General features: G+C 51.4%; 47 protein-coding genes, 1 pseudogene and 1 riboswitch (1 of these 49 running past the window's edge). Of the genes and pseudogenes, 21 read left to right on the top strand and 27 right to left on the bottom strand.

Annotated features, from left to right (window positions below; translation table 11 throughout):
- Together CSR04_RS18395 and CSR04_RS18390 are read right to left on the bottom strand one after the other, a co-directional pair.
- Nucleotides 1-412: the beginning of a hypothetical protein gene (locus CSR04_RS18395; protein WP_102797792.1), read on the bottom strand. 3,662 nt of this gene lie to the left of the window's left edge; 412 of the gene's 4,074 nt are visible here — the first part of the coding sequence; the start codon lies at nt 410-412; its stop codon lies off the left edge, out of view.
- Between the two features lie 305 nt (nt 413-717).
- Nucleotides 718-1,326, bottom strand: coding sequence for an NADPH-dependent FMN reductase (locus CSR04_RS18390; RefSeq protein ID WP_102797791.1), 609 nt, complete (start codon nt 1,324-1,326; stop codon nt 718-720).
- Between the two features lie 92 nt (nt 1,327-1,418).
- On the opposite strand from CSR04_RS18390, the gene soxR reads away from it, so the two are divergent.
- From soxR to CSR04_RS18360, 6 genes are all read left to right on the top strand, one after another.
- A complete protein-coding gene (soxR, locus tag CSR04_RS18385) occupies nt 1,419-1,895 on the top strand; it encodes a redox-sensitive transcriptional activator SoxR (RefSeq protein ID WP_102797790.1) in 477 nt (158 codons plus the stop codon).
- A gap of 178 nt (nt 1,896-2,073) precedes the next feature.
- Nucleotides 2,074-2,250, top strand: a complete 177-nt coding sequence (locus tag CSR04_RS18380) for a DUF1328 domain-containing protein (RefSeq protein WP_102797789.1) — start codon at nt 2,074-2,076, stop codon at nt 2,248-2,250.
- Nucleotides 2,251-2,276: 26 nt separating this feature from the next.
- Nucleotides 2,277-2,588, top strand: a complete 312-nt coding sequence (locus CSR04_RS18375; protein ID WP_216362593.1) for a hypothetical protein — start codon at nt 2,277-2,279, stop codon at nt 2,586-2,588.
- Between the two features lie 405 nt (nt 2,589-2,993).
- A complete protein-coding gene (locus CSR04_RS18370; RefSeq protein ID WP_102797788.1) occupies nt 2,994-4,607 on the top strand; it encodes a diacylglycerol kinase family protein in 1,614 nt (537 codons plus the stop codon).
- 304 nt (nt 4,608-4,911) lie between these two features.
- Nucleotides 4,912-5,454, top strand: a complete 543-nt coding sequence (locus tag CSR04_RS18365; RefSeq protein WP_102797787.1) for a BON domain-containing protein — start codon at nt 4,912-4,914, stop codon at nt 5,452-5,454.
- A gap of 117 nt (nt 5,455-5,571) precedes the next feature.
- Nucleotides 5,572-6,258 (top strand): SDR family NAD(P)-dependent oxidoreductase, encoded by a 687-nt coding sequence (locus tag CSR04_RS18360; RefSeq protein ID WP_102797786.1) that lies wholly within the window; start codon nt 5,572-5,574, stop codon nt 6,256-6,258.
- A gap of 14 nt (nt 6,259-6,272) precedes the next feature.
- Here CSR04_RS18360 and CSR04_RS18355 read toward each other — a convergent pair whose 3' ends face one another.
- Nucleotides 6,273-7,115, bottom strand: coding sequence for a lysophospholipid acyltransferase family protein (locus CSR04_RS18355; RefSeq protein ID WP_102797785.1), 843 nt, complete (start codon nt 7,113-7,115; stop codon nt 6,273-6,275).
- Nucleotides 7,108-7,356 carry an acyl carrier protein gene (locus tag CSR04_RS18350; protein ID WP_102797784.1) on the bottom strand — a complete coding sequence of 83 codons (249 nt, stop codon included), beginning with the start codon at nt 7,354-7,356 and terminating at the stop codon, nt 7,108-7,110. Before CSR04_RS18350 ends, CSR04_RS18355 begins: the two co-directional genes overlap by 8 nt.
- A gap of 292 nt (nt 7,357-7,648) precedes the next feature.
- On the opposite strand from CSR04_RS18350, the gene CSR04_RS18345 reads away from it, so the two are divergent.
- Nucleotides 7,649-9,817, top strand: a complete 2,169-nt coding sequence (locus tag CSR04_RS18345) for a tetratricopeptide repeat-containing diguanylate cyclase (protein WP_172449415.1) — start codon at nt 7,649-7,651, stop codon at nt 9,815-9,817.
- On the opposite strand, the gene CSR04_RS18340 is transcribed toward CSR04_RS18345, so the two are convergent.
- From CSR04_RS18340 to CSR04_RS18330, 3 genes are all read right to left on the bottom strand, one after another.
- Nucleotides 9,806-10,156: an OmpA family protein gene (locus CSR04_RS18340; protein WP_102797782.1), complete on the bottom strand. Its 351-nt coding sequence runs from the start codon at nt 10,154-10,156 to the stop codon at nt 9,806-9,808. The two genes, CSR04_RS18345 and CSR04_RS18340, sit on opposite strands and share 12 nt — an antisense overlap.
- 91 nt (nt 10,157-10,247) lie before the next feature.
- Entirely contained in the window at nt 10,248-10,463 is a 216-nt protein-coding gene (locus CSR04_RS18335) for an EF-hand domain-containing protein (protein ID WP_102797781.1), read from the bottom strand.
- A gap of 343 nt (nt 10,464-10,806) precedes the next feature.
- Entirely contained in the window at nt 10,807-12,432 is a 1,626-nt protein-coding gene (locus tag CSR04_RS18330; protein ID WP_102797780.1) for a methyl-accepting chemotaxis protein, read from the bottom strand.
- A gap of 404 nt (nt 12,433-12,836) precedes the next feature.
- Here CSR04_RS18330 and CSR04_RS18325 point away from each other — a divergent pair, with 404 nt between their 5' ends.
- Nucleotides 12,837-13,652, top strand: a complete 816-nt coding sequence (locus CSR04_RS18325) for a putative porin (protein ID WP_102797779.1) — start codon at nt 12,837-12,839, stop codon at nt 13,650-13,652.
- Nucleotides 13,653-13,964: 312 nt separating this feature from the next.
- On the opposite strand, the gene CSR04_RS18320 is transcribed toward CSR04_RS18325, so the two are convergent.
- The 3 genes from CSR04_RS18320 to CSR04_RS18310 form a co-directional block, all read right to left on the bottom strand.
- Nucleotides 13,965-15,848, bottom strand: coding sequence for a PhoX family protein (locus CSR04_RS18320; protein WP_102797778.1), 1,884 nt, complete (start codon nt 15,846-15,848; stop codon nt 13,965-13,967).
- 139 nt (nt 15,849-15,987) lie between these two features.
- A complete protein-coding gene (locus CSR04_RS18315; protein WP_102797777.1) occupies nt 15,988-16,851 on the bottom strand; it encodes a universal stress protein in 864 nt (287 codons plus the stop codon).
- Nucleotides 16,851-18,338 (bottom strand): SulP family inorganic anion transporter, encoded by a 1,488-nt coding sequence (locus CSR04_RS18310; RefSeq protein ID WP_102797776.1) that lies wholly within the window; start codon nt 18,336-18,338, stop codon nt 16,851-16,853. Before CSR04_RS18310 ends, CSR04_RS18315 begins: the two co-directional genes overlap by 1 nt.
- 264 nt (nt 18,339-18,602) lie before the next feature.
- Here CSR04_RS18310 and CSR04_RS18305 point away from each other — a divergent pair, with 264 nt between their 5' ends.
- A complete protein-coding gene (locus tag CSR04_RS18305) occupies nt 18,603-19,721 on the top strand; it encodes an S-(hydroxymethyl)glutathione dehydrogenase/class III alcohol dehydrogenase (protein ID WP_102797775.1) in 1,119 nt (372 codons plus the stop codon).
- Between the two features lie 266 nt (nt 19,722-19,987).
- Nucleotides 19,988-20,842, top strand: a complete 855-nt coding sequence (gene fghA, locus CSR04_RS18300; RefSeq protein WP_102797774.1) for an S-formylglutathione hydrolase — start codon at nt 19,988-19,990, stop codon at nt 20,840-20,842.
- Nucleotides 20,843-20,894: 52 nt separating this feature from the next.
- On the opposite strand, the gene CSR04_RS18295 is transcribed toward fghA, so the two are convergent.
- From CSR04_RS18295 to CSR04_RS18270, 6 genes are all read right to left on the bottom strand, one after another.
- On the bottom strand, nt 20,895-21,551 hold the full coding sequence (locus tag CSR04_RS18295) for a tetratricopeptide repeat protein (protein WP_102797773.1): 657 nt from the start codon (nt 21,549-21,551) through the stop codon (nt 20,895-20,897).
- Nucleotides 21,548-22,354: an SDR family oxidoreductase gene (locus CSR04_RS18290; protein WP_102797772.1), complete on the bottom strand. Its 807-nt coding sequence runs from the start codon at nt 22,352-22,354 to the stop codon at nt 21,548-21,550. Before CSR04_RS18290 ends, CSR04_RS18295 begins: the two co-directional genes overlap by 4 nt.
- 8 nt (nt 22,355-22,362) lie before the next feature.
- The gene (locus CSR04_RS18285) at nt 22,363-23,034 is read right to left on the bottom strand and encodes an iron-containing redox enzyme family protein (RefSeq protein WP_102797771.1); all 672 of its coding nucleotides are present in this window, start codon (nt 23,032-23,034) and stop codon (nt 22,363-22,365) included.
- Nucleotides 23,021-24,478: an AMP-binding protein gene (locus CSR04_RS18280; protein ID WP_102797770.1), complete on the bottom strand. Its 1,458-nt coding sequence runs from the start codon at nt 24,476-24,478 to the stop codon at nt 23,021-23,023. The genes CSR04_RS18285 and CSR04_RS18280 overlap by 14 nt, the downstream gene beginning before the upstream one ends.
- On the bottom strand, nt 24,478-25,164 hold the full coding sequence (locus CSR04_RS18275; protein WP_102797769.1) for a thermostable hemolysin: 687 nt from the start codon (nt 25,162-25,164) through the stop codon (nt 24,478-24,480). Before CSR04_RS18275 ends, CSR04_RS18280 begins: the two co-directional genes overlap by 1 nt.
- Before the next feature lie 110 nt (nt 25,165-25,274).
- On the bottom strand, nt 25,275-26,477 hold the full coding sequence (locus tag CSR04_RS18270) for a XylR family transcriptional regulator (protein WP_102797768.1): 1,203 nt from the start codon (nt 26,475-26,477) through the stop codon (nt 25,275-25,277).
- Nucleotides 26,478-26,661: 184 nt separating this feature from the next.
- Here CSR04_RS18270 and xylB point away from each other — a divergent pair, with 184 nt between their 5' ends.
- The 3 genes from xylB to CSR04_RS18255 all read left to right on the top strand — a co-directional run bounded on the left by xylB (nt 26,662) and on the right by CSR04_RS18255 (nt 30,282).
- Nucleotides 26,662-28,113 (top strand): xylulokinase, encoded by a 1,452-nt coding sequence (gene xylB / locus CSR04_RS18265; protein ID WP_102797767.1) that lies wholly within the window; start codon nt 26,662-26,664, stop codon nt 28,111-28,113.
- A gap of 98 nt (nt 28,114-28,211) precedes the next feature.
- On the top strand, nt 28,212-29,531 hold the full coding sequence (gene xylA, locus CSR04_RS18260) for a xylose isomerase (protein WP_102797766.1): 1,320 nt from the start codon (nt 28,212-28,214) through the stop codon (nt 29,529-29,531).
- Between the two features lie 349 nt (nt 29,532-29,880).
- Nucleotides 29,881-30,282, top strand: coding sequence for a hypothetical protein (locus CSR04_RS18255; RefSeq protein ID WP_102797765.1), 402 nt, complete (start codon nt 29,881-29,883; stop codon nt 30,280-30,282).
- 92 nt (nt 30,283-30,374) lie between these two features.
- On the opposite strand, the gene CSR04_RS18250 is transcribed toward CSR04_RS18255, so the two are convergent.
- Together CSR04_RS18250 and CSR04_RS18245 are read right to left on the bottom strand one after the other, a co-directional pair.
- The gene (locus tag CSR04_RS18250) at nt 30,375-31,307 is read right to left on the bottom strand and encodes an aldose epimerase family protein (protein WP_102797764.1); all 933 of its coding nucleotides are present in this window, start codon (nt 31,305-31,307) and stop codon (nt 30,375-30,377) included.
- Nucleotides 31,308-31,848: 541 nt separating this feature from the next.
- On the bottom strand, nt 31,849-33,264 hold the full coding sequence (locus CSR04_RS18245; RefSeq protein ID WP_102797911.1) for a sugar porter family MFS transporter: 1,416 nt from the start codon (nt 33,262-33,264) through the stop codon (nt 31,849-31,851).
- Between the two features lie 217 nt (nt 33,265-33,481).
- Between CSR04_RS18245 and CSR04_RS18240 the strand changes: the two genes are divergently transcribed.
- The 3 genes from CSR04_RS18240 to CSR04_RS18230 are packed head-to-tail and all read left to right on the top strand — an operon-like array spanning nt 33,482 to nt 38,401.
- Entirely contained in the window at nt 33,482-34,951 is a 1,470-nt protein-coding gene (locus tag CSR04_RS18240) for an MFS transporter (protein WP_102797763.1), read from the top strand.
- A 16-nt stretch (nt 34,952-34,967) separates the two neighbouring features.
- Nucleotides 34,968-35,978, top strand: coding sequence for a glycoside hydrolase family 43 protein (locus tag CSR04_RS18235; protein WP_102797762.1), 1,011 nt, complete (start codon nt 34,968-34,970; stop codon nt 35,976-35,978).
- A gap of 2 nt (nt 35,979-35,980) precedes the next feature.
- On the top strand, nt 35,981-38,401 hold the full coding sequence (locus tag CSR04_RS18230) for a glycoside hydrolase family 3 N-terminal domain-containing protein (protein ID WP_102797761.1): 2,421 nt from the start codon (nt 35,981-35,983) through the stop codon (nt 38,399-38,401).
- A gap of 36 nt (nt 38,402-38,437) precedes the next feature.
- Here the strand turns inward: CSR04_RS18230 and CSR04_RS18225 are convergent, their stop codons facing one another.
- A complete protein-coding gene (locus CSR04_RS18225) occupies nt 38,438-38,989 on the bottom strand; it encodes a TMEM165/GDT1 family protein (RefSeq protein WP_102797910.1) in 552 nt (183 codons plus the stop codon).
- A gap of 84 nt (nt 38,990-39,073) precedes the next feature.
- Nucleotides 39,074-39,182: riboswitch (yybP-ykoY riboswitch) on the bottom strand.
- A 127-nt stretch (nt 39,183-39,309) separates the two neighbouring features.
- On the opposite strand from CSR04_RS18225, the gene CSR04_RS18220 reads away from it, so the two are divergent.
- The 5 genes from CSR04_RS18220 to CSR04_RS18200 all read left to right on the top strand — a co-directional run bounded on the left by CSR04_RS18220 (nt 39,310) and on the right by CSR04_RS18200 (nt 47,420).
- Entirely contained in the window at nt 39,310-39,552 is a 243-nt protein-coding gene (locus tag CSR04_RS18220; RefSeq protein ID WP_102797760.1) for a hypothetical protein, read from the top strand.
- 439 nt (nt 39,553-39,991) lie between these two features.
- Nucleotides 39,992-43,246: a TonB-dependent receptor gene (locus tag CSR04_RS18215; protein WP_102797759.1), complete on the top strand. Its 3,255-nt coding sequence runs from the start codon at nt 39,992-39,994 to the stop codon at nt 43,244-43,246.
- 102 nt (nt 43,247-43,348) lie between these two features.
- Nucleotides 43,349-44,851 (top strand): tryptophan halogenase family protein, encoded by a 1,503-nt coding sequence (locus tag CSR04_RS18210; RefSeq protein ID WP_102797758.1) that lies wholly within the window; start codon nt 43,349-43,351, stop codon nt 44,849-44,851.
- A gap of 41 nt (nt 44,852-44,892) precedes the next feature.
- Nucleotides 44,893-45,909, top strand: coding sequence for a cupin-like domain-containing protein (locus CSR04_RS18205; protein WP_102797757.1), 1,017 nt, complete (start codon nt 44,893-44,895; stop codon nt 45,907-45,909).
- Between the two features lie 17 nt (nt 45,910-45,926).
- Nucleotides 45,927-47,420, top strand: a complete 1,494-nt coding sequence (locus tag CSR04_RS18200; protein ID WP_102797756.1) for a tryptophan halogenase family protein — start codon at nt 45,927-45,929, stop codon at nt 47,418-47,420.
- Nucleotides 47,421-47,597: 177 nt separating this feature from the next.
- On the opposite strand, the gene CSR04_RS18195 is transcribed toward CSR04_RS18200, so the two are convergent.
- From CSR04_RS18195 to CSR04_RS25000, 8 genes and pseudogenes are all read right to left on the bottom strand, one after another.
- Nucleotides 47,598-47,996: a hypothetical protein gene (locus CSR04_RS18195; RefSeq protein WP_102797755.1), complete on the bottom strand. Its 399-nt coding sequence runs from the start codon at nt 47,994-47,996 to the stop codon at nt 47,598-47,600.
- A 443-nt stretch (nt 47,997-48,439) separates the two neighbouring features.
- Nucleotides 48,440-48,718, bottom strand: coding sequence for a hypothetical protein (locus CSR04_RS18190; protein WP_102797754.1), 279 nt, complete (start codon nt 48,716-48,718; stop codon nt 48,440-48,442).
- Between the two features lie 22 nt (nt 48,719-48,740).
- Nucleotides 48,741-49,268 carry a TerB family tellurite resistance protein gene (locus CSR04_RS18185; protein ID WP_102797753.1) on the bottom strand — a complete coding sequence of 176 codons (528 nt, stop codon included), beginning with the start codon at nt 49,266-49,268 and terminating at the stop codon, nt 48,741-48,743.
- Nucleotides 49,269-49,373: 105 nt separating this feature from the next.
- Nucleotides 49,374-50,858: a tryptophan halogenase family protein gene (locus tag CSR04_RS18180; protein ID WP_102797752.1), complete on the bottom strand. Its 1,485-nt coding sequence runs from the start codon at nt 50,856-50,858 to the stop codon at nt 49,374-49,376.
- 8 nt (nt 50,859-50,866) lie between these two features.
- Nucleotides 50,867-51,901 carry a cupin-like domain-containing protein gene (locus CSR04_RS18175; RefSeq protein WP_102797751.1) on the bottom strand — a complete coding sequence of 345 codons (1,035 nt, stop codon included), beginning with the start codon at nt 51,899-51,901 and terminating at the stop codon, nt 50,867-50,869.
- Nucleotides 51,901-52,653 carry a SapC family protein gene (locus tag CSR04_RS18170; RefSeq protein WP_102797750.1) on the bottom strand — a complete coding sequence of 251 codons (753 nt, stop codon included), beginning with the start codon at nt 52,651-52,653 and terminating at the stop codon, nt 51,901-51,903. Before CSR04_RS18170 ends, CSR04_RS18175 begins: the two co-directional genes overlap by 1 nt.
- 142 nt (nt 52,654-52,795) lie before the next feature.
- Nucleotides 52,796-55,858: a TonB-dependent receptor gene (locus CSR04_RS18165; protein ID WP_102797749.1), complete on the bottom strand. Its 3,063-nt coding sequence runs from the start codon at nt 55,856-55,858 to the stop codon at nt 52,796-52,798.
- A gap of 491 nt (nt 55,859-56,349) precedes the next feature.
- Nucleotides 56,350-57,671: pseudogene (locus tag CSR04_RS25000) on the bottom strand (glycosyl hydrolase 115 family protein); the annotation flags it as partial.

The following is a 57,671-nucleotide window of genomic DNA, read 5'->3' as shown; positions in this document are numbered from 1 at the left end:
CTAGGAAATCATCACCGACTTCACCAAATACAGTGGTACCTGCCTCAATATGCAGCGTCGTGCTGTCGGCATTGTCGTTACCAACCGCCACACGCCCGTCAAGCACCCAGTAAGCATCGCTGGTCAGTGATACGTCTGCAGTGAAGGTGGTGTTTTCTGCCAGTCGATACACCGGCTTACCAGAAAGTTGAGGAAACTCAGAAGACACGTCAGTTGCCAGGCCCTGCGCGAAAGCGTTAGCTGGAATACCCGGTGTAGGAGTTGGGGTAGGGGTAGGTGTTGGCGTAGGAGTTGGTGTGGGAGTGGGTGTGGGTGCAACATCACCTTCATTAATTACGATATCACCACCACATCCGGCCAACGCTAACGCTGCAGCTATTGCGGACGCTTTAAAAAGTGTCTTGAGTTCCATTGAGCTCTCCAATTATAGGAATAGGAAATGTAGGTTCATAAAAACGCAAGCAAGGGTATCGAAGCTGGGTGACACTTTTGTTACAGCCAATGGCTGTAACAAAAGTTTCATGGAAATTTTGAATTTTATGGCTAGAGAACTTTATTTTTGTTTTTCAAATAGATAGACCAACCAGCCAAGCACAGCGAGAGCCGATAATGGCAATACAATGTGGCTTGCTGCCCTTGTCAGGCGGGCCTGAAGGATAAAATATCCCTTTCCACTACAACAAGTGGGGAGCCACAATAGCCAGCGATGCCTTCAGACTAGCCAGTCTGACAAGCCAGCCGCAGCGCAGCCCCTCTGTGCGATAACTGGCGTTTCCGCACATCTTCCAGCCTGGCCTGTTTAAGTGCCCTGCCCCACCAATTAAGTTGTTCCAGCATACGCATTAAGGTGCGTCTGGGTCTGTCCTGATCTTTTAAGCTGCCGTTGTCATCAAACTGTTCCCAGGCATTAATAAAGCTGACCGAGTCACGTACGCTGGCGCTTTGCAGTTCAACAAACACCTGGCGTAACTGCTCTACTGCCCTGAGTCCTCCCGAGACCCCGCCATAACTGACAAAGCCCACCGGTTTGGTGTGCCATTCGTTATTCACCGCATCGATTAACGCCTTTAAGGGGGCAGGAAAACTATGGTTGTACTCCGGCGTCACAACAATAAAGGCATCCGCCGCACCCAGCTCAGCGCGAATGCCATCCAGCACCAGATTATCCAGAGGTGCCGTACTAGTTAGGTCCAATGGGTCGATTACAGTCAGATTCAACTCATCCAGCTTGGCCAGTTCAGTGGTCACCCAATTGGTAACCGCTTCACACAAACGTCCCTCACGGGTACTCCCCATAATTACCGCAATACTCAATTTTTCCGCCATGGTGCTCTCCATTAATCAAAAGTGGGTTGTTTACTTATCAGTGCTTGTGGCATAGGCTAAAACCTCAAGTAAAGTTAAGGTCAATAGCCAAAATGAAAAAAAATCGGCAAGGTGGCAAAGGCTGTAAGGATGTGACGCAGCCTCTGACAGTCGGCCAGGTGGCCAAACGCAGTGGGGTGGCGGTGTCGGCGCTGCACTTTTACGAACAAAAAGGGTTGATTAAAAGCTGGCGCAATCAGGGTAATCAGCGCCGATACCACAGGGATGTGCTGCGTCGTATCGCAGTGATCAAATCCGCCCAACAGGTCGGGGTGCCGTTGTCTGAAATAGCCGATGCCCTGTCGTCTTTACCCGACAGTCGAGCACCCAATTCAGGAGACTGGGCCAAAATGTCTCAGGCCTGGCTACAGGATCTGAATCACCGAATTGAGACACTGACCAAGTTACGCGACAACCTCAGTAGTTGCATTGGTTGCGGTTGCTTATCGCTGCAGAACTGTCGCCTCAGAAATCCAGGTGACAGCCTGTCAGAACAAGGCTCCGGGGCAAGGTTGATCGATCCTGACTGAGTCTCAGACCGGGTTTTCCCAGCCAAGGTCTGCGCCACTTCATTGCTATATTTCCTGGCTGTTGAGTCAGGCTAAATGGACTAAATAAATCAGCTTGGCATGCTTTTGGCTTAGTTGAGTTTGCGATTCATTGGCTGGTATGCACAAAGCAACGCCAGCCGTCACAACAGGAGGACCAATGTTAGGCTGGGCACTGACTTTTTTTATTATCGCCATTGTTGCTGCATTACTTGGCTTCGGTGGTATAGCCGGCGCAGCCGCCGGGATCGCGAAGGTTATCTTTTTTATCTTTGTGGTGCTGCTGCTGATTTCCCTGGTGGCAGGTGCACTAAGAGGCAAACGCCCTAAACTTTAATTTCGGTTTCACAAAAGGAGTAGATTATGACAAACAACAAAACCCTGGCCATTGCTTTATTCGTGGCGACCTTGGGTCTGACCGCCTGCGACAACGGTGGCAAAGCAGAACAAGCTGGTGAAAAAGTGGACGAAACCATGGAGCAGGCTGGCGACAAGTTAGAAGATGCCATGGACAAAACCAAGGGTGCGATGCGTGACGCAGGCGACAAACTGGAGGATGCCGCGGAAAAAACCGGCGATAAACTTGAAGATGCGGCGGATACCGCCAGCGATAAAATGAAAGAGCTCTGTGAAAAAGCCAAGGAAAAAGCAGAGTTTAAAGACAAGGACTGCTAATTCCTATCCGGGGGCCTAGGGGCTGTTTATCTTTCGAGTATGATTTTGCAGCAGTTTGTGGGCCCTTTATACAAGGCAGAGTGAACGTGGTGTAGTTATTCTACATGAGTGAAGGATAACGCCGTAGAAAGGGCCCACAAGCGCTGCCCGAAGGGTTCAACCCAGCCCCTCCTGCTCTGTGTTGCCGGGCTTTGACTTAGGCCCGCTAGGCCTGCAGACCGGCGTCGTGACCAGAAGGGGCTGGATTTGAACAAAATCCATACTTGAAAGATAAACAGCCCCTAACGCCCCTTTTTTTGTGCTGGGCAATCCTTGCGTAGCAGAGACTGGATCGGCATAGAATCTATTCTTTTAAGTGATAAACTGGACTAGCAAAAACCATTGGTGAACGTTCAGGGAGAACCTATGCCTGTTGCCTTTTATTATCTGGCTGGTGGTTTAGCCAGTTTTATTGCCCTGCTGTTTAGCCCGCATCTCGTAGTTACCTTGCTGCTTGCATGGCTGTGCCTGTCTCTGCTGGCAGTCAGTCTGGCCTACTTATTTAATTTCGCCGAGCTGTTCCGAAAACGCGAAGATGGCCGCATCCCCCTCGTGATCCGTTGGCTGTTTATTCCCTTTCTGGTAGGCGTCACCCTGTATAACAGTTGGGCGAGAAAGCACGACAAAGTCCCGGCCATTCAAAAAATTACAGACAATCTTTATCTGGGCTGTCGCTTATTTACTGCGGATGTTGAAACCATTAAGAACGAAAACATTGCCGCAGTGCTGGACGTGACGGCGGAGTTCGATGCGCTTGATTGGTCGCTGCAAGGAGAGAATATCGCCTATCTGAATATTCCGGTGCTGGATCACAGTTCACCTAATGTGGCGCAGTTAAATCACGCATTACACTGGCTGCAACATCAGCATAAACAAGGCCGTAAAGTATTAGTACATTGCGCCCTGGGTCGGGGCAGGTCGGTGCTGGTTGTAGCAGCTTATTTGCTAGCCCAAAAACCTCACAGCAGTGCACAAGACGTACTTGAAAATATTCGCGCCATACGCCAGACCGCCCGTTTAAACCGATGGCAGTTTAAACAGCTTGAGTTCCTGCATCGTGAAGGCAAGCTGAGACTCAACATGCAAACCTGGATTATCGCCAATCCGGTAGCTGGAGGGGGAAAATGGCAGGAGTGCCAGGAACAAATAAAACACATTCTGGGCCAGCGACTGGACATAAAAATTGCCCTTACCAGTTTGGATGAAGATGGACAACAACTGGCAGGACAGGCCATTGAGCAAGGCGCAGACATCATTATCGCCTGCGGCGGCGATGGCACCATCACCGAAGTGGCCTCAGCCTTGCTCAATAAACCTGTGCAGTTGGGCATTATTCCCCTTGGTACCGCCAATGCACTGGCGCAAGCCTTATGCGGTATGCGCAGTAAATTACTTCCCATCGACACAGCCTGTGAGGTGATATTAGCCGGGGAAACCAGGCAAATTGACACGGCCTGGTGTAATAACAAGTTGATGCTGCTACTCAGCGCGGTAGGTTTTGAGCAACAAATGATTGAAGCGGCCAGTCGTGAAGAAAAAAACCAGCTTGGACAGATGGCCTACCTGCTTGGCTTGTGGCGTGCGATAGAGAATAACCAACAACTGGAATTAGAGGTGCAATTCGACGAAGACCCCCCTTGTATTATCCACACCCACAGCATGGTAGTGGCTAACGCGGCGCCTTTGACAACCCTATTGGCACAAGGTAATGGTGAGCCGGATTTGGCTGATGGCATGTTGGATGTTACCTGGCTAACACCGAGTGATACCTCGTCGCGCCATTTATTAAGTCTGACTGAACTGGCCGTGGCCGGATTAGCGCCCCCAAGTGAGAACATCCGCCACCAGCAGGCCACCAGGGTGCGCATCAACTCGCCTCAGTTAGACAGCTACGTCATAGATGGTGAAGTGTTTGACGATCTGCCGCTGGATATTCGCATTCAACCTGGCTCGCTACGAGTGTTAGCCCCGCAAAACTAACCCCCAAAGAAAAACTGTCGGGATATGGGGACAGAACAAACATCCCTTGCTATCCCTCAACCAGGCTATATGCGTCACAGGCCTATAGCCCCGCACGCAAAGTCCCCGAAAGGAAGCGCTTTTACTCGGTATACCTGTCAGTGATTCCACAGCCAAACCTCATACTGCTACAAAAACTGTCACCTTATGACAACAGCTCACATTAGAGCAAACAAAATAACCATTAAATATCAACAAGTTAGAAGTTGGCATCATTCTAGCTACAGTCATTATGAGTTCAATGACCAAGTCAAAGGAGACGATGATGAAACTCACAACAACCCTGATGACCCTGACAATGCTTGCAGCCCCTGTAGCCATAGCGGGCGAAAATACCTGGGAAGAAGGTGCCAAGGATGCCTGGATTGACGGTAAGGCTGAAACCACTTTACTGCTCAACACCAACCTGAATTCCTTCGACATCAATACGGATGTGAAAGATGGTGTGGTTGTCCTGACAGGTAAAGTGGACAGCGAGGTAGATAAATCCCTGGCCAGTGAGCTGATTGAAAGTCTGGACGGCGTGAACAAAGTCGATAACAGACTGGAAGTGATGTCCAAAGACAAGCCCAGCGAAATGGCGCAAACCCTGACGGATTCCAAAGTAGTAGCAGTGGTGAAGACCAGGCTACTGATTGAATCCGAGGTAACAGGTACAGATATTAATGTGGATGCCAAGCAAGGCGTAGTGACGCTAGAAGGCACAGTGGCCAGCGATGCCGAACGCGACCTGGCCGTCGCCATTGCCAAGAACACCTCCGATGTCACAAAGGTGGTGGATAAACTGGAAGTGGTTGAAAAATCATAACATCACCACGCTTAAAGGCCCATTCGTCCGGATGGGCCTTTTATATTACTGAGCCTCACTGCCTTCTAGCAGCTAAACTAGAACGAACTGATCTAGACCGCACTATCTCTGCAAATTATGACTCAGCCAACCAGAACCGCACTTGTGACCGGTGCCAATCGGGGCATAGGTTTTGAAATAGCTAAAGCATTAGCAAATGCCGGCAATATCAAAGTCTTGATTGCTGCAAGAACAGAAGACACGGCAGAAAAAGCCGCGCGCACCATTGGTCAGGGGACTGTTGGCGTAGAGCTGGACCTGCTGAACAAACCGGAGCAGCGTGTCCAGGCCATTTCCCAGGTATTAGGCCCCATAGATATATTGGTTAATAACGCTGGCATTTTATTTAATCAGGATGCCTTGAATACCGAGCGGCACGAATTGGAAATGTCACTGCAGGTGAACACTATTGGACCCTTCCTGCTAGCCCGGATACTGGGTAAGAGTATGCAGCAAAGAGGCTGGGGGCGGATCGTTAATCTGACCTCAGGCTGGGGCACCTTCTATGAAGGTCTCAATGGTCCTGCAGCTTATTCCATCAGCAAGGCCGCCCTGAATGCCATGACAGTGTGCATGGCCAGAGCCTTGGGCGACAAAGTTAAAGTCAATGCCGCTTGTCCGGGCTGGGTACGCACCGATATGGGCGGTGACAATGCCCCGCTGTCCGCCCAACAAGGTGCAGATACCCCGGTATGGCTGGCTCAGTTACCGGATGATGGCCCCACAGGTGGTTTGTTTCGTCGCCGCCAACAGTTGCAGTGGTGACCTGCAGAGCTGGACTAGGTGCGCCAGCGATTAAACGACCAGTACCACTGTTCAGGGTAGCTGAGAATAATTTGTTCAAAGCGTTCATACAGTTTACGGGTGACCAACTCAAAAGCCGTTTTATTGCGCTCAACGGGCTGATGCATAAAAGGTTCAATAAACACCTGATAGCGGCCCTCTTTTGTTTTCACTCCCCAGGCCAGCAGTAATGGCGTGCCAGCAAAAGCACTTAGCATGGCCGCACCAGCTGGCGCTCTGGTTTCCCGGCCAAAAAAATGTACATTGATATCTTCCGCATACAGGTCGGCATGTAAGGTCACGACCGCGCCTTGTTTAACCTGATTTAACAGCTTAACAAAAGCCCCGGGCTGCTTTTTTTCCACATAGCCAATCCCGGCTTTTTGATAGGGATTGTGCTTTGGGTCGATAAACTTGGGCAGATGCGACAATGTGGTTGAACGACCAGTGAGTCGCTGCAATGCCAGCGGAACCAACTCGTAACAGCAGGTATGCAGCGTTACTACGCAAAGCCCCTTGCCTGAAGCAAGATACTGGGCAGCCTGCTCGTCACAATGTATATCCATCTCCAGTTCTGCCAGGTTTAAACAATCCAGCAAGCCCTGAATAATGCCAGTGTAAGATTGCCGGACCATAGTCCGCCGCTGCTGATCAGACAATAAAGGCAAAGCCAGAGCGAGATTATTTATCGCGCGTTTGCGTGTGCGGCTGGACAGCCGCAGAATGATTCTGGCCAGCATGCCAGCCAGCAAAGGCCGGCGCGCAGCCGGAATACGCGCCAGATACTTCATCAAGCAAAGCGCCAGGCGATGTCGAAGCTTATGTCTCGGCCTAGACATACTCAATACTCTTTTGGATAAATTCGCTCAGATTTGCCATGTCACTGAAGGTCTCAGCATCAAAATCTGCATCTTGCAAATCCACATCAAATCGCAGCTCTAACTCAGTGATAAGCATCATCAAGGCCATCGAATCAAATTCTGCTATAGCCCCCAGCAACAGGGTGTCGGCCTGAAAATCTTGTGCGGGTCTGGCCAATATTTCACCTAGTATCTCTGCCAACCTTTGTTGAACTTCCATTGTCTGATTCCTGAATTGAAACTAGTGGCATGATAGAGCCGGGACCGATATAGATCCGTAGTAAAACTGTCAGGTTGTGTAGCCAAGTGTTGGAAATTGTACTGTTGATGATAGGGCCAAAATGGCGGGCACTGACGGCTTAACAGATAAAGCGGGGGGCTTTACTGATATACTTATGCTCAGATCTTGGCTCATGGTTTTGGATGTTACGCCGTTGTCCCAGCAAATTAACTTCCCCCGGGTTTTAAAGCCGTTCATTTTGGTATGTTATATAACACTAGCATGCCATGTCATGGCATTGTCCGAACATCCAGCAGCCAGCAACAGCAACAGCAACAGCAATGACGACTCTATGGTGCGTGATTTGGCGTCTTTGGAACGCATCAAACATTCCCAACCATCTGAGGCTCTGTTGCAAACACAACAATGGCTTGAACAACTCACCAATGATGACCCGCTGCAATTGCCCCTGACCCTCCAGTTGGCTGAAATTCACTACCTGCTGGACAACCTGGACCAGGCCAATGTTATGGTTCAGCATCTGTGGGAGATGGCCCAGCGTGCGCATTCGATTACTTATCAGGCAAGCGCCCTGAAATTAAAATCTATGTTAGCCCGAAGCCGGGCAGAATATGCAAGCGCACGCCAATATTTGCTGGAAGCCAAACAGCTGTTAGCAGCGCAACCTGACACTGGCCTGCAAGCAGAACTCTTATATGAGAATGCCATTCTGGATTTCTTTGAGGGGCATATAGAACGCGCTTTGCAACATGTTCAACAAGCCGGACAGGCATTCACGCAAGCTGAAAACTTACGAATGCAGGGTAAAGCCGAAAATATTGTCGGCATTCTTTTGGGTACCCAGGGGCGTTATGAAGAATCACTGCAGGCCATGCTTAGCGCACTGGACATTGCACAAAAGCTCAGCGACGGCAATACGCAAACGGCGTTACTGAACAATATCGCAGTCACTTTGCAAAAGCTTGATGACAGCCAGGGTGCCATCCGTACCTATCAGCAGGCACTGGCACTAGCCCAAAAAATGGGTGACAAACAAAGCGAAGCCCTGGCTCTGGTCAACCTTGGTAGCAGCCATCTGAGCCTAGAACAATGGCAAATCGCCCAGGACTACTCAACACAAGGATTGAGATTGGCCAGAGAATTAAATGCCCGGGTGACTATTGCCAGGGCACTCAATAATCTGGCGCAGGTGGCCAGGCAACAAAACCAGCCCAGACAAGTTTCTGCACTTGCCGAAGAGGCGTTGGAAATCGCCGAACAAACCGGTGATACCAGCGCTTTAGCGGGTCCGTTAAATCAGCTGTTTTGGGTACATATGCAAACCCGCTCATATCAGGCAGCACTGGCCATGGCGGATCGCCTCTACCATCTGGCCATACAACACAGCGATGAAGAAAATCAGGCCGATGCGCTGGCCATGCGCACCCAGGCTTATACTGCGATGCAGCAACCTCAATTGGCCCTGACTGCGCTACAGGAACAAATGAGCATACAACAAAGGTTGTCAGAGCAGCAGAACAATCGGCAATTAGCCGCGATGCGAAGTCGCTTTGAAGCCGCACAAAAGGACCTTGAAATTACTAAGCTTACCCAGCAGCAAAAGCTGCAAGCCGTTGAACTGGAAAAAGCCAAGCTTGAATTACAAAGTCGCCAGGCTCAGCGCAATGTCATGATGCTTGCTATGCTGGCTGCTTTTTTGTTGTTCTTTATGCTTTACCGACGTTGGAACCAAACGCGCCTGACCCGTCATCTGGTAGCTGAAGTGGCAAAGCGTACAGAGGATTTAAAACGTAAAAACCTGGAATTGAAAAGTGCCTATGAGATTGTTGAGCAGAGAAGCCTGACCGATGAGTTAACCGGCCTGCGTAACCGGCGTTATCTGCTCAAACATTTGCCGCAAAATAGTTCGGCCGCTTCAGGTCATTGGCTGTTCTTCCTGATGGACATTGATCATTTTAAACAAATTAATGACACATTCGGCCATGCAGCAGGTGATTTAGTCTTAGTGCAAATGGCGGAACTTCTGGGCACGGTGTTCAGGAAAACGGACTACCTGATTCGCTGGGGTGGCGAAGAATTTCTTATCATGGTGCAGAGTCAATCACTTAGCAGTGCAGCAGACTATGCCCAGCGTCTGCGCAATTTGGTGGCAAGCTTCAATTTCAATATTGGTCAGGCTGAACCACTAAAGGTCACATGTTCCATTGGCTTTACCAATTTGCTAACACAGAATGTACAACTCTGGAGTCAGGCCATCGAGCTGGCAGACAAGTGTTTATATAGTGCCAAACACAGCAGCAGAAATGCCTGGGTAGGACTGCTGATGCATTCCCCATGTGCTGCCACGCTGACCAAGCTGCTAAGTAATCCAGAGCTGTCAAACGAACAACAGGGCGTCATGCTGGCGTCTTCTGTCTCAAACAAACTCTTATGGCATTGATTTGATCAATACCGTCATGGCAGATCCACAGAGTGATGGGTGTGGTGCCGAGACATGAGGCTCCTCGACTATATGCAGCAATCCAGGCCGAATCCCCAGAGCAATCAGCTCCCTTTTTACCGCTTCGGCTCTGGCTAAGGCCAGACTGGCAGGTAAACATTTTCCGGTACCATCATCACAGTAACCGTAGATAAGGGCCAGAGACTGCGGATTCTGCTTAATCAGTTCCGCTTGCTGGAATAGCTTGCCTACCTCTGTGGTGGCTATTCTGGCGCCGCCACTGGGGAAACTGACCAGAAGCTCTTTCAGGGCTCGTCTTTGCATGTGGAGAGGGGACATACAACGGTCTCCGATATTGTATTTTTCTGAATCCTTGGAGAAATGAACGTGCGCCCGTCCTCAGGCGCACGTTGGTTGGGAAGGGTACAACTTAGTTGCTTTGATATTTGTCAAACTCAGCGCGTGAGATCTGGCCGTCACCGTCTGTGTCGTACTCGTCAAATACTGCAGCCAGACGACTTTCAGCCGCTGCCTCTGCCTTACTAATTGCACCGTTACCGTCCTTGTCCAGGGCAGCAAAAAGGTCGCTAGTGGCAAATGCGCCCATGGCAGGCAGGAAGAACAAAATAAATGCGAACTTTTTCATAACTTTCTCCTTTGACTTTGTAGTCCCGGCCAGCAGATTGGTTGAGGGTCAGCCGGGCAGGCAATATTGCCTGGTTCACGATAACGGTTTGTTTTGTTACCGCTTGCAAAGGACATTACAACTTCGATGCCAACTTTTATTTTTCCTTTAAAATCATACAGATAGGCATTCCATCTACTACCAGACCGGTGATATCTGTCGCCTGATTACAACATCAATTACCAGAATTCTATTTTTACCTTTTAAATCAAAAAGATAGTCTGTCATCTATCCGAAACACAAGGCATTCAGGCCTGTCATTGTGGCGTTCTGGAAGGTTGAGGGCGGTCAATGCCGCCCGCAACTAAATTCGAAACACAGATACCTGGCCCTGCAACGTCACGGCCAGGCGAGACAGATCGTCACTGGCCTGGGCATTCTGGTTGGAGCTATCGGTGACAAGGGCAATACTGGAGCTAAATTCATTGACATTGGCACTAATTTCATTCGCCACGGTAGTTTGCTCTTCCGTGGCGGTGGAGACTTGTATATTCATATCCGCAATAGTGGTTAGCGAAGTAATAATTTCTTTTAACACCAGTGAGGACTCTTCTGCATGGCTGACACTGTCTGATGCCATTTGCTGAGCCTGGCTCATACTGTCTACTGCCTCCCCGGCTGCCACCTGCAGTTTGCCAATCATTTCACTTATGGACTCGGTGGCCTTTTGGGTATTATGCGCCAACTGCCGAACTTCGTCGGCCACGACGGCAAATCCTCGCCCGGAATCCCCGGCTCTGGCCGCTTCAATGGCGGCATTTAGCGCCAGCAAATTAGTCTGTTCAGCCACATTCTGAATCAATTGCACTACCTGATTGATGTCATTGGCCTGACTATGCAACTGCTGAATCACTTCGGTACTGCGGTTCACCACCGCAGACAGTTGATTAATCGACTGGATATTCTGCTGTACTTTGCCCTGCCCTAGCTGCGCCTGTTCATCGGCGTCATTGGCTTTTTGTGATGTCAGCAGGGCATTTTGCGCCACTTCCTGAATCGCCGCAGTCATTTCTGTCACAGCCGTGGCAATCTGGGTACTTTGATGCTCTTGCTCGGTGGCAGTACTGGCCACCTGGGTACTGATGGCATGCATTTCTTCAGCGGATGCTGCTAAGGTGCTGGAAGCCTGAATTACTTCTTTTACTAAGCTATGCAGACGCTCCAACATTTGGTTAAAGCCTTCGGCTGTTTGAGCAATCTCATCTTTACCTATCACCTTGGCCCGCAGGGACAGGTTAGCTGACTGGGCAATATCAGTGATGGTGTTTTTCAAACCAACAAGCGGGTTATTAACAGAGCGGTAAATGACCCAGGCCACAACCAGCATCAGGATAAAAAGCACCACAATTTTGATGATAAACATGGTGACAGTGCTTTCATAATCACGGGCAACCTGTTGACGAAACGCATTGGCTTCATCCAATTGCAGTTGGATAAGCTCTGCATAACCAGCACTTAGCGGGTCGAAAGCCTGATACAGTTCTCTGACAAACTGATTAGGATCCACACCGGCCAGAACGCCTTGCTCAAGCATACGCCTGTAATCGCCAATCTTACTCAACACACCAGTTAGACTGGCTTCAACCTGACGCACAAGATCAGCTTCGCGCTGTGTCAGCTTAGTGGATTTGTAAGCCTGCCACTCTTTATCCGCCAGCTCTTGCGCGGCTTGCAAACGTCGGCGCAATTCATCCTTACTGATCACTCCAGCCCGGTATTTGTGCAGGATATCAACGATCTCTACCGCATAATTGTCTGACACCACTTTAATCTGTTGCAGTGGCACTACTCTGTCATTGTACAAACTGTCAATTTGATGATTCAGCTGCCGCAGGTCCTGTAAGGAATTAACGGCGGATAAGGCGAAGAAAAACAGCGGCAGTGCGACTAGTATGACTAACCGCACTTTAACCGAAAGTTGATTGAGCATGATGTGTTCTCTTGTCACAGGGGCAAACTACATCCTTAGCTTATGTCCTCCCGGCAAATATTTTTTTGTCCGAGATCAGTCCTTTAGCACTTGGGACTAGTTCAGTGTATGCCACAGTCTGATAGTTCTCCAATCGAATTCCGGATTTCGTCATTCATATAAACAGCAGGCGTAGTGGCGAATCCCATCACAGATATTCAGGGCCCAGATTGAATTAAGAAAAAGTAATTTAAAAACACAAGCAATATACAAATATGACAAAATTATTACAGCCAAGATGAAAAAGAAATCAGTTGATACAATTCCCCCTTAGCTCACGCCATTTATCACTTTAAATCTCAAACATGACTGGGTAGGATGCGCCCCGCAAACTTGTTTGCAATAAAAAATGACTAAGGAACATCATGAAAAAAATTAATGTAGTGCTTACTTCTCTTCTACTTGCTTCTTCCACAGTAATGGCACAAGAATATCAACTGTTCAGCGAACTGAACTATAACCGCACCGAAGTGGGTAAGCTGGATAACGATATCCTGGGTATCGGCGCCACTTACTACTTCGATAAGCGTGCGGTGTTAGGCCCATTGGCTGAACTGTCCTACATCAACGATAAAAGCAACGTTTACGGTGCTTACCTTGACGCAGAAGGCGATGTAAACGCGCTGAATGTAGGCGGCGAACTGTTTTACAACAATTTCCTGATTGGTGCCGAGTACACTCGTTCCGAAGTAGGCAGTGAAGATTATGACAGCTCCACTGTGACGTTGGGTTACCTGATCAACCCCAATTTCCTGATTAAAGCCGACTACACCGACCAGGAGCACGGCGGTTATGCCACTTTTGGCGCACAGTACACCCATCAACTGGGTGGTGTTGACTATGTTGGTTTTAGCGTGAGCACCGATGATGAATTCGATGTTTGGGGAGCTTCTACCAAATACTTCGCTGGGCTGGGTCAGGACCGCTTTATTGCTGCCGAATTGTCAGTAACAGACAACGATGAAGATACTGACTGGGGTATCAGTGGTGATTACTACTTCACTACTATGACATCTGTAGGCCTGAGCTATGATGACCTGAATGACAATAATGTCTGGGGTATCAATGCCAAGCATTACTTCACTAACAACTGGGCAGTATCTGCGGAATACAAAAACACCGACATCACCAAAGACCATGATGCAGATTTTTACAGCATCAGCTTGATCGGCCAGTTCTGATAAGTCAGTAGTCTGAAGGTTAACAAGCGGAGCAACAGCTCCGCTTTTTTATGTCCAGGGATGGACGGTATGACGATGTTGCAGGGAACACTCATCGGCGATGTCCAGGGATGGACGGGCAGAAAAGCCGCTCCTGCGTTTTCTGCACTTCCACCGTCCGTGGCGGGCGTATGCCGATGTTGCAAGGAGCACTCATCGGCGATGTCCAGGGATGGAAGTGCAGAAAAACCGCTCCTGCGTTTTCTGCACTTCCACCGTCCATGGTGGTCGTATTCTGATGTGGCAGGGAGCAATCGTCGGCGATGTCAGCCCTCAACTGCCGATTCGTCCACCACCTTGTTTGGTAATTACCATCACAGACGGCCGTGGTGGCATATCATCCCTGAAATCCGGCCAACGTGTTTTGGGATTATCATAGCTGCTGCCGTCGCCCGGGTGCTGTACCGAACAGAAAAAATTCTGCGCATCGGGGGTAAAAAACGGGCCGCACAATTCTGCCCCCATTGGTGTACGTAAAAAGCGTTTGGTCAGGGCACGGTTATCACCTGTGACTTCGGTCGCCCAAACGCCATCAGCCACCCCAAAGGCTTCCGCACCGTCGGTGGCAATCCATAAATTACCCAGGTTATCAAAGGCACAGTTATCCGGGCAGGCCAGCCACCCATTATCACTGATGTTGGCATGGTAATGAGTCCCGGCGTCTCCCTTGCGCCCCGCAACCAGAAGCAGATCCCAACTAAAGCTATCGGCACTATGATCGCCCTGTGGCGGAGTCAGTTCCAGCACCTGCCCGGCCAGATTTTTGGCTCTGGGATTGGGCCCATCGATTTGCGCTTCGGTACGTCTGCTATTGTTGGTCAGCATCACATACACCTGGCCGGTCACCGGATTCACTTCCACGTCCTCGGGCCTGTCCATTGGCGTCGCACCCAGCAGGTCGGCGGCCTTGCGGCAATCGAGCAGGACATCGGCCTGGCTTTGGAAGCCGTTTTCTGCGTTCAATGGTCCCTGACCAAATACCAGTGGCAACCACTGCATGCTGCCATTGTCTGCGAAGCGGGCACAATAAAGCGTACCTTCATCCAGCAGGCTTAGATTGGCTTTGCGGTTATCCGGCTGGTAACGCCCTTTACTAATAAAACGGTACAGATATTCAAATTGCTGGTCATCGCCGCTGTAAGCCACCACCCGGCCGTCGCGATTAATAAATACATTTGCGCCTTCGTGCTTATATCGGCCCAGGGTGGTGCGCTTTTTCGGCACGGAGTGAGGATCATAAGGATCAATCTCCACCACCCAGCCTACATGCAGTGGTTCGCTGGGGTTTTCACGCATATCCCAGCGTTTGTCCAGCAAACCCCAGCTACTGTGAAACACTTCCTGCATACCAAAGCGCTGGTAGTTTTCCACTTCGCCGCTTTGGCTAAAGTCACCGCCAAAGAAGTTGTCCACATTCTCTTCACCGGTGAGTATGGTGCCCCAGGGGGTAACGCCGCCAGCGCAATTGCCATAGGTGCCGCGGGTTTTAACGCCATCGGTACTATATTGACTGTGAAGTCGCTGACTGCCTGCCGCGGGGCCGGTCATTTGCATCGGTGTATTGGGGGTAATACGCCGGTTGTAGGCAGAGTCCAGCACCAGGCGCCACTGGCCATTATCCTGCTTCTTAATCTCCACCACGCTCAGACCATGGGCGGCAATATTCACCTTTATTTGCTCTTCGCTGAGCTGCAACTCATCTGGTGAACCAGGAAACATCATGCCCGAGCGGCAGTATTCGTGATTCACCACCAGCAGCCCATGTTCAGAGCTGTCTGACCCCATGGGCAAAGGGACAAAACCGATAAAGTCGTTGTTGTAGCCAAATTGCCTGAGCTGATGCTGTTCAGTCTGATTGGCCGGATCAAAACGCGGCGCATCAGCAAAAAGCGGGTCACCCCAACTCACCAGCACCTGGGCATTGTAACCTTCTGCGACGGTAAAGTGGGCATCCAGGGCATGGGGCAGCTCTTTAAACGTTAGTGTGCTGCTGGCACTCATGCCTTGGCCTCTGCCACTTGCCGCTATAGTGCCTGCACAACCTGACAGCACGGCAGCCGCGCCACTCAAGCCTAAGCCTTTAAGGGTGCTTCGGCGTGACAAACGTACGGCAAGGATAGATTGAAAATCGGGGGAAGTTAGGGGCTTTTGCGACATTGATGTCTCTGCTACTTGTCCATGCTGCACAGCCTCGTTTATGCAACGGGCCAGTGCAGGATTAAAAGCGCATAACACTATAACGACAAGATGACAGCGGCGTGACATCTAAATGACAAACCGCTGATCTTTTTGGAGATTATCTTAACAGTAACAGTGGGACCCTGGCTTGCCCCAGCATTTTCAGGGTAAAGCTGCCCAGTAACATTTCCCGCAAACGGCTATGCCCAAACGACCCCATCACCTGCAACTGAATGCCGTGCTGCTGCTGGTAGGCCAGCAGTTCCTGGTCAGGAATACCATGCAGATTAGCCTGGATAACCTGCAACTCTGATACTTCCAGACTTTGCGCCCCGCGCTGAAGTATCTCTTTGCTTTTATCCGCGTCATCCCCCACATACACCAGATGGCAAGTCATGCCCTTAAACAAAGGACTGCTGGTTAACAACTCCAATGCGCGGCAGGCCGCTTTACTGCCGTCATAGGCGAGCATAATACGTTGTGGCTGTTCAAAATCGCGGTTTACCACCAGAATAGGGCGATGCAGTGAGCGCAATACCGTTTCCAGTTGATTGCCTAAACGTCCGGGCTGATTGGCATGATCCTCGCCACGAATGCCCAGCGCCAATACGCGGATCTCATCTTCCAGTTCGACCAGGGTCTCGGTCAGGCTGCCATGGCGCTGGCACAAAAGCGGCTCTTCGATACCCATAGATTGGGCCCTGCTCCTGGCATTCTCCAACAGCAGTTTGCCCTGTTCGAGCAAAATCTTACTGCGCTTGGCTTCCATTTCTGACAATTCCACCAACAAGTGCTCACGACTGCCCAGCCCGATATTGCCGGATAAATCCGACACCATGACCGGCTCACGGTGCTCCAGATTGTGTAGCAACTTTAGCGGTGCGCCTACCCGACCGGCCATCCAGGCCGCATAATCGGTCACCGCGGCGCTGATAGCAGAGCCGTCAATCCCTGCCAGCACTTTCCTGTTGTCATTTGCCATTAATGTAAAACCTTTTCAATATCTTCTGGCTTATCATGCTGACCAAAACGATCCACGATAGTTTCACTGGCCTTATTCAGACCAATCAGCTCCACTTCGGCCCCTTCACGGCGAAACTTGAGCACGACTTTATCCAGGGCGTCCACCGCAGAAATGTCCCAAAAATGGGCACGGCTTAAGTCAATCACTACTTTATCAATGACTTCCTTGAAGTCAAAACCGGCGGCGAATTTGTCTGCGGAGTTAAAAAATACCTGCCCCACCACTTTATAGGTGCGAGTGCTGTTATTGCTGTCCAGACTGGCATCCAGGTACAGAATGTGACTGACCTTGTTGGCAAAAAACAAGGACGCCAGCAACACCCCGACAAACACACCATAGGCCAGGTTATGGGTGAATACCGTAACCAATACGGTAGCCAGCATCACAATGTTGTACGACAGAGGATAGGTTTTCAGTTTGACCACGGAGTCCCAGCTAAAAGTACCAATAGACACCATGATCATCACCGCGACCAATGCTGCCATCGGGATCTGTCGGATCCAGTCACTCAGGAACACCACCATAATCAGCAGAAACACCCCGGCCACCAGTGTAGACAGACGTCCACGTCCACCGGATTTGACATTAATAACCGACTGACCAATCATCGCGCAACCGGCCATTCCGCCCAGCAAGCCGGCACCAATATTGGCAAAGCCCTGGCCTTTACATTCACGATTTTTGTCGCTCTGCGTATCGGTCAAGTCATCCACTATGGTTGCCGTCATCAGGGATTCCAGCAGTCCCACCACTGCCAGCGCGGCAGAATAAGGAAAGATAATTGCCAAGGTATCAAAATTCAGCGGCACCTCTGGCCACAGAAAAACCGGCAGGGTATCCGGCAGCTCGCCCATATCCCCGACGGTGCGAATATCCAGCCCCAGCAGCAGATATACCGCCGTCATGGACAAAATACACACTAAGGGTGACGGGATAACTTTGCCAATTCTCGGCACATGGGGAAACAGGTAGATAATCCCCAGCCCGGCCGCCGTCATGGCGTACACATGCCAGGTGACATTGGTCAGTTCGGGTAACTGCGCCATAAAAATCAGGATAGCCAGTGCATTGACAAAGCCCGTGACCACAGAGCGGGACACAAAAGACATCAGGCTGCCCAGCTTCAGATAGCCGGCCAGAATCTGCAATACCCCGGTCAGCAACGTCGCGGCCAGCAGATACTGCAAACCATGCTCTTTGACCAGTGTCACCATGACCAAGGCCATCGCCCCGGTTGCAGCGGAAATCATGCCGGGCCGGCCGCCAATAAAGGCAATAATGGTGGCGATACAAAAAGACGCGTACAACCCCACTTTGGGGTCAACACCTGCAATAATGGAAAAAGCAATGGCTTCAGGGATTAAGGCCAGCGCCACCACCAGACCTGCAAGCAGATCGGCGCGCACATTACCAAGCCAATCCTGTCGGGTTGAGTGTAAAAGCATAATATTCCTGCGGAGTTTAATGTCGGCCTAAGGGTCTGTCCCCAAGCATAGGCCAAAGGTACAACTTGTCAGCCAATTCACCTTTTCAGGTTAGACTGGCGTCGGTCGAAGGGCGCGATCATACGGATTGACCGCTTTTACCGCAACTGCCCGCCGAATGTCATTGAACAGCGTAAAAACTGCGACAACTGAGGTTATATCCTGGCGAATGCTTGTTAGACTTAAGCTTTTGAATCTGGCCAACAACCTATAGGGAACCCAGTTATGCAAACCATCAAAACCCGAGCCGCTGTCGCCTGGGAAGCAGGCAAGCCCTTATCCATTGAAGAAGTGGATTTAATGCCGCCACAAAAAGGCGAAGTACTGGTACGTGTAGTGGCCACTGGTGTTTGCCACACCGATGCCTTTACCCTGTCAGGTGAAGATCCTGAAGGTATTTTCCCGGCTATTTTGGGTCATGAAGGAGCCGGTATTGTGGAAGCCGTGGGCGAAGGTGTCACCACCTTGGCGGTAGGCGACCACGTTATCCCCCTATACACCCCGGAATGTGGCGAGTGTAAATTCTGCAAGTCAGGTAAAACCAACCTCTGTCAGGCCATCCGCTCTACTCAGGGTAAAGGGCTGATGCCCGATGGAACCACCAGATTCAGTAAGAATGGCCAGCCTATCTATCATTATATGGGCACCTCAACCTTTGCCGAGCATACCGTGGTACCGGAAATCGCCCTGGCCAAAATCCCCAAAGATGCACCGCTGGAAAAAGTCTGCCTGCTGGGCTGCGGCGTTACAACCGGCATGGGTGCGGTAACCAATGCCGCTAAAGTACAAAAAGGCGATACCGTTGCGGTATTTGGCCTGGGTGGCATCGGCTTATCGGTGCTGATTGGGGCCCGCATGGCCGGAGCCGGGCGTATCATTGCCATCGATATCAACGAAGACAAATTTGACATTGCCAGACAACTTGGCGCTACCGACACGGTCAATCCAAAGCACTATGACAAGCCGATTCAGGAAGTGATAGTGGAAATGACCGACGGCGGCGTGGATTACTCCTTTGAATGTATCGGCAATGTCCATGTAATGCGTTCAGCCCTGGAATGCTGCCATAAAGGCTGGGGGGAGTCGGTGATTATCGGTGTGGCCGGGGCCGGCCAGGAAATCTCGACCCGTCCCTTCCAACTGGTTACCGGCCGGGTATGGCGCGGCACTGCCTTTGGTGGCGTTAAAGGCCGCAGTCAGTTGCCTGAGTACGTACAGCGCTATATGAATGGCGAATTTGAGCTGGATACCTTTATCACTCACACCATGGGCCTGGAAGACATTAATAAAGCCTTTGAATTAATGCACGAGGGAAAGTCCATTCGTAGTGTTATCCACTACTAAATTTACTCTGCGTTTTTTAATACTTTTGAGCAGAACTATTGTCACCACAAAGGCACGAAGAGCACGGAGATTACACAGAGTTTCGGGGGGCTCTGAGCGACCTCAGCAGCTCTGTGAGATATATTTTCATGTTTGAAGCCTTCGGCTGATATGGAATGTATCTCGCTAGAACGTAGACTGCGCGAAGAGATGCTCGCAGAAAGGTTATTCCCTTAAACAACTCCGTGTGCTCTGTGCCTCTGTGGTTAAAGTAATGAAGGTGATATATGGGTAATTTAAAGGAATTAAGCAGTGTAAAGACATTTGGCGGCTGGCAGAAACGTTTCAGCCACCGTTCTGCCGTGCTTGATTGCGAAATGCAGTTTTCGGTCTTTGTGCCGCCACAAGCCGAGCTGGGGCATCCCCTGCCGGTGCTTTACTGGCTATCGGGTCTGACCTGCACAGATGAAAACTTTTCCACTAAGGCCGGTGCGCAGCGTCTGGCTGCCGAGCTTGGTATCATGTTGGTGATGCCAGACACCAGTCCTCGTGGCGAAGGCGTAGCGGACGCGCCTGACGGAGCTTACGATCTGGGTCTGGGAGCAGGATTTTATGTGAATGCCACCCAAGCGCCCTGGCAGCGCCACTACCAGATGTACGACTATGTCAGCGCTGAGCTGCCGGCATTGCTGAATACCAACTTTAATCTGGGCAAGGCGGCTATTGCCGGGCACTCCATGGGCGGACACGGTGCGCTGATTCTGGCGCTACGCCATCCACAGCGCTACACCTCGGTGTCGGCCTTTGCCCCCATAGTAAACCCGATGGATTGCCCATGGGGGCAAAAAGCCCTGAGCGCCTATCTGGGAGAGGATCGCAGCCAATGGCAGCAATACGATGCCTGTCATTTGCTGGCCAGCCAAAGCCACTTTTCATTACCCATGTTAGTGGATCAGGGCCTGGCCGATAACTTTCTCGATACGCAAAAGCTCAGCCGCCCCTTACAGCTGGTTTGCCAGCAACAGGGGATCGAGGCGCAATTCCGTTATCATCAGGGCTATGATCACAGCTACTACTTTATTGCCAGCCTGATTGACGACCACCTGCGTTTTCATGCACAGCATCTGGGCCTGACAGAATGAAAAAAGCCGGTGTCTGTACACCGGCCTTTGTTAGCCATTTGCAAGCATAACCTTAACGGGTCAGTTTCTTTTCGACCTTGGCCAGAAGCAGATCAATTTCCTTCTGCCTGGAGCTGTCGGCAAACTCGCGATTCGGGCGAGGCTGCGCTTGTTTAGCCAGCAGCAGGTATTCCCTGGCCTTGGCGTATTTGCCATCGTCAAATAAAAATTCTGCATAAAAATAGTTTGGATCAATGCCTTCAGGATTGAGCGTCAAGGCCTGTTTCAGCAGCTTTTCCGCTTTTTTATCACTGCCAAAACTGATGGGCCAGCCAGGTAATTTGTGGTAAAGCACACCGAGGCTGGTCATTGCTGAGCCACTCAACGCCGTTTCATCCAGACTCATGGCTTTTTCAAAAGACTCCCGGGCCTGCTTGGCCAACCCCAGTGCATCCAATCCACCTTGCGCACCTGCTGCACTGGATTGACTGATGCCCAACCATATCCAGGCTTCAGCACGGTCCGGCCAGGTTTGAGTCAGCCCCTGCGCCTGGGCAATCAGTGCGTCGAAGCCTTTAAGCTTTTCTTTATCCTGTAAACTGTAGTTCACCACCGCCCATTGCTGCTGGACACCAAGCAACTCCGGCCATTCGTCGGCTTGTGCATATAGGCTCAGCGACAGTGAGACACCAGCCAAAAACATGGCAACCGTTCTTTTCAACATTTTCATACCAGGATCTCCTTAGCATGCTGTGCAGCAAATTTTTTGATAATGGGTAGTTTCTTGATCAGGGCATTGTCCACCAAAGAGGGAAATGCGCCGTTCAGACGAACAAAGAGTTTCTCCGGAAAACCAATAAAGGCCCGGGGTTGCGAGGCAAGTAACTGAGCCTTGAGCGCCTGGGCAACCTTTTGTGGGCTGTCCACCTGGTTGCCAAGGGCCTGATTCATGGCCACCACCTCATCGCTGTTGATAGCGGTCTGTGTTGCCCGCGGGGCCAGATAAAACACCTTCACGGCACTACCGGCCAGTTCGCGATACAGTGCTTCACTAAAGCCACGCAGACCAAACTTGCTGGCACAATAAGCGCTCTGACAGGCAAAACCAATACTGCCAAAGGCCGAACCGACGTTGACAATATAGGCTTCGCTGCGCTTTTGCAGCTGTGGCAGCAATGCTCGGGTTAGCAGCATGGGAGCCAGCAGGTTGGTTTGAATTGTTTGTTCCAGTTCCTCCGCAGAAACATGTTGCAACTCACCAAAGGGTGAGATACCCGCGTTGTTGATCAGCATACTGATGGCAGGAAAGCGCTTCAGTTCGCTAATTAGCGCTGCACGCCCCGCCGAGCTGCCGATATCGCCTACCAGCACATGATGTATACCGGGCAAACTGTCGGCCAGGCGCTGTAAACTCTGCTCGTCACGCCCTTGCAGGATCATTCGCACCCCAGATTCCGCCAATACCTTGGCAATAGCCTGCCCAATACCGCCGCTGGCGCCGGTGAGCAGACAAAGTTGATTAGACCAGTTCATAACCCCTCCTAAGCCGCGGCCGCCAAACCGTGACTAGCATCCAATTCGTGGAAGATATTGCCGTACAGGCGGAAGAACATACGGGCCGCATGCAATATCACCTCTTGCTCACCGGCATCGTCGATTTGGTTCATCAGATTTTCAAAGAACACAATGTGTTCCTGGTCTAACGCACCATGGGAGCGCAAATAGCTAAACGCCTTTGCTGGTAAGTTCAACTTGCCCTGAATCTGACTGGCGGCATTATCTGCCAGGGCGATACTGGTCCCCTCCAGCACAAACACCATGCCAAAGAATGCCAGTGGATTAACCCGTTGCACCGAATCATAGGCATAGGCCACCATTAACTCAGTGGCAGCCGATGGCTTGCCCTGTCTGGCCTGCTGCTTATCAAATCCACAGGCAGCGATATCGTTGAGGATCCATTCCTGATGACCCATTTCCTCTTCGATATATTCGCCGATGGCCTCACGCAGCCACTCCTTCGTTTCAGGCAAGCGGCTGCCCACCGCCATCAGCAACGGCACAGTGTGTTTTACATGGTGATAAGCCTGTTGCAGGAACGCCACATAGTCGTTCAGGTCAAACTCAGCGCGGAAACAGCGTTGGATAATCGGAGCAGAAAGCAGATATTCACGTTCTACCCGGGTTTCAGTTTGCAATCTTTCATACAGCTGCATGGCAAGCTCCTGTTGAGGTTTCCATCTTAAAAAGGGCATCGATGTGCGCCTGAAAATGTGTGCTTATAGCACTGCGCTTCAGCTTACCGTTGGCAGTGAAGACGCCCTTTCCAGCGACATCTGAGGCGTTGAGTCGTTGCCAGGTACGTACCTTGGCATAGTCAGGTAAGCGTGCGTTCACTTGTTCAATCGCGCTATTGACCAAGGCGTCGGGCAGATCCTGACGAACCGGGATCAGCAAAGCCGCGCAAAAGGGTTGATTGTCACCAAACAACATCACGTGTCGGAATAAACCGCTGGCCAGCAATTCGGCTTCCACCCATTCGGGCGAGATATTTCGACCAAAAGAGTTAATCAGCAAATTCTTCATGCGCCCGTCAATACAGACAAAGCCATCTTCAATCTTGCCTTTGTCGCCGGTATGGACCTGGGTGGGGTACCAACTGTCTGGTTCATTCAGATAGCCAAGAAACAAGTTACCCCGTACCACGATTTCGTCATTCTCAATGCTCAGGCGATTGTGTGGTAAAGGCTTACCAACGCTGTCTATGCGATGGCAGTCAGGGGTATTCAGCGCTACCACCGACACACATTCACTCAACCCGTAGCCCTGATAGACCGGCAATCCTAAAGCACTGGCCTGCGCCAGCAGCGCCGGAGCGACTTTGGCGCCGCCGACTGCAATAAACTGTAATGACGACGGTGGCTGCCAGCCCTGAGCACAGGCTTGTACCAACACATTCAGTAATTCAGGGACCAGAATGACACTGGTCGGTTGCCACTGGCTGATTAACGCCAGCATGGCCTGAATGTTCTGCAGTTGACTGCCAGAGAACCCTCTTTGCCCGTCGTTTGGCACAATCACCTTGCCACCTGCCAGTAACGGCGCATAAACACCGGCGATGTTTTCCAGCAAAGTCGCCAGTGGCAGTAAACATAAGTGCACAACATTCTGCATGGCCAGGCTGTCTACTATTGATTGGGCTGTCTTTTGCTGCGCAGCATGGCTCAGACACACGCCTTTAGGCGTGCCGGTTGAGCCAGAGGTAAAGGTAATCTTGCCGGTCTCCTTTGGCATGTTTGCCACCAGCTCCGGCATCAGACGCTGCCAACAGAAAGTACCAAAGGGAAGATTCTCACTTTGTGGCTGGGCCGGCGTGATAAGCAGATCAATGGCAGCACTGTTAAGTAAATGCGAGAGTTGCGATTGACTGAAAAACACCGGTACCGGTACACAGCAAATACCGGCTTGCTGACAAGCCAGGTCCATCAGCACCCACTCAATCCCATTGTCCAGCGCCAACGCAACATGACGCGCGTCCTGCGCCTTTAGCCAGGCGCTGCGAAGAGCCACCTGCTCGGCAAGCTGGCCATAGGTCAGGCTGGTGGTGCCGTCACACAATGCCTGAGCCTCAAGTCTGGTGTTGTCTGTGAAAAACCACATCACAGCGCCCTCAGCTCGTTACTCAGAAGTTGAATGTCCGCGCAAAAAGACGCAAACAGCCCCGGCAACAGATCACGTTCCAGCATGGGTAACATGGCATCATTTAAATCCAGCGCCATGACCTGTGGCTGCGTTTGATAGTAGCTGCCCCAATCGTCATTAGACGGGGCCAGGCGGGCGGGATCGGCGTCGGTCAGATAAGTGAGCTTAACGCCTTCTTTGGCCAGTAAAGCAATCAGGTGATGAGTGCCACAAAACAGCAAATGGGTATAGTGATTCAGATATAACCCCACCGCCATGGCCATAAACAGCGGCAGCGTATAACGACGTGACAGGCCATACAGGTTGCCCACCTCAGCGACCCGCTCTGGTTGGGTATAAATACCTTTTTGGGCCAGGCAGTCGAGCAAATCCGAAGATAAGTACTGTTGAATAAACAATGGGCTGCGGCCACTTCTCAGACCAAGCGCCGCCTGGTATTGCTGCCCCTTAATCGCCAGCAACATCGGCATAAAGTGATGAATATCTGCACCATAGGCTTTAGCAAACCCCTGATGAATAAAAGCTTCCAACTGACCGCGGGATGGGCTGGATGGACGGGCACAACTCAGGCTCAATCCCTGGCCGGGGTTCACATTGGCATGACGTGTTATATCGCCGCAATATTGTAAAACTTGCTGGTACATGGACAACTCCTATCACCGACTTCTGATAGGAAGTTATGCCGTCAAGCTTAACGAAAACTTAAGGCAGCAAAATAATCGAAAACTTTTCGCTCCTCCGGCTTGCCATCACCTCAGAAGTTCACCACTTGTGCGCTGGGTTTTATACCTTCGCTATGACTGCTGCGATATTCTGTGGGAGTCTGGTCGAAGTGGCGTTTAAATACCGCATACATGTATTGCAGTGAAGGGTAGCCACAAATATTGGCGATTTCGGTTGGGCTCACCTGCGTATCACTCAACATCTTGCATGCCCGCCCCAGTTTCTGGTTATGTAACTCGGTATGAATAGAATGCCCCCGCTCGCTGCGAAAACGTTGCTCCAGATTGGAACGGGAAATACCCACAAAGTCGGTGACCTGCTCAACTTTGATGCCACGGGTAGCATGCTGGCGAATGTAATGCATGGCCTGAATCACATAGGGATCTTTCAGGGCTTTAAAGTCGGTTGACTGTCTGGACGCAACGCCGGCCGGAGGCACCAGAATCTGTTTACGCCCAACCTGAATATTGCTGAGCTGCTTATGCAGCAACTTGGCCGCCTGATAGCCCATTTCAAAGCAGCCCTGAGTCACAGAGCTTAAGCTGATACGACTGAGAAAGCGGGCAATATCATCATCGTCTATACCAATTATGGCAACATTATCCGGTACGATAAGACCTATATGGTCACAGGCCTGCAACAAGTGCCTGGCCCTGGAGTCGGTGACGGCCAGAATACCTATGGGTTTGGGCAGGCTCTGGATCCAGTCGGTCAAACGGTTCATGGCATATTGCCAGGTTTCGGGGCGGGTACAATGGCCCTGATAGATCTGGCATTCGTAGCCGTCTTTGGCAGTTAATTCACTGATGGCCGCTTCCCGCTCTCTGGCCCAGCGGTGATTCTCATCAATGGGCACACTGTAAAAAGCGAAACGCTCCAGGCCCTTTTGCTTCAGGTGTTCATATGCCAGTTTTACTAACGCATAGTTGTCAGTCGCCACATAAGGCACCGCAGGATAGTGGTTGGGGTTGCTGTAAGAGCCGCCAACGCCGACCACAGGTTTGTCGCTGCCTTTCAGGGCAAGCTGAATGTTCATATCATCAAAGTCGGCAATAATGCCATCGCCACTCCACTCATGAATATGTTCCAGGCGACACAAAAAGTCTTCTTCAAGGTAGACATCCCAGTCGGCTTTGGACGATTGCAGGTAATGGCCAATGCCTTCGATCACTTGACGATCGTAGACTTTGTTGGCATTAAACAGCAGGGTAATACTGTGTCTGGCTTTGAACATATTCCACCCAATTACCTTTTTTATTTTTTAACCATACATTAACAACCCTGTAGAATCATAGACTTTAGAGCGATTTTGCAAAGACGCAAAGCATAATTAACCATCCGTTTACGAAATTTCGTAATTGCTGTAGCGACCTGACTGACCAAGGATCTAAGCACTTTCATCGTTATTGGACGTGTACATGTACCTAGGCATCGACCTTGGCACTTCGGGTATCAAGGTAATAGTGCTGGCCGAAGACGGCCATATCGCCGACAGCGAGAGCCATCCCCTGTCGGTAACAAGACCCAGGGCACTGTGGTCAGAACAGGATCCCGAACACTGGTGGCAGGCGCTGGACCAGTGCATGACACAACTGGCAGCCCGCCAGGCTTTATCCGGGGTCAAGGCCATCGGCCTGTCGGGGCAAATGCACGGGGCCACCCTGCTGGACGCAGACCATCAGGTTATCCGCCCGGCTATTTTATGGAATGATGGCCGCGCCCATGTCCAATGCCAACAACTTGAAGCCGAGGTACCCGACTCAAGGCAGATCACCGGTAACCTGGCCATGCCCGGATTTACCGCGCCTAAGCTACTCTGGCTGCACCAGCATGAGCCAGAGCAATTCAGTAGAATCGCCAAGGTATTGTTACCTAAAGACTACTTGCAATTCCGCCTGACCGGTCAGTTTGTGTCAGACATGTCAGATGCGGCAGGCACGCTGTGGCTGGATGTCGCCAAGCGCTGCTGGAGTGAAAAAATGCTGACAGCCTGTGGTTTGCAGCCAGCGCAAATGCCCAGGTTGCTGGAAGGTAACCAGATTGCCGGTTATCTGCATCAGTCGCTGGCCACACGCTGGCATATGCCTGCCGTGCCAGTGGTGGCCGGAGCCGGCGACAATGCCGCAGGTGCGATTGGGGTCGGACTGGTACGCCCCGGTCAGGCCATGCTGTCACTGGGCACCTCAGGCGTATATTTTGCTGTCAGCGATGGCTTCTTGCAAAACCCGCAATCGGCTGTACACAGCTTCTGCCACGCCCTGCCCGGCACCTGGCATCTGATGTCGGTGATTCTAAGTGCGGCCAGTTGCCTGAGCTGGTATGCCGATAATATTGCCAAAACGGCAGTACAAGCGCTGCTGGACGAACTGCATGGTTATCAGGCCGATGAAAAGGCGCCGCTGTTTTTACCCTATCTGAGCGGTGAGCGCACGCCGCACAATCAACCTCAGGCTCAGGGGGTATTTTTCGGTCTGACCCACCAAACCGAGCGGGTAGATCTGACCTATGCCGTACTCGAAGGTGTGGCCTTAGCCCTGGCTGAAGGGGCTGAGGTGTTACATGCCACAGGTTTGCTACCGGATGAGATCAGTTTGATTGGCGGTGGTGCGCGCAGCCCCTATTGGCGGCAATTGCTGGCGGACACTTTGAACCGGCCACTGACCTTTCGCGAAGGCGGCGATGTCGGACCGGCACTGGGCGCAGCCAGACTGGCCCAACTGGCCATGCATCCGGAGCAGGCTGTCACAGACCTCTGTCCACCACCGCCAGTCGTCACCGTGCATCAACCCAACCCAGTTGAACACAGCAGGCTGGCTAAGCGTTTAACCAGGTTTAAAGCCTTATATCAGGCTCTGAACAAACATTTCTGAGCAATGCGCAAAAGCACAAGAAAACTCTGAAAAAACATAATTGTTGGATAGCGGCTGATTGGCCACTATGCCCATATCAAAATTGACGGGAGAGCAGCATGGCTCAATATTTCGAGCAAATTAAACAGATCGCCTACGAAGGGCCAGACAGTACTAATCCGCTGGCGTTTAAACACTACAACGCCAATCAAATGGTGCTGGGTAAAAGCATGGCCCAGCATCTGCGTCTGGCGGCCTGCTACTGGCATAACTTCTGCTGGAACGGACAGGACGTGTTCGGCGCCGGTACTTTTAACCGTCCCTGGCTGGAAGCAGGCGATCCTATGGCCAGAGCGAAACAAAAGGCCGATATCGCTTTCGAATTTTTTAGCAAGCTGACCATCCCTTACTACTGCTTTCATGATGTCGATGTCGCACCAGAAGGCAGCAACATCAAAGAGTATGTGAATAACTTCGCACAAATGGTCGATGTACTGGAACAAAAACAGGCTGAGACCGGCACTAAACTGCTGTGGGGCACCGCCAACCTGTTCAGTAATCCGCGCTATGCGGCAGGCGGTGCGTCAAATCCCAATCCTGAGGTGTTCAGCTATGGTGCCACGCAGGTATTTCATGCCATGAACGCCACCCATCGCCTGGGCGGTGAAAACTACGTGCTATGGGGAGGCCGCGAAGGGTACGAAACCTTACTGAATACTGATTTACGCCAGGAGCGTGAACAGCTCGGCCGCTTTATGCAAATGGTGGTAGAGCATAAACATAAAATAGGCTTTAAAGGCACCTTGCTGATTGAACCCAAACCGCAAGAGCCCACCAAACATCAGTATGACTATGACAGTGCCACTGTGTATGGCTTTTTAAAGCAATATGGCATTGAAAACGAATTTCGCGTCAATATCGAAGCTAATCATGCCACCCTGGCCGGCCATTCGTTCCATCATGAAGTGGCCACGGCTATCTCGCTGGGTATTTTCGGCAGTATTGATGCCAACCGCGGTGATGCACAAAATGGCTGGGATACCGATCAGTTTCCCAACAGTGTGGAAGAGCTGACCCTGGTGATGTACGAAATCCTCAAATCCGGCGGATTCACCACAGGTGGCTTTAACTTTGATGCCAAACTACGCCGCCAGAGTATGGACAGATATGACCTGTTTCATGGCCATATCGGCGGTATGGATCATCTGGCCATCGCCCTGAAAAAGGCGGCGTTATTACTGGAGAAAGACTTTCTTGCCGACGCTGTGGCCAACCGCTACAGTGGCTGGAACAGCGCTTTGGGCAAAGCCATACAAAGCGGTGAGCATAGTCTTGAGTCCCTGGCATCCTTGGCGCTGGGACAGGAGTTTAACCCGCAACCCGTTAGCGGAAGGCAGGAATGGCTGGAGAATCAGATTAATCTGGTGCTGTTCCGCTAAGGTAACGCGTATTGTCGGCTTTTTATATGCCCGGCCTCAACCGGGCACTGGTATGTTCAGGATGAACGGGACTAAAAGCTGCTCCTGCGTTTTAGTCACTTCCGCCATCCCTGGCGGTCGGCTGATAACTGCTCCTGCGTGATCTGCACTTCCGCCATCCCTGGCGGTCGTCTTCCGTGGGTTCATGGATGAACAGGAACGGCGATGTTCAGGATGAACGGTAAAGACTATAAGCAACTTCCTGGCAGTTTATCTGTAATACAAGCCTGCTTAATATATCGAAACAATCGATACTTGGGATTCATTCAACCTGCAGTTATAGTGTAGAAAAACACAAATAAATCATGGTATGCAGCATCCTCTTCCTTATCAAATGCAGGTGATCAATCAGGTTCTGTATGTGCGGCTATTTGGCGTTTGGTCCAGTGCCGTGGTGAGCAAGGTGATGCAGCAGCTACCTGAATTAATCTCCCCCATAGAGCATCAACCCTGGGCCGCATTGGTGGATATGCGTGATTGGATTATGCCAACCATGGAGGCACTCAGCGGCTTTGACCAAATCTACCAATGGTGTCTGGCCCATAATCAAACCCATGAAGCCACGGTCTGCAAACTGGAAATGCAGCGCCGCCTGGTAGCCGACGTCTCCAGCTATGATCAGGCATCACAGCTTTACACCGCCAGTATTGACAAGGCCGTTAGCTGGCTGAATCAAAAGGGCTTTACCTTCGAACTCCCATCAGTTGGATAGTACGCAATCAATACGCACCGGACTTGCAGGTTTGTGGCAGGCATCAGCAATAACGCTTCCATGCATCTGGCAAAGGCATAAACCCACTGCCGCTATTTATCTAACTGGTAGCACAACGTCGCGGCAAATGGCTTGTGCGGCTGACTGAAGTGAAATGGAAAGCCTATCTGATTGGGCGAGTCAGGAAAAAATTGTGGCTCCAGGCATAGCCCCTGGCGGGGTATAAAGGGGGTGCCAAGATGCTCGCCGGTATAAAACTGCAACCCCGGATAATCCGCACTTACCGACAGTTGCAGTCGCTGATCCGGGCTGGTTAAGCTGGCTGCCGGTTGCTTAAGGCTGCCGCCGACCACAAAGTTGTGATCCACCACGGTGCCAGCAATCTGCCTGGGATATCGAAAGTCGAAGTTGCTGCCTTTAACACTGCGCAGTTCACCCGTGGGAATGCCCTGTGCATCAACCACCGCAAAATGCTCTGCATGGATTTGCAGATGATGGCCGTCCACCCTGCCAAAATCAGCGGACAAATTAAAATAAGGGTGCAAGGTCGGGCCAATCAGGCTGATTTGCGCGACTTCTGCCTGGATGCTCAGCCAAAGTCGGCTGTGATTGTCCAGTTCAAACTCCAGTTGATAGGTAACCGGACCAGGATAGCCGCCTTCCCCGTCCTGTTGTTGATATTGCAGTACAACATGAGTGTCACTCTCTTCAAGACACTGCCATTGCACATGATGCAGCCCTTTAGCCCCGCCATGCAGGTGATTCGCTCCTTCGTTCTGCTGTAGCTGGTAAGTCTGTGACGCAATCTTAAGGCGGCCGCCGCCAATACGGTTGGCATAGGGCCCCACCAGCGCACCTAAATGATAAGGGTCGTTTTGATAATGCTGAACATCAGTGTACCCCAATACGATGTCACGTCTGCCGCTGCCAAGTCGGGTTGACCAGCTATGTAAACGTGCGCCCCAATCCAAAATCGCTACCGCGTCGCCGACCCGGTTGGCTAAGCGGAAAACCTTAACTGACATAGAAAGTCCGGCAAATAAATATCAGCCTAAAAGCCAGACACCTGGTTTTAAAGTGCGATTGTTGACTTGGTCGTTATGGAATTTCGCCACAAACATTCAGAACTCGACGACGAAATACAGATATTCACCGCAGAGGCGCAGAGAGCGCTGAGATTTCAAAGGCATGGAGTGAAAATTACCCTGCTCTTCTCCGTGACCTCTGCGGCTCTGCGGTGATTACTTTTACGCGCTTTGTGGTCTGTTTGTCTCTCCACCACGAAGGTCTTATATGCACTGAGGGGCTGATAGCACTAAAAAGAAGAATTCGCCGCCGAGGAGCAGAGTGCGCTGAGATTTCAAAGGCATAGAGTGAAAATTCCCCCTGCTCTTCTCCGGGACCTCTGCGGCTCTGCGGTAAAAACGATCTGAACAATACCCCCAGCCAGCTTGCAGACCGCTTTGTTCACTCAGCAGTTGCACACGGATAGGCGGCCCGGTGGTGGATGCCACCGCCGCCCCAGACTGCAGCGGCAGCCTTAAGCTGGCCAGCTCAGCCGCTAGCTCAGCCCTGCATATCCTCCAATTCAGTGCCCTTGGTTTCATGCACCATCTTCATTACAAACCACACAGATAAGGCTGCCCCCAGTGCATACAGGCCATAAGCGCCGGCCAGGCCGATACCGGTCAGTAACATGGGGAAGGTCATGGTAATCAGGAAATTGCTGCCCCACTGCGCCAGGCCACTGACGGCCAGACCCGAGCCACGGATCTGATTGGGGAACATTTCTCCCAGCATCACCCACATCACCGGGCCCCAGGACATATTAAAGAAAAACACATAGGCGTTGGCGGCGAATAACGCCAAGGGGCCCCAACCGCCCATAATCAGGCGGCCGGATTCATCCTGACCGGCGTTGGCAAAGGCCAGCACCATCAGCGACAGCGTCACAGCCATCCCCACCGAGCCCCATTTCAGCAGTGGCTTTCGGCCAATTTTATCAATCACCAGTAAGGTGATCACACAGGCTCCTATGGACAGCGCACCACTTATCACATTGATCAGCAGAGCGTCGGACTCAGAAAAGCCCACCGCCTGCCACAGCACTGCACCGTAGTAAAACACCACGTTAATACCCACCAGTTGCTGAAAAGTCGCAAGGCCTATGCCGACCCAAACAATCTTGCGCACCTTACCACTGTGCTTGTCGATAAGATCACGCATACGGGGTCTGTGGTGGTCCTTGGCCAGGGACTGGTCGATTTCCTCTACCTTGCGACGCGCTACGGTGTCACCATACAGGCGTGCAAGCACCGCCAGGGCCTGCTCACGACGCCCTTTAACCACTAAAAAGCGCGGGCTTTCTGGAATAAACAACAGCATCAGCAGAAATAACAACGCCGGGAACAGTTCAATCCAAAACATCCAGCGCCAGGCCGCATACTTCATCCACAATTCACTGGTGGAAGCACCGGCACTGGCGGCCAGAATATAGTTACTTAAAAAAGCCGCAAACAAGCCACTGATAATGGCAATCTGCTGGACTGTGGTGAGCATGCCCCGGTAGCGGGCCGGTGCCACTTCAGAAATATAGGCCGGCGCCATTACCGATGCTGCGCCCACGGCCAGTCCACCCAGCACCCGGTAAACCACAAACTCCCCTGACGTTGCAGCAATTCCTGAACCCCAGGCGCTGATAATAAACAGCACCGCAGACACCAGCAGCAGTGCGCGGCGCCCAAAGCGGTCTGCCAGCCGACCGGCAAAGAAGGCCCCCACCGCGCACCCCAGCAACATACTGGACACATTAAAGCCGGTGCCAATGCTTTGGGAATTAAAGGCCATTTGCAGGCCATCAACGGTGCCGTTAATGACGCCACTGTCAAAGCCAAACAAAAAGCCGCCAATAGTGGCAACAATACTGATAAAAGCAATAAAGAAGCGGTTTTCTTCCTGAGCCGGGCTCAGGGCTTTGTCCATCACTTGGTCCAACTTGAGTTCCTCTGTTGAAAAGCAGTTTGCTGAGGTTTTAACCCAGCATACGGCCACCGCATCATTGACGCACCCGGTTTGTTAAAAATAATAAAGCTGCACTCACATTCCGTTAACCACCAGCCAGACTTTCGCTGGTATGGTGGGGCCACAGCGTCACCCCAAGAGGTGACCAGATAGCTAAAAAACACAAAAGCGGAACAACATGTCGCAAACTTTGACCATTACCGAGAAGGTGGGATACAGCCTGGGAGATTTAGCTGCCAACCTGATTTTCCAGACTCTTATGACGTTTCTGGCGTTTTTTTACACCGACGTGTATCAAATTCCACCCGCCCAGGCTGCCAGCATTATCTTTATCGGCGGCCTGATCGGTGCATTTTTTAATCCATTGATGGGCCTGATAGCCGATCGCACCCAAACCCGTTTTGGTAAATTTCGCCCCTGGGTGCTGTGGACGGCAGTGCCATTTGGCCTGATTGCCCTGGCTGCGTTTTCCACCCCGGACTTCGGCCCCGACGGCAAGCTGGTCTACGCCTTTGTCACTTATGTACTGTTGGTGATTATCTATTCGGCCAACAATCTGCCCTACTCTGCCCTAAGTGGTGTGCTTACCGGCAGCATGGCTGAGCGTAACAGTTTATCCGCCTACCGTTTTGTGGCGGTGATGGTGGCACAATTTATCATTCAGGCGCTGCTTCTGCCGTTGGTATTGATTCTGGGGGACGGTGACAAAGCCCTGGGCTTTAAAAACACCATGACGATATTTTCTGTGGTGGGCATCGTGTTTTTTCTAATCACCTTTATCACCACAAAAGAACGGGTAATAACAGTGACTGAGGGCCATTCCAGCATAACTCAGGATCTGCGCGACCTGTTGCGTAACCGGCCCTGGGCCATCATGCTGATTCTGACTGTCCTGGTGTTTGTCACCTTGTCCCTGAAAGGCGGCATGTACGTTTATTACTTCGAGAATTATCTGCATGCAGCGCAGATAGCCGCGTTTCTGCAGGATATTGGCTTTAATCAGTTTATCGCTGGCCTGAATAGTCTGTTGACCAGTATCGGGCTGAACGCGTTTCACTGGCCTGAAGATGCGGCCACCTCAGGCTTCAGCCTGTTTAATGCAGGTGGTATTTTATTGATGATTGTCGGTATTGGTTTTTCCAAACCGCTGGCAGACCGCTTCGGCAAACGGGATGTCTTTGCCGTAGCACTGTTTATCTCCACGCTGTTTATTCTGGTGTTTTATCTGCTGCCAGCCGACGCCATCGGTTTAGTGTTTCTGGCGCAGATTCTGCACGGCTTTTTCTACGGCATCACCATTCCCCTGCTTTGGGCCATGATTGCCGATGTGGCAGACTATTCAGAATGGAAGAATCACCGCCGTGCCACCGCGATCATCTTTTCCGCCATGATCTTTGGACTGAAACTGGGTCTGAGCATTGGCGGCGCACTGGTGGCGGCCATTTTAGCCCATTATGACTACAGTGCTGCCCTGACCATACAGGCCCCTGAGACCATTGAAGGGATCAAATTGTCGGTCAGCCTGTTTGCCGCTATGCCCTTTTTAGTCGGTGTGGTTATTGTCAGCCGCTATGAAATTAATAAGCGACGTGAACACCAGATAGAGCTGGAACTTAGCCAGCGTCGCCAGGCACTGCAGAGCCAGTAACAAGACAGGAGCAGGTATGTCAGAACAATCCATCGACTATAAACAACTGCGCGCCAAAGCGTTGTCCCAGCCACTGGTAGAGCATATTTATACCGCAGATCCGTCTGCCCATGTGTTTAATGGCCGCATCTATATTTACCCGTCTCATGACATTGATGCCGGAATTGCGTTTAACGACAACGGCGACCACTTTGCCATGCAGGATTACCATGTATTGTCTTTAGACAAACCGGGCGGTCAGGTCACAGATCACGGTGTGGCCCTGCATATAAAGGACGTGCCCTGGGCTGAGCGGCAAATGTGGGCACCTGATGCGGCGTATAAGAACGGCACCTATTACTTCTACTTTCCGGCCCGTAATGCACAGGGGCGCTTTCAGATTGGCGTAGCAACGGGGGATTCCCCTGCCGGGCCCTTTAAGGCGCAGCCGCAACCTATAGCCGGAAGTTTCTCCATTGATCCGGCAGTTTTCGCCGATGACGACGGGCAATACTACCTGTATTTCGGCGGTATTTGGGGCGGGCAACTGCAGCATTACCGCGATTGTCAGTACGATCCGGCCTTTGCCGAGCCTTTGGCGCATGAGCCGGCATTGGGACCGATGGTGGCGCGCCTAAGTGAAAACATGCTGGAATTTGCCCAAACACCACAGCAGATCCAGTTGCTTGATGAGCAGGGGCAGTTGCTGCAGGCCGCAGACAACCAGCGGCGTTTTTTTGAAGCGTCCTGGCTGCATAAATACCAGGGCAAGTACTATTTTTCTTACTCCACCGGCGACAGCCATTTTATCTGCTACGCCACAGGCGACAGCCCATACGGCCCATTTGTCTATCAGGGCAGGATTCTGGAGCCGGTAGTGGGGTGGACCACGCATCATTCTATCTGCGAAGTCGACGGCAAGTGGTATTTGTTTTACCACGATTCCAGTTTATCCGAAGGCATCACCCACTTGCGCTCGGTCAAAATGGCCGAATTAACTTACGACGAGCAGGGCCGAATCCAGACTCTGCAACCTTATAAGGAGTGACAATGCGAGTATGTAAAGTGGTTACCGGAGTGGGACTTTCACTGTTTGCCTTGTCGTCCTGGGCGCAACCTTGGCCCTATCAGAATCCTGATCTTGCGATAGAAAAGCGCGTAGAAGACTTGCTGGGCCGTATGACACTGGAAGAAAAAGCCGCGCAACTGCAAACCATCTGGCATCAGCGCCGCGACATGGAAGATACAGAGCAACGTTTTTTGCCAAACAAAGCCGCCGACATTATGCCCCTGGGCATTGGCCATATTGGCCGTCCCAGTGAATTTAAAACCCCGCGTCAGACCGCCGAATTTAATAACGCCGCCCAGCGCTGGCTAAAGGAAAACACCAGATTAGCCATCCCCGCCCTGATGCATGAAGAGGCCCTGCATGGCTATGTGGCCTTTAATGCCACCAGTTTCCCCCAGGCTATTGCCCTGGCCAGTAGTTGGTCGCCACAGGATATGCACGATATCTATGCCCTGGCCGCCAGCGAAATGCGTGCGACCGGCGGACACTGGGCGTTGACGCCGATATTGGATATTGCCCGCGATCCACGCTGGGGCCGCATTGAAGAAACCATGGGTGAAGACCCTTATCTGATGACCGCCATGGGGGTTGCGGGGGTCAAAGGTTTTCAGGGCGAGCCCAACAGCACGCAGTTTGCCGCGGATAAGGTTGTCGCCACCTTGAAACATCTGACCGGCCATGGTCAGCCCCAGGCAGGCGTGAATATAGCCCCGGCACATATAGGCAAACGGGAACTGCATGAAATCTTTCTGCCGCCTTTTGAAGCCGCGGTCAAACTGGCCAGAGCTGGCAGCATCATGGCGTCCTACAATGAAATTGACGGTATCCCCTCCCACGTCAACCAGCCACTGCTGCAGGACATAGTGCGAGACGAATGGGGTTTTGATGGTGTGGTCGTCAGCGACTACTACGCTATCGCCGAACTGGTGAGTCGCCACAGCCTGTATCAGGATGACGCTCAGGCCGCCATAGCCGCCCTGAGTTCAGGTGTGGATATGGAAACCCCGGATCGTCAAACCTTCGTACATTTAGTCAAACTGGTGCAAAGTGGCCAGTTGCAGGAAGCACTGATAGACAGAGCCGTACGCCGGGTACTGACGATGAAATTCAGACTGGGGTTGTTTGAGCAGCCATTTGTGGATGCCAGTCAGGCCGATGCCTTAGTCGGCGCCCCTGCCCAGCGTGAATTTGCCCGCCAGGTGGCGGAAAAGTCTATGGTTTTACTGAAAAACGACGGTTTGCTGCCGCTGGATGCTGGCAAGCTCAGGTCCCTGGCAGTGATAGGTCCGCATGCAAACGAAACCCTGCTTGGCGGTTACAGCAGCATTCCTAAACAAACAGTGAGTATTGTGGCGGGTCTGCGCGATAAGCTTAAAGGTCAGGTACGGGTAGACTATGCTCCTGGCACCGAATTAACCCGGGACCAGTTCAGCCCTGACCAGCGCAGCCAGCAGGCCAACAGCTTTTCGATGCAGCGCTGGAATGAGGATAACGTGGTGTTAGGCGAACCGCAGCACAATCAACGCTTACTGACCGAAGCAGTGGCGCTGGCAAAGCGTGCCGATGCAGTGGTACTGGTGCTGGGTGAAAACGAAGCGCTGTCCAGAGAAGCCTGGGCAAACAGTCATCTGGGCGATCGCACCAGTCTGCAACTGGTGGGCAATCAGGTGGCACTGGCCAGGGCGATACTGGCCACCGGCAAACCCGTGGTACTGGTGCTGACCAATGGCAGACCGCTGGCCTTAGGCGCACTGGCTGAGGACATGCCAGCCATTATTGAGGCCTGGTATCTGGGCCAGGAAACCGGTTCCGCCATAGCCAACGTGCTGATGGGGGATGTCAGCCCAAGTGGCAAATTGCCGCTGACGTTCCCGCGCAGTGCCGGTCATATTCCCAGTTATTACAATCATAAGGCGTCAGCCAAACGGGGTTACTTATTTGATGATATCACCCCACTTTATCCATTCGGGCATGGCCTGAGTTACAGCCAATTTGAGTATACAGATCTGCAACTTGACGCCAGCCATGCCAAAGCGAATGGCCATATCAAGGTCCGTTTCACCCTGAAAAACAGCGGTCAATACACGGCAACCGAGGTGGTGCAGCTATATATCCAGGACCCGGTAGCCAGCGCCACCCGGCCGGTAAAGGAATTGAAGGGCTTTCAGCGGGTTGCCCTGCAACCTGGTCAGCAAGCCCATGTAAGTTTTGAGCTACCGGTGAATCTGCTGGCATTTTTTGATAACCACATGCGCTGGGTGGTAGAGCCAGGCGACATCAGACTGATGATTGGCAGCTCGTCGGCGGATATTCGACTGCAGGATTTATTTCGTATCCAGGGCGACACCACCGACGTCAGTGCCAATAAGGCTTACCTGAGCCGGGCAGAGGTAAGCTACTAACTCTTTTAAACAGCGCTAAACGCCCTGTAACAGATCTTATAGCAGGGCCAGCCCGCCCATCAGGATAAACAAAGCGGCGGCCAGCCAGCGAGTGAGTTGAAAAGGGATTTTCTCCATCAGCCTGGCCCCCAGATAAATCACTGGCACATTGGCGACCAGCATCCCCAAGGTGGTACCAGCAGTGACCCAAACGACGGATTTAAATTCCGCAGCCAGCAAGACCGTGGCCACCTGGGTTTTATCGCCGATTTCCGCCAGGAAAAACAGCACCAATGAAACAACAAAAGCGCCATACTGATCAAAGCGGCTGCCAATGGCTTCTTCTTTGTCTGGTACCAACAGCCATAGCCCTACCAGAATAAAACTGCCAGCCAACAACCAGTGACCCACCGATGAACTGACAAAGCCTACCAGCCAGGCACCAAGCCAGGCTGATGCGGCATGATTAAGTAAAGTGGCAACAAGAATACCGAGGACAATTGCCATTTTGTTGCGAAACTTGGCTGCCAGCAGCAGGGACAGTAGCTGGGTCTTATCGCCCATTTCCGCGATAGCCACCACGGCAGTAGAAGTAAGGAATGCATCCATTGAACTGGTCTCAGGCGGGATTTTAAACCAAAGGCAAACAACCATCTCCCGCCAATGGGATGGCCATTTGCCTCAGGTCTCGCCGATATCCACACCATGCACGGATACAAATTTGCCACAGGCTGCTGCCTGACTATGTTGACAAACTTACCTGCCATAGCTGGCAGGCGGGCTACTCCCCCAAGACGGTCGCGAGCGTAGCATAGAAGTTAAATTCATCCAAACCTATTTGCGGGTTGGGTATTTTCTGACCTGGATCAAAGGGTCGCAAAAGCATCGGCATAAACTATCGATAAAGGCAAAATCTGTCGGAGCTAAATATGTCAGACCAAAATTTGATCAAGTTACTCAGGCTGCTGATGCTCACTGGGCTGACCATGATAGCGCTGGGTACAGTGCTGCACTTTAGCGAGACCATGGCCAACCTTGGGATTGCTGGCATTATTGTCAGTGCCACGCTGGTAGCGATTGGCATGGCGTTATCTCTGCCAACCAAGATGTATCTGACCTTTTTGTTAATGAAACGCGAAACAGACAAGCCAATCCCCCGATTGGTTAAGTGATGCCCTGCTCTGAAATGTGAAAAATACTTGGCATTTCATACTCATCCCGCTCAATAAGGCCATCTTACACTGCATAGGACCAAGCTTGGGTTCATGCTTTTTTATATCGTCCAGGCGAAATTGACAACGCTGTCAATGTGATATATAACCAGTAAAGTTAATATTTATTTGTTATTTTTTACCATTAATTCACATTTCTTAATGTGGCTTCAACAGGTGCGATTGCCGCACAGCTCAACGTGGCGTTGTTGTTGAGCAAGTGGTGCTGTTGCAGCAAATAGAATCGGCAGTTTTGCCAAAAGGTTCTGATGTTTTGATGCTCTGTGCATGTTGATTTTTACCAATAATTAAAAGTTATTTGTCGCTATGTACAAATAGAAAACCAAACCGAAGCTATCGCCAGGTAGCTTGGTTTACGTAAAAATACCGAGGGTTGAACATGTCTAGTAGATTTAAGAAGAAGTATCTGGTTATTGCCATGTCTTGTGCACTCACTATACCAGTGGTGGCACAGGAGCCGGTCACGGAAGATCAGAGCGCTAATGAGTCTACGGAAGTGATTGAAGTTCGAGGCATTCGCCAGAGCATTGAAACGGCACAAAGCCTTAAACGGTATGCCGATACCGTTAAAGATGCGATTACCGCCACAGATATCGGCGCCCTGCCGGACCGCTCAGTCACAGAAGCGCTGCAACGCGTCCCAGGTGTGACCATTGAGCGCTTCGCCGCATCTGATGATCCTAAGCATTATGCCGATGAAGGTACCAGCGTACTGGTGCGCGGCCTGGACCGGGTGCGCAGTGAAATCAATGGCCGTGACAGCTTCAGTGCCAACCCTTACGGTGGACTCAGTTATGAGGATTTTCCAGCGGAACTGTTAGGCGCTGTCGAAGTGGTAAAAAACCAAACAGCTGATCTTATTTCTGGTGGCATATCGGGTACTGTTAACCTGGTTACCCGCAAACCCTTTGATTCTGACAATCGCCTGCTGGCAATCAGTGCCCAGGCCAATTACGGTGACTATCGCGAAGAAACCACCCCATCATTTAGCGCGCTGTTCTCGGATAACTGGGACACCGATTCAGGCAAGTTCGGCTTGTTGGTAGCGGCGTCAGATTCAGAATACAGAACCCGCGGCGACGGTTTTGGCCTTGGCAACTATCATAGCCGGGGCCCGGTTGACACCTTTTCCTATGACGAATGGGGCACGCCCAGCCCTGGCGTGGTAGCAGGTATGTATTCCAACCCTTGTATTCCCGGTGCGTCCGACTGGCGCGCCTGCGGTGACGGGTTTGAAGATACGGTACAATACACCGACGCAGACCAGGCTGAATATGTTCCCGAATTTGAGGGACAGGCTCTGGAAGGCCAACCCGATGGCGTGACCTGGTATGCACCGGCCAGTTACACTATGGCGTCCGCCGAAAACGATCGTAAGCGTCAGGGCTTTACCGCCTCGTTGCAATGGCAAAGTACCGACGAAAGAATTACCGCCACTTTAGAGCACATCAATTCCAAAGCCTCGTTGGAATGGCGTGAGTATGTAATCGCATCTGGCGACCGTGGCTTCCTGCCTTATGCGCCCAATGCCATTCAATGGTTTGATGGCAGTGACGAAGGCCATCCATTAACAGTGGATGAAAACGGTTATCTGACCTCAGGTGTTGGCCGTTCCAATGAACCTGAGCTGCCGCTGCAGTTCCGCTCCCGCTATAACTTTAATGAAAGCACGGTCAAAGACACCTCATTCAATATAAAGTTTAAAGCCACGGACCGCTTGACTGTCACAGCAGATTATCAACATGTGGACTCCGAGCAGATTGTTCACAACAACTCGGTAACCTCGCGGATTAATGGTAACCAGACTCAGGAGCATGCTCCGTTCTTCCTGGATTTGCGCGGTTCCAGCCCCACCATCGAATTTTTGAACCCCAATACATCAACGCCACCCGATGTTGAAGCGGATACCAACCCAATCTTGCGTATTGCCAGTGGTATGCAACAGGAAGAGCATAACGAAGCAAATGCTGATACCTATCAACTGGATTTCAAATACGAATTGGACGGCGCGTTCACCTCAGTGATGGGCGGTGTTTACTATTCAGAGAAAGAGCTGACGGTCCGCAATACCGATTATGAAGGCTGGCAGGCATTGGGTACACCCTGGAATGCGCAGGCTTCTTATAACGCGTCACCCCAGGTGGTACCCGAACTGTATGACCGTATCAGCTTTGCCGATCACTACAACGGCAATACGCTGATTGGCGCAAACAACAGCTTCCTGTTCCCACGTATGGATTTGGCGCAGAATTATGAGCAAACCCTGCGAGACGGTTGCGGCACCTGGAGTGCACAAGGCAACGCAATGGACGGCAGCGGTGGTTGCGCCCTGCCCTATGAAGACTTAGCCGACCGTGTACACAGCCATTTTGCTCCCCGTCATATCAGTTCAAGTAAGACCGATCGCACAGAAGTTTATGCTCGCGCCAATTTTGACATTGAAGTGTCTGATATCCCGGTTAAAGGTAACTTCGGCCTGCGCTATGTCAATTATCAGTTGGAATCCACTGGTGGCATCAACTTACCCGCCACTTCCAGACGCGGTACCGATGAAACAGGCTCCCTTTATCAGGTGATGCTGAACCAGTATCCCAGCATCTTCGCGCTGGCATCGGGTGAGTCTTTTGCCAGTACCATTAAGGGCACCGATTACACCACCGTGCTGCCCAGCTTGAACTTAAGTTTTGGTCTGTCTGATGATGTGGTGTTGCGTTTCGGTGCATCCAAGGGCTTGTATTACCCAAGTCTGGTGGACGCGGCTAATAAAATGGTGGTCAGCCTGGACTACGAAGAGGTGTATCAGAACCCCAACGAGGCCAAGGACGAAACAACCAACCCTACGGTTGATCTGACCAATATCGAAATCAGTGCCAATGCCCGCAACGCCTTCCTTGAACCGGAAGAGTCGGTCAATCTGGATTTGACCGCTGAATGGTATTTTGCCCCGGCGGGTTCATTAACCTTCGGACTGTTCCACAAAAAACTGTCCAACATTATCCGCAACAGACAATTTTCTACGGAGATTGATGTAGACGGTACCAGCTATCCTGTATCGGCTTACGGCCCGGATAACACAGGCTCAGGTACAATCCGCGGTGCAGAGCTTTCCTACTCGCAGTTTTACGACATGTTGCCGGGGATCTGGAGTGGTTTAGGCCTGCAATTTAACTACACCTATATTGATCAGGACGGCCTGGAAGACCCCAACACCAACCCGACTCAAGCCATTCAATTCAATGGTGCAGGTGTGCCCATCAGTGACAATCGCAATACCTTCAGGCAGTTCACCGGCTTGCCGTTGCAGGGGTATTCGGACCAGAACCTGAATATTGTCGGTATGTACGAGAAGGACGATATTGCCTTCCGTCTTGCCTACACATGGCGTTCTGAATACTTGCTGACCTTGCGCGAGTCTGAAGAGTTTGTACCGGCTTACTCCAAGGCACAAGGTATGATGGATGCGAGCCTGTTCTATACCATTAATGAAAACGTCAAAGTGGGTTTGCAGGTCAGTAATGTGCTGGGTACCGATACGGAAACACAGTACCAGCAGAATCAGGCCGGTAAGCTAACCGATGCCTTCACCTTTACCACAGACCGCCGCTATGCATTGACTGTGCGCGCCACCTTCTGATAACAGGTCCTGGCCCATATAAACTGCGCAGTAGCAATACTGCGCAGTTTGTTTCATTCTAAGGCCTGTAATTGCAAAGGCGAGTATCACTATGGTTGAATTATGCAAAACGCCTTAAGATCCATCTGTATTGTCGGTGGCGGCACCGCTGGCTGGATGGCTGCGACCTTGCTTTCCAATGTGTTACGGGGCAGCGGCATAAAATTAACCTTGGTGGAGTCCGCCGATATCGCCAGTATCGGGGTGGGCGAGTCCACCGTGCCGTCCATCATGGATTTTATCCAAGCCAGTCAGATTAATCTGAAGGACCTGATTCAGGCCACATCCGCCAGTTTTAAACTGGGTATTCGCTTTGCAGACTGGTCCGTTCCTGGCGAGGAATTTTTCCACCCATTTGGTCGCACCGGTAAAGATATTAATGGCTTTGATTTTTATCAGGCCTGGTTGAAATCATTAGCAGATGGCCAGGATTCAAACTGGCTGGATTATTCCCCGGCAGCCACTATGGCCGAGCAGCAGCGTTTTATGCTGCGTCCCCAGCATCCCAATAACTGGGTACAAGCCAGCTATGCTCACGCCCTGCATCTGGATGCCATTCAGCTTGCCCGTTTTTTGCGCCAGCTTTGCCTGACACGCGGCGTTAATCGAATCGAAGCCACCGTCAAAGAGGTGATAGTTGACCAAAGGTCCTTTATTCAAAGCCTGACCCTGGATGACGGCAGCAATCTTAGCAGCGATTTTTTTATCGACTGCACGGGGTTTAAGGGACTGCTTATCGAGCAGGCCCTGCAGGTGGGCTATCAGGACTGGTCCCACTACCTGCCTTGCAATCGCGCCGTGACCATACAAACGGAAAATCAGGCGCCACCGGTACCTTATACTGTGGCAACGGCCCGTCAGGCTGGCTGGAGCTGGGCCATTCCCCTGCAGCACAGAACCGGCAACGGCTATGTATATGCCAGCCAATTCTGCAGCGACGAGGAAGCCAAGGATACCTTGCTTAGCACGGTAACCGGAAAAGTCCTGAATCAGCCCAGCGTGATACCCTTTGTAACAGGTAAGCGCAATAAACTATGGCAGCAGAACTGTTTGGCCCTGGGGCTGGCCGGGGGATTTTTAGAGCCGCTGGAGTCCACTGCTATTCACCTGGTGTATAAAACCCTGGTGCACTTTATTCAGCACTTTCCCGATAGGGATTTCGACCAGGAAGTGCAAGACGGTTTCAATCTGAAAATTGACCAGGATTATCAGGAAATCCGCGATTTTATTATTCTGCATTACTGCACCTCCAAACGACAGGACAGTGCCTTATGGCGCTGGTGTAAGGATATGCCGGTGCCAGAGACCCTGGCCAGCAAGATAGCCTTGTTTAAGCAGCGCGGGCAAATACCGCATAGCAGCGGCCAGTTCTTTAGCAGCGACAGTTGGTACGCCATTTTAGAAGGTATGAAGATTCGCCCCAACAAATACCACCCCTTGCTGGATGCCTTTAACCGTCAGGATCTGGCCAGATTGCTTGATGAAAACCGGCAGCAGATCCGCGCAGAGGTGCAAAAAATGCCAAGCCACCATGACTACCTTCAGACCCATTGTCCGGCTCGCTGACAAACTTCAGGCAAAGGGTGAATCAGGCAGGAAGTAGAGATATGCATGAATACAAAGCCATTGCGGAATATTCTTCATTAAGCGCAGAACAGTTTTTTAATCAGCTTGCCCCTGCACAACAGCCGCTGATTATCCGCGGCTTTGCCCAAAAATGGCCGCTGGTAATCTCAGCACAACAAGGGCCGCAAAGCTTTGTTAACCACTTGCTTAAATTTTATCAGGGCAACAAGGCCAGAATGGTCGTAGCGCCGCCATCGGCCAATAAGCGTTTTTATTACAATGAGCAGATGACCGACGTTAATTACCTAAGTGGTGAAGAGCGCGTTGATCTGTTTTTAGGCCGACTACTAGAGTTGATGGACAGAGCAGTGTATCCGGCCATTTCCATGCAAAATGCCAGGCTCAGCGAGATCCTGCCGGGGCTGGCCGAGGAAAACCGCAGCGATTTTTTTCCTGCTCTCGAACCCCGGCTATGGGTAGGTAATCAAGGGATTGTCAGCACCCATTATGATGGCTCAGACAATCTGGCCTGCGTGGTTACCGGTCGGCGGCGCTTTATCCTGTTTCCACCCGAGCAGACCTGTCATTTATATCCAGGCCCTCTTAACTTTACCCCGGCTGGCGCCCCCACCAGTCTGGTGGATGTGAATAATCCCGATCTCGAGCGTTATCCATTGTTTCAACATGCCCGTGACGCAGCCTACAGTGCCGAGCTTGGGCCGGGCGATGCCATCTTTATCCCGATGTTATGGTGGCATCATGTGGAATCACTGGACAAGGTCAATGCCCTGATGAACTACTGGTGGAACGGTTCATCAGCACCGGATGCGGTGTCCCCCAGTGCTATCGACAGTTTAAACCTGGCTTTACTGGCCATGCGCGATCTCACCCCCAAACAGCGCAATGCCTGGCGCTGTATGTTTGACCACTACTTATTTAAACAGGGGGTGGATCCTTGCGCCTACATTCCAGCGCAGCAGCAACATATACTGGGTAAATTGTCGCCCGACTATATTCGGGCCATCAAAGATTACTTTATCCAAAAACTACAAAAATAAAGGGGCGCAGCGCTAGGATGACAAACAGCAAACCCAATAAAATCCTGATTGTCGGCGGGGGCACCGCTGGCTGGATGGCGGCCAATCTGCTGGTCAGCAAATGGCAGGATATTGAAATCAGTCTGGTGGAGTCCGAGGACATCGGCATTATAGGCGTGGGAGAAGGCAGCACCCCGCACTTAAAACTGTTCTTTGATGCTATTGGCGTCAGCGACGAGCAATGGATGCCGCGCTGCAATGCCACCTATAAAAATGGTATCAGCTTTGACAACTGGTCGAGCATTGCCGGCTTTGAATCTTACTTTCATCCCTTTGCCGCACAAACCGACGATGTCTTCACCTTGCCGCTGTTCTTTAAACATATCCGCGCCAGAATGCAGGGCCTGAACGTGGATGCGCATCCGGATCGGTATTTTCTCGAAACCTATCTGACCCGGCAGCATTTGGGCCCGTTGCCCGCCGAGTCTTTTCCGTTTGGCGTGGCCTACGGTTACCATTTTGATTCTGCCCTGCTCGGCCAGTTTCTGGCCGAACAGGCACAGGCCAAAGGGGTGACCCGGCGGATTGGCCATGTCGAGGAGGTTGCCCTGGATCAGATTGGCAACCTCAGTTATGTGCAGCTTAACGATGGCCAGCAGTTAGCCGCTGACTTTTTTATTGATTGCTCGGGATTTCAGGCGCTACTGCTGCAAAAATCCCTGAATGTCGGTTTTCGCAGTTATAAAGACAGTTTATTTAATGACGCCGCAGTGGTGATGCCAAGCGCTGCCCCCCAGGTATTGCCGGTAGAAACCCGCTCCACTGCCCTGTCCAACGGCTGGGCCTGGAAAATCCCACTGACAAACCGTTTCGGCAACGGCTATGTGTACAGCACCGGCTATATCAATGCCGACCAGGCCGAGACGGAGTTGAGGCAGCACTTAGGCTTGCTGGACGCCGATGTCGAGGCCAGGCATTTAGCCATGCGGGTTGGCCGGGTTGATAAGCACTGGCATAAAAATTGTCTGGCGGTTGGCTTATCCCAGGGTTTTATCGAACCCCTTGAAGCCACGGCCATTGCCTTGTCATTTAATACTATCGCGCAGTTTATTCAGTGTTTTGAACAAGGTCAGTTTAGCCACCAATATCAGCAGGCCTTTAACCAAAATATTAACGGCCGCTTTGACGGTATTCGTGATTATATTGTCTGTCACTACAAGATGAACCGCCGCGCCGACACTGACTACTGGCGGGACAATGCCGCCAATCAACAGATCTCCGACAACTTAAAGCAGATCCTGACCCTTTGGCATCATAGCCCGGATTTTGCTGGCGATATGCTCAAGCATAATTTAATTGGCAGTTATCAGCCTAAATCCTGGGCTTGTATGCTGGCCGGCTACGGTATCTTCCCCAACCGGCCGTTACAACAGCCTGCAGACCTGAGAGCCTATCAGCAAGAAATGGCCACTCTCAGTGATTTTATCCGCCGCTGCGGCCTGAACTTTAAACCCCACGCTGAGTTACTGTGATTCACTGGAAAATATCGGCTGTTACCTGATACTTCTCGCAGTAACGCTAAGACGCAAAGAAAAGCGCACAGTGACAATACCTTAAACCACTCTGTGTCTCTGTGGTTTTCTTATGCTTTGCGCAGATCTATTTTCACCGCAGAGACGCAGAGAGCTCCGAGAAAAGCAATAGTCAATTTACTTGTTCGCCTTAAATTTATATTTTTCAATCAACACATTCTCTCTCGCTAGTGCATCACTATAAGCCCTGCTTAATTTTTCCTGAGAACTTATATCTGGCCGACATGTAGATGATCCGCCAAATTTTTCACCACCTACTTTTCTAACGAGGCTATATTCTTTCCAACTTAACACCTCGTCTTTGTTACAATCCCCCCAATAAAAATCTATCCTGGCGCACTCTTCTATTGGATGTGAATGACCTCCGTAGTAGGCCATCCATTCAATAAAGGAAATTTTGTCATCCCTGTTGGAATCCAAACCAACAAAGAAGTCTGTTCTATATTCCACTCCTGTTTTTTTGATCGAAGATAAAAATAGTAGCAACCCAACGGCTGCTACCAGAAAAACAGACATCCCAATAGTGTAAACCCTAGTCATTAAAATCAAATAAATTTAATGGTTAAGAAAATTTGTATCATGCACACCGATAAAAATAATACTGCAAGAAAAGTATTCCATAAATATCCTTATGTTCCTGATGATAGTTTTAACGGGATACCCAAATCCTCGACACCAATACTTAACACTAGTTAAAGTTCTTTGTATGTCTAGACATCCTATACAAAAATGACAGCACCCAAAAAATCTGACAAATTTTTAAATTAAAGATGATATTTTCACTACAGTAAAAGTAGTTTTCGTGACTTTCTTGTGGTTCGTGGTTAATAAACATTAAAACTACCAAACTCATCACCAAGAATCTCCACTTACCACAATACCTCTGGGATCTCTGCGTCTCTGCGGTGAATATCAGTTTTGCTGTGTTTCTTGGGGGTCGCTGTGGATTTTGAGAGTGGCTAGCAGGCCATATTGGGCCAATTGCCGATTAGCGGCTGAATATCCGCAGGCAGGTGCTGGCAAGGTACAGCATCAGGCAATGCCACCAAGCGCTGCAGCGGGCCACTTAAAAGCAGCGTGGTTTGACAATGCAATCCCTGCGAGCGGCTTACCACGCCAGCCAGCATGGTATCCGGCTGACCGGCCCCAAGCCAGGCCAGGCGGAGTTGGCGCTCCAGCTCAGTCAGCCGGCCTTGCGCCAACATGGCATCGCCTAAATCAATCGCAAACCAATCCATCTTCTCGTCAAACCAACAGACATTACCAACTGGCTTTTACCAGTTTGGGAAAACATTGTTCGAATCCTTCAATAAGCTTGTGCTGCGACTCATTTGGTTGACCTTCCACCTTCGCCACTTCATTCATCATAAACAAAACGGATTGAATCTGTTCGGTTGAAAACGCACTTTTACTGCGGTGCAGTACCTTGTCTGGATAGTTCAGTATCTCATCACCTCTGCCGTACAAATGCACAGAGGCACCTAACAATTCCACTGAGGCTCGCTCACAAAGATGGAACTCTGACTGAAACAACGACAGAATCCGCTGCTTCTGCTCCTTACTCATATCCCCATTTAGTTTGGCCACACCAACGATAAACAAAGCCGCGACATCCATCGGGTTGTCCAGGGTATAAGCTGCGGACAGCTCGTATTCCTGCCGGAATTTTCTGCGCCTATGCCAACTGAAAGGATTCAACCAACCAAGGTCAATGCCACCTTGTTGCAGACGATTAAGCAAGACTAATATAGTGACGACTACGCCAAGAATTGCCAGCACCAGATGCATATAAGTTCCCTCTATATTTTCCCTTATTCCACAATAGTAGCGCAGTCTTGCCAAACCCAAAACTATCACCAATAGCTTGCCAATCTCTCTGCCTGAGCCAATAAGCTAGTTTTTTTCAGCCTGGCAGTAACGGCGGATAAATTCCTGATGTGGGGGCAGTTTACCCACCACTTGCCCAATGGTCTGACGAATGCCCTGCAGATGCTGACGTAGCTGCGCTTCCGGCACGGCCGCCACCAATTGATTATAGCCCTGCGGCATCAGCCCCTGGCCCAGCATCACATGTACCCAGGACTCCAGCCTGAACAATTCATCACTGCTTTGAAAACATTGACCACATTCACGGAACAGCGCCATGCGCTGTGCCAGACTATCGGGAATGGCCATGGTCCGGCAGTAACGCCAGAACGCACTGTCATCACGACGGGTCAGGTGGTAATGCAAAATAATAAAGTCGCGGATTTTTTCCAGTTCAACAATGGACTGCCTGTTGTACTCATCTACCTGTGCGCTCTGCATGCCATTAAAGGGAAACAGTTTCAGCAGCCGCACCACCGCATTCATAAACAGATAGATACTGGTGGATTCAAGGGGTTCCACAAAACCACTGGATAAGCCCATGGCAATACAGTTTTTATTCCAGAACTGCTTACGCCGACCGGTTTGATAACGAATCAAGCGTGGCTCGGTGAGTGGCGCGGTCTCCAGATTGGTCATCAGCCGTTCACGGGCACTATCGTCATCCAGGTGAGCGCTGCTATAGACCAGACCATTACCCACCCTGTGCTGCAAGGGAATGCGCCACTGCCAGCCACTGTCATGGGCCATGGCACGCGTATAGGGTGGCAGCGTGTCGGCGGATTCAGTCTGCACTACCACCGCACTGTCGCAAGGCAGCCAATGCTGCCAGTTTTCATAACCGGTTTGCAGGGTCTGTTCAATCAGCAAGCCTCGAAAACCGCTACAATCGATAAACAGATCCCCTTCCACCCGCTGGCCGCTGGCCAGCACCAAGGCACGGATATGTTGGCTGTCGGGATCCTGCTCTACCCTGGCGATACGTCCTTCGATTCGCCTGGCCCCATGCTGCTCACTGAATTCACGTAAAAATTTGGCGTAGCGACCAGCATCAAGATGATAGGCATAGCTGATGCTGGAACTGTCGGAGCGGGCAAAACGCCCAGCCTCGGCAGCCTGCAATTCATAGCAATAGTCATCAATAGCGTAATCGATTCCGAGCGTCTTTCCATGCAGCCAGTAATGTTGAAAATCAGCCAGAAAGCTGCCCTTGCCAGTCGTGCCAAAGGGATGAATATAACGTTCCCCAATATCTCCCCAACCTTCAAAACTGATGCCTAACTTGAAGGTCGCATGGGTTGCACGCATAAAAGCCTGTTCATCAATACCCAGCAATTTATGAAACACCAGCATGGGCGGAATGGTTGCTTCCCCTACCCCCACGGTGCCGATCTCTTCCGACTCCACTAGCGTCACGTCTACCAGATTGGCCAACTGTTTGGACAAGGCAGCGGCCGTCACCCATCCGGCTGTTCCTCCTCCTGCAATTACCACTTTTTTTACCTGCTGCACGGCTGTTCCTATCTGTTGAGTTTATTAATAAGCCTGGCGCGCAATTGCCTGGAGCTTAGCTCCGTCATGGGCCCTAAGTCCCCCCAGGCTTGCTCCGGCAGATGGGCTCGTGGCAACTGACTATCGCCAAACACGTAATAGTCAAATACCTGCTTCCAGGCTGCTTTTTCATGGGCTGGTTTATCACGCAGACTCAGCATGGCATGCTGCAGCACATTCATGGCCGAGCCCATAAATTTTGCCGCATCGCTCCACCAGTAGTTGATCAGAATGTTGACACTGTCCAGCCCTTCCACCTGATGCCACCACATACTGGGAATATAGATAGCATCCCCCGGCTCCAGCTCGACACTGAGTCCGACTTTGATGGCTTCGGCAAAGCGTGGAAAGCGGCCAAGGTCCGGCTGATGAATATCCACCGAGGTGATGGCCTGCCCACCGGGAGTTGGTGTGAGCGGCCCCGGGTAGAGGTTGGCTATCTGATCCGGCGGAAACAAGGTAAAACGCCGCCGCCCCAACACCACACAGGCAATATTGTCTGAGGCATCATAGTGACAGCGGGCCACCGAGCGATTGCCTATCCAGAGACTGGGCACCGGCGGTTCACAGGCTTGCGGCGATGGCCTGACGGGTATGTCTAAATGGTTGTCAGCGCTCAGGCCCGGAAAGTTGTAATCAATAACATTGGAAGCAATATAGTAGCTTGGTGGGTTGGCGGTTTGCCGACAGGCCAGCAGCCTGTCCAGTACCTCATCCAGCGCCAAGCGGCTGGTTTCATAATTAAGCCGGGTAAAATCGTCGTTATAGCCGTAACGACCGTCAAGCCCCGGCTCGCCCTGATAAACAAAGGCGGGATTGCCGTTATAAAACGACTTAAGATAAGCCACGGCTTCTTCACTGGACAGCCTGCCTAGCATTACCAATTTCCAGTGACTGACTAATCCCTTAAACACCACGGGCTGGCTAAAGCCACTTAAATCTGCAGGTAACTGACCAGGAGGCAGGTTGTTAATAACCGGCGCAGGCGCATAGTCGACGTGCATCAGGCCCCCTTGCCGGTCTGGCCCAGGCGCTGATTTTTCTTGTCTATCAATTGCCGAATATTGCTGAGGGACGCCATGGCCGCATAGCAGAGTGGCAAAGCGCCAGCCTGGTGTAAGCCATGTAACTTTTGCACATCCAACTGTGCCAGGCGCTGTTCGCTGATGGTGGCATAGCCGGTCAGGCGCAGTTTTTCGCCGCTGTGCAGTTCAATATCAATATTGATGGGCTCAAATAAATCCAGTTCCTCGATTAAGGCATAAAGTCGCGGCGCTATGGCCATGCCCTGATGGAGCTGGGTTAAACATGCAGACACAAACTCCAGATAAGGGCTGTTGCCACCGTATTCCAGAAACAGCGCCTTGCCTTGCGGCTGGTTAACCTTAGGGTGGTCCATATCGATATGGATAACCGCCACCTCCTGATGCTGCCCTTCTTCCTGGCGATGCTGCATACCAATCAAAAATGGTCCCCGCTCTAACATCGCCGGTATCTGTCTGGCCGCCCAGCCTGAAGGCAGTTGCGGCTCCAGAAACAGGTTCTCGCCGGCTTCAAATCCTAACAATGCCAGAGCCTGATAAGGACCATTGGGCTGCTGACGACGAAACAGCAGCGGGTATTCCTTTTGCAGTTCGGTAAATTCATTGGGCATCACCGGCACACTGGCCAGATTGTCACCATACTCCGCGGCAAACCGGTGCAACACCCGGGTCTGTTGATGACTGATATTGTTAAGCAAAACATGTTGCGGCATAAATAATACTATCCCCTGAACAACTTAACCTGTGTATCCCCACTATGCCTGTATTGGCGAACAAATGTACAGCACCGCAAACAGACAAGAGCCGCTGTTACCAGCGGCTCTTACATTTCAGGTCATAACAGGACACCTGCTTTTAGAATGCGTAACGGGCACCAATCTGATAGCGCGCTCCTAAATCGGTCAGATACCAAAGCTGCGCTTCATTACGGGCGTGCTGCCGGTCATTCTCACCAGTGATATTCAAGCCTTCCACAAACACGGTCAGGTCTTCACTGATGTCATAACTAACATTTACATCTATCTGCCAATAAGCTTCGACGAATCTTGGGTTGCGATCCGCGCCCTTATTCACCTCAGCCAGGTATTTATCCCGCCAGTTCCAGGCAATCCTGGCCTGCCAGCCCTCTTTCTCATACATGGCAATCAGGTTGGCCGTGTCACTTAGGCCCAGCAGTGCAAACTGGTCCTGATCCGGATCGGCTTCACTGTCAAACCCTACATCACCCCGTACTATGGTGTAGTTGGCTTGCACACCAAAACCGCTATCTCCGAAGAAATGCTGAATCGCCAGCTCGGCACCATACAGTTTGGCTTCGCGGCTGTTATCCGGGATACTGGTACGGAAGGTGGTTTCAGGGTCCGACTCGTTGGCCAGCAGATCATAGTCACGTTCAATATCTATGATGTCCTGTGGCGACAGATTATTGTAATCACCTGCACCACCAGGGAAGTCTGTTGGATTATTCAGAATGACCATCATGGTAAACAGCGAGGTGTTGTCGACCAGTACCCCCAGATCATTGAGTGCATCCATGGCCGCCTGGGCTCTTGGCCCCCCGGTCACATCACGAATCCCTAAAATCTTCTGATCTACTTGCCGGCGACCGATAAAGTTGATGACGTTTTTCTGAAATAGACCAATAGAGGCATAACTGTCCGGGCTGTAGTACCACTCAAGCGACAGATCATAGTTGGACGACTCCAGTGGTAGCAGACCAGGGTTGGAACCATCGGCCGTAGGTTGCGCGCCAAGCAAGGTGGAACCGCCCCCGCCGCCAAAATTACCGTACGACACGCCCAGGTCACCCAAGCCCGCCCGGCCAATGGTTTTGCCGAAAGAGAACCGGCCTTTAAGATCCTCAGTAATATCCAGGCTGAAATCCAGGCTGGGGAGCAGGTAATCGTAGTCACTGTCCAGTGAGGTAGGCTCCGCGCCTGTGCCTGGATGCGGGTTCACATCATCATTACTGTCCCAGGAGAAATACACCGGGTTTACTAACGAGGTGGACGTTACATCGGTTTTTTCGTAGCGCAAGCCAGTGAGTACGTCAAATGGCATACCGCCCAGCTCGCCGCCTAATGCTACCTGGAAATACACCGCCTGGGTTTCTTCTTTCACCGTATTGTCAAAGGATAAGGCCGTCTCTGAGGCGGTGGGCAGAGCAGGATTGGCATTAGGGTATAGCTCCAGCGCCGCATCATACAATGCTCTGGCATCGGCAATAAAACCGTAGCCTCCCGGCATAGTATCGTAATCGTCAAACTCTCCGGGCAGGTCAAAAGGCTGGATCAGGCCATAAGCATCGAATTCACCGGGGAAGGCAATACCCCATCCGCCCAAGTTATCTATATTGCGGCCAGCAGTTTGCATGGAGCGGGATTCCATAGTGCGCAGCTCCACACCAAAATCAAAGCGCCCGTCTTCCAGCACATATTGACCATCCAGTTTCACCTGTGAAATTTCGGTCTTCTGGCTGGCGTTACGTAAACGCGCCACAGACGAGCCCACATCACCGGCATCCACCTGCCCATTGTTATTGGCGCCGCGAATACTGTCGTCATAAACGTTCTTATAGGTTGGCAGATCCATACCCCAGAACCATTCGCGGGATACCACGGTGGGCGCGCCCAGGCCCACGGCCAGCTCCCCCGTATTGCGAGGGCCGGTGCCACGGCTGTACATTTCAGAGTCGTGCGCATCCAGAGTTAGCGAGAAATAGTCACTCACATTGTATTGCAGGTTGAGACCCAGTGATTTAAGCGTATTGGTCTGTTCGCGCCACTGCTGTTCATAACCTTCGTCCACCCCACCATCATACTCTTGCATAATATACACAGGAGTTTTCACGGCGCTGTCGTCAAATTCCACAATACGGGTATTTCCACCGCCCTGCACCCAGTTGGTGATCTCACCGCGCTGCTCTTTGAGTTCATTTTCGGCAAAGGTATAGTCCACTGCTGCGGTCAGGGCATCATTGGGACGAAACTGTAAGGTAAGTTGCGCGTTATCCCGCACCCGTTGGGTATTGGAGAAGGCATAACGAATATCATTTGGGCGGGCAAATAATTGGCCATCCTGCGGCGCATTACGGTAGTCCACGCCAGGGTTGCCATACAAATCACCACCTGGATTACTGTCATCCCAGTAGCCGATATTCCAGGCATTGACCGTCGCGCCGGTATAGCCAGAATCTCGCTCTTGATGGCTGAAAGACAAGCCCACCCCAAAAGTGGATTCGTCATTGGCATAGCTCATAATACCGGACAGTTCCGGGGTCAAATCATCCCCGGTGCGGTTGGTGGTGTCATGTACAGCTTTAACACCGGCACTGGCCACAAAGCCCTCACTGTCCAATGGTTTGGCGGTGATGATATTCAAGGTCGCACCCAGACCACCAGTGGTGATATCGGCCTTACTGGTCTTAAACACTTCTACTGATTTAATCGACTCAGAGGCCAGATTAGCAAAATCGAAGGCGCGGGTACTGCCCCCACGGGTGGTGCCATCGGCACCGGAGCCTGCCCCATAGGTGGTGGCAGCAGGCATGGTACGGCCGTTAAGCGTCACCATGTTATTGTCACCACCAAAACCCCGCACAGTGACTTCAGACCCTTCGCCATTAGTACGGCTAATCGATACGCCACTGATACGCTGCAGGGACTCTGCCAGATTGGTATCTGGGAATTTGCCGATATCTTCGGCCGAAATGGCATCCACCACTCCCATGGAATGGCGTTTAATGCTGGTTGCTTGCTGCAGACTGGAGCGCATACCACTGACCTGAATAACTTCCACAGAGCCATCATCCTGCGCCGCCGTCTCCTGCGCCAGTAACGGCATGGACAGGGATGTGCCCAGCAGTAACGAAATACTGCTGGCCAGGGTGGTTCGGTTAAACACTGTTACTTTGTTCATGTTGTTGTTCCCACTTTGCCTTTATTGAGTGAACCAACGCCTTCTATGCGCACAGGTTAATACCTGCCACACCCCTTCAGCTTGTGTATGCGTCGGTCTGTTCCCGCTGGCCGGAGCACCAGCTAGTACCCGGCCGAATTGTTATTTCTGTCTGCGATTGTAGTGGCGAGCCGGGTGTTTTGATTTTGCAAAAAAACGTTACTCGCTATCTTTTTTTAACAATTCAGCAACACAAACCTTAGATGAAAACGTTTTCAGTTACAAGATTTTAAAAACCAGGATGTTAAAAAACACAATGAGCTTGCGACAAAGCTGAAAGAACAACAGCATTTAGCAAATATTTTTCAATAGGTTATGCCGTTATTTCACCAGAAAACCGCCCACCAGCAGTTTGTTACTAAAATGAAAATAAGCCGTGTAGCACGAATAACAGATATTGAACAGAAAGAAAAATATGCAAACGTTTTCAAGCACTTTCAGGTAGCACCACACTACCTGATGTAAGGACTGGCAGGTGGCCCCAAATAGCTGGGTTGCAGACCACCGGTATCCACTATCAGCTTTTGCAATACCACCCCTGGATCGCGCAGATATAGACGCAGTTTGTGCTGACCCGCTTGGGTCATATGGATACGGGTGGTGACTTTGCGCAGCCCGTCCAGCACAGATTGCTGCCAGGCTTGCTGACTGCTATCAGACAGGATATCCAGGGTTTGCGGCACCTGGTCGTCCAGCCCCACCGCCAGCCGCAGGCCGCGGCCAGGCACAAACCCCAGGCTGGGTGCCAGCCACAGATGCAAATCAAACTGTCCCTGACTGAATAAGTACAAGGGAAATTCCAGGTAGGGGGCAGGTTCGTCCCTCTGCCAGACATAATCGGCGTGAGCAAATGCAGACACCGACTGCCCTGCATAACCATGACCAGGGATGGGTGCCCACCAGGCGCGAGCATGATTGCCGTAAATTGTGGCATCGGATGCTTGTAAGGCAATATAGCCATCGGCCTCCACAAAGTTACCTTTTACTGCCTGCGGGGTTTTACTGGCCTTTACCAGAATACGTGCGCCCCCCCACCCTGTTCCTTGCACGTGCACCCAGCCCTGATGCGTTCCCTCGCTCAAACCTTGCCAGTCAATACTGACCCAAATGCGCTGCTGTTGATTAACATCGCCCGTTGTCTGACTTAATGTTATCCAGGGCGCCGAGGTCGCCGCGTTAAAGGTAAAAGGTTTAAGTTGTTTATTGAATATTTCAATATAGCGCTGCTGCTGACCGTACAGGGTGAAATCCAGCAATACCAAATCCTGCCCCAAGGGTTCATTGAGTGGCCAGGACAATTCACTGCCCTGCACCGCCACGCCCATATCGGCCACCGGCTCTGCGGCCGGTGCATACGTGGACACCACCGGCATCAGGTTAGCCGGTGGATTACGCCAGTAGGTATAACCTATATGCGGCTGCGACATCATATGCTTCCAGCGCCCATCAGCCAGTTGGTGATATTGCCCGGACAGTTGCTGATCGCGGTTAAACCAATAACGTACCTGGTTGGCATAGTCATTGGTGGTCACACGCCCCTGCTTGCCGTGCAGGCGGTTAAGGGCCAGGTTATGGTTAAGTTCAAACACCGCCTGAGTGGCCAACAGCGGATAGGCCACCAGTTGAAAATAGCTGTCTCGGTAAACTGGCGGCAGTGCCTTTTCCACCTGCTGGTTTAACTCTGCTAAGGCCTTAAGTTCAGCCGACACCCGCCCGGCTTCGTTGTAATGCAAAATACTGTAGGTATCAGCCTCAACCGCCTCTGGTTTACGCC

Origin of the sequence: Bowmanella denitrificans, assembly GCF_002887595.1 — a bacterium.
GTDB classification, from domain to species: Bacteria; Pseudomonadota; Gammaproteobacteria; order Enterobacterales; family Alteromonadaceae; genus Bowmanella; species Bowmanella denitrificans.
This window is presented reverse-complemented; position numbering and strand designations above follow the sequence as displayed.

Bases quoted from the DNA above. Each gene is read 5' to 3' on its own strand.
- CSR04_RS18350 (WP_102797784.1), bottom strand. From the start codon at position 7,356: ATGGAAGTTCAACAAAGGTTGGCAGAGATACTAGGTGAAATATTGGCC.
- CSR04_RS18295 (WP_102797773.1), bottom strand. From the start codon at position 21,551: ATGAAAATGTTGAAAAGAACGGTTGCCATGTTTTTGGCTGGTGTCTCA.
- CSR04_RS18185 (WP_102797753.1), bottom strand. From the start codon at position 49,268: ATGCATCTGGTGCTGGCAATTCTTGGCGTAGTCGTCACTATATTAGTC.
- CSR04_RS18240 (WP_102797763.1), top strand. From the start codon at position 33,482: ATGTCGCAAACTTTGACCATTACCGAGAAGGTGGGATACAGCCTGGGA.
- CSR04_RS18365 (WP_102797787.1), top strand. From the start codon at position 4,912: ATGAAACTCACAACAACCCTGATGACCCTGACAATGCTTGCAGCCCCT.
- CSR04_RS18315 (WP_102797777.1), bottom strand. From the start codon at position 16,851: ATGGCAAATGACAACAGGAAAGTGCTGGCAGGGATTGACGGCTCTGCT.
- CSR04_RS18390 (WP_102797791.1), bottom strand. From the start codon at position 1,326: ATGGCGGAAAAATTGAGTATTGCGGTAATTATGGGGAGTACCCGTGAG.
- CSR04_RS18210 (WP_102797758.1), top strand. From the start codon at position 43,349: ATGCAAAACGCCTTAAGATCCATCTGTATTGTCGGTGGCGGCACCGCT.
- CSR04_RS18245 (WP_102797911.1), bottom strand. From the start codon at position 33,264: ATGGACAAAGCCCTGAGCCCGGCTCAGGAAGAAAACCGCTTCTTTATT.
- CSR04_RS18325 (WP_102797779.1), top strand. From the start codon at position 12,837: ATGAAAAAAATTAATGTAGTGCTTACTTCTCTTCTACTTGCTTCTTCC.
- CSR04_RS18340 (WP_102797782.1), bottom strand. From the start codon at position 10,156: ATGTCCCCTCTCCACATGCAAAGACGAGCCCTGAAAGAGCTTCTGGTC.
- CSR04_RS18205 (WP_102797757.1), top strand. From the start codon at position 44,893: ATGCATGAATACAAAGCCATTGCGGAATATTCTTCATTAAGCGCAGAA.
- CSR04_RS18230 (WP_102797761.1), top strand. From the start codon at position 35,981: ATGCGAGTATGTAAAGTGGTTACCGGAGTGGGACTTTCACTGTTTGCC.
- CSR04_RS18360 (WP_102797786.1), top strand. From the start codon at position 5,572: ATGACTCAGCCAACCAGAACCGCACTTGTGACCGGTGCCAATCGGGGC.
- CSR04_RS18250 (WP_102797764.1), bottom strand. From the start codon at position 31,307: ATGTCAGTTAAGGTTTTCCGCTTAGCCAACCGGGTCGGCGACGCGGTA.
- CSR04_RS18190 (WP_102797754.1), bottom strand. From the start codon at position 48,718: ATGGATTGGTTTGCGATTGATTTAGGCGATGCCATGTTGGCGCAAGGC.
- CSR04_RS18195 (WP_102797755.1), bottom strand. From the start codon at position 47,996: ATGTCTGTTTTTCTGGTAGCAGCCGTTGGGTTGCTACTATTTTTATCT.
- xylB (WP_102797767.1), top strand. From the start codon at position 26,662: ATGTACCTAGGCATCGACCTTGGCACTTCGGGTATCAAGGTAATAGTG.
- CSR04_RS18200 (WP_102797756.1), top strand. From the start codon at position 45,927: ATGACAAACAGCAAACCCAATAAAATCCTGATTGTCGGCGGGGGCACC.
- CSR04_RS18290 (WP_102797772.1), bottom strand. From the start codon at position 22,354: ATGAACTGGTCTAATCAACTTTGTCTGCTCACCGGCGCCAGCGGCGGT.
- CSR04_RS18270 (WP_102797768.1), bottom strand. From the start codon at position 26,477: ATGTTCAAAGCCAGACACAGTATTACCCTGCTGTTTAATGCCAACAAA.
- CSR04_RS18335 (WP_102797781.1), bottom strand. From the start codon at position 10,463: ATGAAAAAGTTCGCATTTATTTTGTTCTTCCTGCCTGCCATGGGCGCA.
- xylA (WP_102797766.1), top strand. From the start codon at position 28,212: ATGGCTCAATATTTCGAGCAAATTAAACAGATCGCCTACGAAGGGCCA.
- CSR04_RS18275 (WP_102797769.1), bottom strand. From the start codon at position 25,164: ATGTACCAGCAAGTTTTACAATATTGCGGCGATATAACACGTCATGCC.
- CSR04_RS18220 (WP_102797760.1), top strand. From the start codon at position 39,310: ATGTCAGACCAAAATTTGATCAAGTTACTCAGGCTGCTGATGCTCACT.
- CSR04_RS18355 (WP_102797785.1), bottom strand. From the start codon at position 7,115: ATGTCTAGGCCGAGACATAAGCTTCGACATCGCCTGGCGCTTTGCTTG.
- CSR04_RS18235 (WP_102797762.1), top strand. From the start codon at position 34,968: ATGTCAGAACAATCCATCGACTATAAACAACTGCGCGCCAAAGCGTTG.
- CSR04_RS18370 (WP_102797788.1), top strand. From the start codon at position 2,994: ATGCCTGTTGCCTTTTATTATCTGGCTGGTGGTTTAGCCAGTTTTATT.
- CSR04_RS18215 (WP_102797759.1), top strand. From the start codon at position 39,992: ATGTCTAGTAGATTTAAGAAGAAGTATCTGGTTATTGCCATGTCTTGT.
- CSR04_RS18280 (WP_102797770.1), bottom strand. From the start codon at position 24,478: ATGTGGTTTTTCACAGACAACACCAGACTTGAGGCTCAGGCATTGTGT.
- CSR04_RS18175 (WP_102797751.1), bottom strand. From the start codon at position 51,901: ATGCACGTCGACTATGCGCCTGCGCCGGTTATTAACAACCTGCCTCCT.
- CSR04_RS18165 (WP_102797749.1), bottom strand. From the start codon at position 55,858: ATGAACAAAGTAACAGTGTTTAACCGAACCACCCTGGCCAGCAGTATT.
- CSR04_RS18310 (WP_102797776.1), bottom strand. From the start codon at position 18,338: ATGCTTTTACACTCAACCCGACAGGATTGGCTTGGTAATGTGCGCGCC.
- CSR04_RS18345 (WP_172449415.1), top strand. From the start codon at position 7,649: ATGGCATTGTCCGAACATCCAGCAGCCAGCAACAGCAACAGCAACAGC.
- CSR04_RS18380 (WP_102797789.1), top strand. From the start codon at position 2,074: ATGTTAGGCTGGGCACTGACTTTTTTTATTATCGCCATTGTTGCTGCA.
- soxR (WP_102797790.1), top strand. From the start codon at position 1,419: ATGAAAAAAAATCGGCAAGGTGGCAAAGGCTGTAAGGATGTGACGCAG.
- CSR04_RS18330 (WP_102797780.1), bottom strand. From the start codon at position 12,432: ATGCTCAATCAACTTTCGGTTAAAGTGCGGTTAGTCATACTAGTCGCA.
- CSR04_RS18225 (WP_102797910.1), bottom strand. From the start codon at position 38,989: ATGGATGCATTCCTTACTTCTACTGCCGTGGTGGCTATCGCGGAAATG.
- CSR04_RS18305 (WP_102797775.1), top strand. From the start codon at position 18,603: ATGCAAACCATCAAAACCCGAGCCGCTGTCGCCTGGGAAGCAGGCAAG.
- CSR04_RS18255 (WP_102797765.1), top strand. From the start codon at position 29,881: ATGCAGCATCCTCTTCCTTATCAAATGCAGGTGATCAATCAGGTTCTG.
- fghA (WP_102797774.1), top strand. From the start codon at position 19,988: ATGGGTAATTTAAAGGAATTAAGCAGTGTAAAGACATTTGGCGGCTGG.
- CSR04_RS18320 (WP_102797778.1), bottom strand. From the start codon at position 15,848: ATGTCGCAAAAGCCCCTAACTTCCCCCGATTTTCAATCTATCCTTGCC.
- CSR04_RS18285 (WP_102797771.1), bottom strand. From the start codon at position 23,034: ATGCAGCTGTATGAAAGATTGCAAACTGAAACCCGGGTAGAACGTGAA.
- CSR04_RS18170 (WP_102797750.1), bottom strand. From the start codon at position 52,653: ATGCCGCAACATGTTTTGCTTAACAATATCAGTCATCAACAGACCCGG.
- CSR04_RS18375 (WP_216362593.1), top strand. From the start codon at position 2,277: ATGACAAACAACAAAACCCTGGCCATTGCTTTATTCGTGGCGACCTTG.